General features: G+C 73.5%; 47 protein-coding genes and 1 pseudogene (2 of these 48 only partly in view). 27 read left to right on the top strand and 21 right to left on the bottom strand.

Translation table 11 applies throughout. From position 1 onward, the window contains the following. On the bottom strand, positions 1-71 hold the 5' end (the start) of the coding sequence (locus ACA514_RS05940) for an indolepyruvate ferredoxin oxidoreductase family protein (RefSeq protein WP_375039983.1). It extends 3,409 nt beyond the left edge of the window; the window shows 71 of its 3,480 coding nt (coding positions 1-71); its start codon is at positions 69-71; the stop codon falls past the left edge of the window. 137 nt (positions 72-208) lie between these two features. Here ACA514_RS05940 and ACA514_RS05935 point away from each other — a divergent pair, with 137 nt between their 5' ends. Next, entirely contained in the window at positions 209-685 is a 477-nt protein-coding gene (locus ACA514_RS05935; protein WP_344267948.1) for an Lrp/AsnC family transcriptional regulator, read from the top strand. Positions 686-810: 125 nt separating this feature from the next. On the opposite strand, the gene ACA514_RS05930 is transcribed toward ACA514_RS05935, so the two are convergent. Beyond that, positions 811-1,689: an SDR family NAD(P)-dependent oxidoreductase gene (locus tag ACA514_RS05930; RefSeq protein ID WP_375039982.1), complete on the bottom strand. Its 879-nt coding sequence runs from the start codon at positions 1,687-1,689 to the stop codon at positions 811-813. Positions 1,690-1,785: 96 nt separating this feature from the next. Between ACA514_RS05930 and ACA514_RS05925 the strand changes: the two genes are divergently transcribed. The 5 genes from ACA514_RS05925 (at position 1,786) to ACA514_RS05905 (ending at position 5,789) form a co-directional block, all read left to right on the top strand. Continuing rightward, on the top strand, positions 1,786-2,349 hold the full coding sequence (locus ACA514_RS05925) for a TetR/AcrR family transcriptional regulator (protein ID WP_375039981.1): 564 nt from the start codon (positions 1,786-1,788) through the stop codon (positions 2,347-2,349). 274 nt (positions 2,350-2,623) lie between these two features. Beyond that, positions 2,624-2,752, top strand: coding sequence for a hypothetical protein (locus ACA514_RS05920; RefSeq protein WP_375039980.1), 129 nt, complete (start codon positions 2,624-2,626; stop codon positions 2,750-2,752). 59 nt (positions 2,753-2,811) lie between these two features. Beyond that, positions 2,812-3,615 carry an ArsR/SmtB family transcription factor gene (locus tag ACA514_RS05915; RefSeq protein ID WP_375039979.1) on the top strand — a complete coding sequence of 268 codons (804 nt, stop codon included), beginning with the start codon at positions 2,812-2,814 and terminating at the stop codon, positions 3,613-3,615. 48 nt (positions 3,616-3,663) lie between these two features. After that, a complete protein-coding gene (locus ACA514_RS05910; protein ID WP_375039978.1) occupies positions 3,664-4,158 on the top strand; it encodes a hypothetical protein in 495 nt (164 codons plus the stop codon). Between the two features lie 383 nt (positions 4,159-4,541). Next, a complete protein-coding gene (locus tag ACA514_RS05905; protein WP_375039977.1) occupies positions 4,542-5,789 on the top strand; it encodes a DUF222 domain-containing protein in 1,248 nt (415 codons plus the stop codon). 205 nt (positions 5,790-5,994) lie between these two features. On the opposite strand, the gene ACA514_RS05900 is transcribed toward ACA514_RS05905, so the two are convergent. From ACA514_RS05900 to ACA514_RS05875, 6 genes are all read right to left on the bottom strand, one after another. After that, positions 5,995-6,774: an SDR family NAD(P)-dependent oxidoreductase gene (locus tag ACA514_RS05900; protein WP_375039976.1), complete on the bottom strand. Its 780-nt coding sequence runs from the start codon at positions 6,772-6,774 to the stop codon at positions 5,995-5,997. A 61-nt stretch (positions 6,775-6,835) separates the two neighbouring features. Further along, entirely contained in the window at positions 6,836-8,113 is a 1,278-nt protein-coding gene (locus ACA514_RS05895; protein ID WP_375039975.1) for a sigma-70 family RNA polymerase sigma factor, read from the bottom strand. Between the two features lie 22 nt (positions 8,114-8,135). Continuing rightward, on the bottom strand, positions 8,136-9,350 hold the full coding sequence (locus ACA514_RS05890; protein WP_375039974.1) for a PP2C family protein-serine/threonine phosphatase: 1,215 nt from the start codon (positions 9,348-9,350) through the stop codon (positions 8,136-8,138). Between the two features lie 76 nt (positions 9,351-9,426). After that, complete coding sequence (locus tag ACA514_RS05885) at positions 9,427-10,488, bottom strand: acetate/propionate family kinase (protein WP_375039973.1); 1,062 nt, start codon at positions 10,486-10,488, stop codon at positions 9,427-9,429. Between the two features lie 12 nt (positions 10,489-10,500). Next, on the bottom strand, positions 10,501-12,873 hold the full coding sequence (locus ACA514_RS05880) for a phosphoketolase (protein WP_375039972.1): 2,373 nt from the start codon (positions 12,871-12,873) through the stop codon (positions 10,501-10,503). Positions 12,874-12,971: 98 nt separating this feature from the next. Further along, positions 12,972-14,561 carry a gamma-glutamyltransferase gene (locus tag ACA514_RS05875; RefSeq protein ID WP_375039970.1) on the bottom strand — a complete coding sequence of 530 codons (1,590 nt, stop codon included), beginning with the start codon at positions 14,559-14,561 and terminating at the stop codon, positions 12,972-12,974. A gap of 396 nt (positions 14,562-14,957) precedes the next feature. Between ACA514_RS05875 and ACA514_RS05870 the strand changes: the two genes are divergently transcribed. Further along, a complete protein-coding gene (locus ACA514_RS05870; protein WP_375039969.1) occupies positions 14,958-16,232 on the top strand; it encodes an amidase in 1,275 nt (424 codons plus the stop codon). A gap of 36 nt (positions 16,233-16,268) precedes the next feature. On the opposite strand, the gene ACA514_RS05865 is transcribed toward ACA514_RS05870, so the two are convergent. The 4 genes from ACA514_RS05865 to ACA514_RS05850 all read right to left on the bottom strand — a co-directional run bounded on the left by ACA514_RS05865 (position 16,269) and on the right by ACA514_RS05850 (position 22,598). Then, on the bottom strand, positions 16,269-17,828 hold the full coding sequence (locus ACA514_RS05865) for a toprim domain-containing protein (RefSeq protein ID WP_375039968.1): 1,560 nt from the start codon (positions 17,826-17,828) through the stop codon (positions 16,269-16,271). Between the two features lie 57 nt (positions 17,829-17,885). Next, the gene (locus tag ACA514_RS05860) at positions 17,886-20,597 is read right to left on the bottom strand and encodes an AAA family ATPase (protein WP_375039967.1); all 2,712 of its coding nucleotides are present in this window, start codon (positions 20,595-20,597) and stop codon (positions 17,886-17,888) included. A gap of 133 nt (positions 20,598-20,730) precedes the next feature. Next, positions 20,731-21,639: a serine hydrolase gene (locus tag ACA514_RS05855; RefSeq protein WP_375039966.1), complete on the bottom strand. Its 909-nt coding sequence runs from the start codon at positions 21,637-21,639 to the stop codon at positions 20,731-20,733. Beyond that, on the bottom strand, positions 21,636-22,598 hold the full coding sequence (locus tag ACA514_RS05850) for a LysR family transcriptional regulator (RefSeq protein ID WP_375039965.1): 963 nt from the start codon (positions 22,596-22,598) through the stop codon (positions 21,636-21,638). Before ACA514_RS05850 ends, ACA514_RS05855 begins: the two co-directional genes overlap by 4 nt. Positions 22,599-22,722: 124 nt before the next feature. On the opposite strand from ACA514_RS05850, the gene ACA514_RS05845 reads away from it, so the two are divergent. Next, positions 22,723-24,381 carry a penicillin-binding transpeptidase domain-containing protein gene (locus tag ACA514_RS05845; protein WP_375039964.1) on the top strand — a complete coding sequence of 553 codons (1,659 nt, stop codon included), beginning with the start codon at positions 22,723-22,725 and terminating at the stop codon, positions 24,379-24,381. Here ACA514_RS05845 and ACA514_RS05840 read toward each other — a convergent pair. Both ACA514_RS05840 and ACA514_RS05835 read right to left on the bottom strand, forming a co-directional pair. After that, the gene (locus ACA514_RS05840; RefSeq protein WP_375039963.1) at positions 24,359-25,390 is read right to left on the bottom strand and encodes a magnesium transporter CorA family protein; all 1,032 of its coding nucleotides are present in this window, start codon (positions 25,388-25,390) and stop codon (positions 24,359-24,361) included. The genes ACA514_RS05845 and ACA514_RS05840 overlap by 23 nt on opposite strands. Positions 25,391-25,439: 49 nt before the next feature. Continuing rightward, entirely contained in the window at positions 25,440-26,450 is a 1,011-nt protein-coding gene (locus ACA514_RS05835; RefSeq protein ID WP_375039962.1) for a LacI family DNA-binding transcriptional regulator, read from the bottom strand. A gap of 113 nt (positions 26,451-26,563) precedes the next feature. Here ACA514_RS05835 and ACA514_RS05830 point away from each other — a divergent pair, with 113 nt between their 5' ends. Further along, the gene (locus ACA514_RS05830) at positions 26,564-27,766 is read left to right on the top strand and encodes an MFS transporter (protein WP_375039961.1); all 1,203 of its coding nucleotides are present in this window, start codon (positions 26,564-26,566) and stop codon (positions 27,764-27,766) included. A 20-nt stretch (positions 27,767-27,786) separates the two neighbouring features. On the opposite strand, the gene ACA514_RS05825 is transcribed toward ACA514_RS05830, so the two are convergent. Next, positions 27,787-29,583: a dolichyl-phosphate-mannose--protein mannosyltransferase gene (locus tag ACA514_RS05825; protein WP_375039960.1), complete on the bottom strand. Its 1,797-nt coding sequence runs from the start codon at positions 29,581-29,583 to the stop codon at positions 27,787-27,789. 76 nt (positions 29,584-29,659) lie between these two features. Here ACA514_RS05825 and rsmI point away from each other — a divergent pair, with 76 nt between their 5' ends. Next, complete coding sequence (gene rsmI / locus ACA514_RS05820) at positions 29,660-30,499, top strand: 16S rRNA (cytidine(1402)-2'-O)-methyltransferase (RefSeq protein WP_375039959.1); 840 nt, start codon at positions 29,660-29,662, stop codon at positions 30,497-30,499. 167 nt (positions 30,500-30,666) lie between these two features. Continuing rightward, positions 30,667-30,987 carry a hypothetical protein gene (locus ACA514_RS05815; protein WP_375039958.1) on the top strand — a complete coding sequence of 107 codons (321 nt, stop codon included), beginning with the start codon at positions 30,667-30,669 and terminating at the stop codon, positions 30,985-30,987. 21 nt (positions 30,988-31,008) lie between these two features. Here ACA514_RS05815 and ACA514_RS05810 read toward each other — a convergent pair whose 3' ends face one another. Further along, positions 31,009-32,808 (bottom strand): hypothetical protein, encoded by a 1,800-nt coding sequence (locus ACA514_RS05810; RefSeq protein WP_375039957.1) that lies wholly within the window; start codon positions 32,806-32,808, stop codon positions 31,009-31,011. Positions 32,809-33,119: 311 nt separating this feature from the next. Here ACA514_RS05810 and ACA514_RS05805 point away from each other — a divergent pair, with 311 nt between their 5' ends. Both ACA514_RS05805 and ACA514_RS05800 read left to right on the top strand, forming a co-directional pair. Continuing rightward, positions 33,120-34,448: a glycosyltransferase family 2 protein gene (locus tag ACA514_RS05805; protein WP_375039956.1), complete on the top strand. Its 1,329-nt coding sequence runs from the start codon at positions 33,120-33,122 to the stop codon at positions 34,446-34,448. Positions 34,449-34,618: 170 nt separating this feature from the next. Continuing rightward, positions 34,619-36,406: a hypothetical protein gene (locus ACA514_RS05800; protein WP_375039955.1), complete on the top strand. Its 1,788-nt coding sequence runs from the start codon at positions 34,619-34,621 to the stop codon at positions 36,404-36,406. Here the strand turns inward: ACA514_RS05800 and ACA514_RS05795 are convergent. Beyond that, on the bottom strand, positions 36,403-38,028 hold the full coding sequence (locus ACA514_RS05795; RefSeq protein ID WP_375039954.1) for a glycosyltransferase family 39 protein: 1,626 nt from the start codon (positions 38,026-38,028) through the stop codon (positions 36,403-36,405). The genes ACA514_RS05800 and ACA514_RS05795 overlap by 4 nt on opposite strands. Before the next feature lie 198 nt (positions 38,029-38,226). Between ACA514_RS05795 and metG the strand changes: the two genes are divergently transcribed. The 11 genes and pseudogenes from metG to ACA514_RS05740 all read left to right on the top strand — a co-directional run bounded on the left by metG (position 38,227) and on the right by ACA514_RS05740 (position 50,973). Beyond that, positions 38,227-40,029, top strand: coding sequence for a methionine--tRNA ligase (metG, locus tag ACA514_RS05790; protein ID WP_375039953.1), 1,803 nt, complete (start codon positions 38,227-38,229; stop codon positions 40,027-40,029). Continuing rightward, complete coding sequence (locus tag ACA514_RS05785) at positions 40,026-40,856, top strand: TatD family hydrolase (RefSeq protein WP_375039952.1); 831 nt, start codon at positions 40,026-40,028, stop codon at positions 40,854-40,856. Before metG ends, ACA514_RS05785 begins: the two co-directional genes overlap by 4 nt. Before the next feature lie 52 nt (positions 40,857-40,908). After that, on the top strand, positions 40,909-42,582 hold the full coding sequence (locus ACA514_RS05780) for an FAD-binding dehydrogenase (RefSeq protein WP_375039951.1): 1,674 nt from the start codon (positions 40,909-40,911) through the stop codon (positions 42,580-42,582). A gap of 780 nt (positions 42,583-43,362) precedes the next feature. Beyond that, complete coding sequence (locus tag ACA514_RS05775; protein ID WP_375039950.1) at positions 43,363-44,157, top strand: transglycosylase family protein; 795 nt, start codon at positions 43,363-43,365, stop codon at positions 44,155-44,157. Between the two features lie 18 nt (positions 44,158-44,175). After that, positions 44,176-45,024: pseudogene (gene rsmA, locus ACA514_RS05770) on the top strand (16S rRNA (adenine(1518)-N(6)/adenine(1519)-N(6))-dimethyltransferase RsmA); the annotation flags it as partial. Positions 45,025-45,199: 175 nt separating this feature from the next. Then, a complete protein-coding gene (locus ACA514_RS05765; protein ID WP_375039949.1) occupies positions 45,200-46,330 on the top strand; it encodes a glycoside hydrolase family 26 protein in 1,131 nt (376 codons plus the stop codon). 31 nt (positions 46,331-46,361) lie between these two features. Then, entirely contained in the window at positions 46,362-47,282 is a 921-nt protein-coding gene (locus ACA514_RS05760) for a 4-(cytidine 5'-diphospho)-2-C-methyl-D-erythritol kinase (RefSeq protein WP_375040280.1), read from the top strand. Positions 47,283-47,410: 128 nt separating this feature from the next. Further along, on the top strand, positions 47,411-47,554 hold the full coding sequence (locus ACA514_RS05755) for a hypothetical protein (protein ID WP_344274344.1): 144 nt from the start codon (positions 47,411-47,413) through the stop codon (positions 47,552-47,554). Between the two features lie 36 nt (positions 47,555-47,590). After that, positions 47,591-47,992 carry a hypothetical protein gene (locus ACA514_RS05750; RefSeq protein ID WP_375039948.1) on the top strand — a complete coding sequence of 134 codons (402 nt, stop codon included), beginning with the start codon at positions 47,591-47,593 and terminating at the stop codon, positions 47,990-47,992. Positions 47,993-48,033: 41 nt separating this feature from the next. Further along, entirely contained in the window at positions 48,034-49,803 is a 1,770-nt protein-coding gene (locus tag ACA514_RS05745) for an ABC-F family ATP-binding cassette domain-containing protein (RefSeq protein WP_375039947.1), read from the top strand. Positions 49,804-49,860: 57 nt separating this feature from the next. Then, complete coding sequence (locus ACA514_RS05740; RefSeq protein WP_375039946.1) at positions 49,861-50,973, top strand: amidase; 1,113 nt, start codon at positions 49,861-49,863, stop codon at positions 50,971-50,973. Positions 50,974-50,983: 10 nt separating this feature from the next. Here ACA514_RS05740 and ACA514_RS05735 read toward each other — a convergent pair whose 3' ends face one another. Genes ACA514_RS05735 through ACA514_RS05725 form a run of 3 tightly spaced genes read right to left on the bottom strand, consistent with a single transcriptional unit; the run spans position 50,984 to position 52,874 of the window. Continuing rightward, positions 50,984-51,472, bottom strand: a complete 489-nt coding sequence (locus ACA514_RS05735; RefSeq protein WP_375039944.1) for a MarR family winged helix-turn-helix transcriptional regulator — start codon at positions 51,470-51,472, stop codon at positions 50,984-50,986. Between the two features lie 49 nt (positions 51,473-51,521). Beyond that, on the bottom strand, positions 51,522-51,920 hold the full coding sequence (locus ACA514_RS05730) for a nuclear transport factor 2 family protein (protein ID WP_375039943.1): 399 nt from the start codon (positions 51,918-51,920) through the stop codon (positions 51,522-51,524). Between the two features lie 33 nt (positions 51,921-51,953). Then, positions 51,954-52,874: a zinc-binding dehydrogenase gene (locus ACA514_RS05725; protein ID WP_375039942.1), complete on the bottom strand. Its 921-nt coding sequence runs from the start codon at positions 52,872-52,874 to the stop codon at positions 51,954-51,956. A 200-nt stretch (positions 52,875-53,074) separates the two neighbouring features. On the opposite strand from ACA514_RS05725, the gene ACA514_RS05720 reads away from it, so the two are divergent. From ACA514_RS05720 to ACA514_RS05710, 3 genes are read left to right on the top strand one after another with little or no spacing between them, the layout of a single operon-like run. Continuing rightward, a complete protein-coding gene (locus ACA514_RS05720; RefSeq protein WP_375039941.1) occupies positions 53,075-55,255 on the top strand; it encodes an MMPL family transporter in 2,181 nt (726 codons plus the stop codon). Between the two features lie 5 nt (positions 55,256-55,260). Next, a complete protein-coding gene (locus ACA514_RS05715) occupies positions 55,261-56,448 on the top strand; it encodes a sensor histidine kinase (RefSeq protein WP_375039940.1) in 1,188 nt (395 codons plus the stop codon). Continuing rightward, positions 56,445-57,080 carry a response regulator gene (locus ACA514_RS05710; protein WP_375039939.1) on the top strand — a complete coding sequence of 212 codons (636 nt, stop codon included), beginning with the start codon at positions 56,445-56,447 and terminating at the stop codon, positions 57,078-57,080. The genes ACA514_RS05715 and ACA514_RS05710 overlap by 4 nt, the downstream gene beginning before the upstream one ends. Before the next feature lie 15 nt (positions 57,081-57,095). Here ACA514_RS05710 and ACA514_RS05705 read toward each other — a convergent pair whose 3' ends face one another. Further along, a protein-coding gene (locus ACA514_RS05705; RefSeq protein WP_375039938.1) for a patatin-like phospholipase family protein crosses the window boundary here: on the bottom strand, positions 57,096-57,671 show its 3' portion. 204 nt of this gene lie beyond the right edge of the window; only the last 576 of its 780 coding nucleotides appear in the window; its start codon lies off the right edge, out of view — the gene reads right to left on this strand; its stop codon occupies positions 57,096-57,098.

Raw genomic sequence — 57,671 nt, 5'->3', positions numbered from 1 at the left:
CCGCCCAGCGCGATCCGGCCACGCTCCAGCTCCAGGCGGTCGCGGAGCGCGGACGTCGAGGTACCGGTCATGATGCGTGCCCCTCTCCCGGCGGTCGGGCTGTTCAGCCACATTCAGCACGCTGCACTGAGCGGAGTGCAAGATGGCGGAGCCATAATTGAGCGGATTGCTCAAGTCAGAATCGGGTTACCTGCCGGAGGTGAGCGTTGTGACGCGTGTCGCACTCCTCGACATCCAGATCCTGCGCCGGCTGGTCGACCAGCCCCGCATCGGCATCACCGAGCTCGCCGCCAAGCTCGGCATCGCCCGCAACACCGCGCACGCCCGCGTCGAGCGGCTGGAACGCGACGGCGTCATCGGGCACCGCGGCCGGGAGGTCGACCTCGGCGCGCTGGGCTTCGAGCTCACCGCGTTCGTCACCCTGGAGGTCGCGCAGGGGCGGCTCCGGGAGGCCGCCCAGGCGCTCGCCGCGATCCCGCGCGTGCTGGAGGTCCTCGGCATCACCGGCCAGGGCGACCTGCTGGTGCGCGCGGTCGCCCCGAACGGCAAGCAGTTGCACGAGGTGATCGACTCGATCCTGGCCTGCCCCGGCGTCCGCCGCAGCACGACCTCGATCGTCCTCACCGAGCAGGTCCCGTTCCGGCTCGGCCCGCTCCTGGAGGACGAGGAGCGCCGCGCCCGCTGAGCCGCCGGTCAGCCGGGGGATCAGCTCGGGGATTAGCCGGGCGATCAGCCGGTGGGTCAGCCGGTGGGTCAGCCGCGTCCGAGCGGATCAGCTGGGTGCGAGCGGATCAGCTGGGTGCGAGCGGATCAGCTGCGGCCGAGCGGGTCGAGGTGGGCGGCGGTCGCCTCGTCCGCGGTCGTCGACTCGCTGAGCCCGCGCCACCGCTCGTCCTCGGCGAGCAGGGCGCGCCCCGCCGCGGTCGCGTAGGTGTAGGCGTCCACACCGGCGAGCAGGCGCAGCGGCGGGTCGTCCAGCGCGACGACGTCGAGGACGAGCCGGGCGACCTTGGCGGGATCGCTGGCCGACGTGACGCTGCCGTCGCCGTGCCGGGCCGCCATCGCCCCGACGGTCTCGGCGTATTCGGGACGCACCGGGTCGATGCGCATGGACGATCCCGCCCAGTCGGTGCGCATCCCCCCGGGCTCCAGCACGGTCACCTTGATGCCCAGCGGCGCGACCTCGGCGGCGAGCACCGAGGAGAACCCGCCGACGGCCCACTTCGCGGACTGGTAGGCCGCCAGCCCCGGGGTGGCGAGCCGGCCGCCCACCGAGGAGATCTGGACGATCCGTCCGGCGCGCTGCTCGCGCATCACCGGCAGCGCCGCCTGCGTCATCCGCACCACCCCGAACAGGTTGGTGTCGACCTGGGCGCGGAAGTCGTCGAAGTCGGCGTCCTCGATCGCGGCGACATTGGCGTAACCGGCGTTGTTGACCAGCACGTCCAGCCGGCCGAACCGCGACACCGCAGTCCGCACGGCTTCCTCGGCGGCCTGCCGGTCGGTCACGTCGAGCGGCACGACCGCGAGCCGGTCGCCGTGCTCGGTGACGAGGTCGTCCAGGGCGGAGGGGTTGCGGACTCCCGCGACGACGCGGTGGCCGCCCTCCAGCGCGGCCCGGGTGATCTCCCGCCCGAGACCGCGGGAGGCTCCGGTGATCAGGAAGGACAGGGTGGGTGCAGTGGACATGATCGACGCTCCTACTAACTAACTGGTTGATTAGTTCAAGGAAACCTCGTTCCGGCGCAGATGTCAACTGAACGGTTAGTTGATAGGGTGCGGTGCATGGCACGGGACGCGGACGCCACGCGGCGACGGCTGCTGGAGGCGGCGCGGCAGGAATTCGCCGCGCACGGCATCGCCGGAGCCCGCGTCGACCGGATAGCGGCCGCCGCCCGCAGCAACAAGGCGCAGATCTACCACTACTTCGGCAGCAAGGACGGCCTGTTCGACGCCGTCTTCGACGCCATGGTCCAGGAGACGCTCGACGACGTCCCCATCGACGCCGCGAACCTCCCCGAGTACGCAGGCCGCCTCTACGACTCCTACCGGAAGCGCCCCTGGGTGCAGCGCATCGCGACCTGGTACCGCCTGGAACGCGCCGGTTCTTCCGACCTTCTACCCGCCGTCGTGGCCAGTAACACCGCGAAGGTCCAGGCCATCGCCGCCGCCCAGGCCGAGGGCGCCCTTCCCGACCGGTTCTCCGCTCCCGAACTCCTCGGCCTCGTCATCCACCTGTCCAGCCTGTGGAGCGGGAGCATGCCCGAGTTCCTGGTGCTCATGGAGGACGACTCGCCGGCCAGGCGCCGTCAGCTCGTCGTCGACGCGGTGACCGCCCTCCTGGCCTGAGCCGCGGGCCCTGGCCCGTGATGGGCGTGGCCTGCGGATGGCCGTGGTCTGTGATGGCCGTGGTCCGCGATGGAGGTGGTCATGACGCGGCGCGGCGGTCCTCGGTCGGTGTCGGGTCCGGAAGGACGGAGCTCGATGCCCGGCGCCGCCGGCCTGCTGCGGTCGATGCTCACCCGTCCGGAGGCCGCTCACGGGTTCTGGTCCGCCTCCCGCACCTGCAAGGACCGGATCGGCGAGGCCGTCCCCTGACGACGAGGGCGACCTGCGGACCGCCGTGGTCGCCGCCGCATTCATCGGGGTCGTCGCGGGCCTCGGGGACGTCATGAGCCGCCGCCTCATCGAGCTCGACCACCTGCCCGACGCCGAGTTCTCGAGGCTCCGGCCGGGCCTCAACTCGTCCTGAAGTGCCTGGTGGATGCCGTGTTTGACAATAGGCAGGTATTCACCTGCATAATGGGCGGTGTGAGCTTCGAAGCGATGGACGCGGCCTTCAAGGCACTCGCCGATCCCACCCGGCGGCTCCTGCTGGACCGGCTGCGCGAGCAGAACGGCCAGACGCTGAGGGAGCTGTGCGACCGCCTCGACATGGCGCGCCAGTCGGCGACCCAGCATCTGGACGTCCTCGTGCGGGCCGAGCTCGTGACCGTCGTGCGGCGCGGGCGGGAGCGGCTGCACTACCTCAACCCCGCGCCGATCCACGAGATCGAGGAGCGCTGGATCTCGGAGTTCGACAAGCCCCGTCTGCAAACGCTCAGTGCCATCAAGAACCGGGCAGAGGAGTACGCCATGACCGACACATCCAGTTCTGTGCCGAACTACGTCTACGTCACCTACATCCATGCGAGCGCGGAGCAGGTGTGGCAGGCCCTGACGGACGCGGACCTGACGGCGCGCTACTGGGGCCACGCGAACGTCTCGGACTGGCAGCCGGGCTCGCCTTGGGAACACCGGCGCGCGGACGGATCAGGCGTCGTCGACGTCGTCGGCCGGGTCCTCGAGACGGACCCTCCGAAGCGCCTGGTCGTCACCTTCGAGGACGCTCCCGACGCCGAAGGAACGAGGGAACCGTCGGTCGTGACGTTCCTCGTCGAGCCGCACCAGGACATCGTCCGCCTCACCGTGACCCACGAGAACCTTCCCAACGAGGAGATGCTCAACGGCATCTCGAGCGGTTGGCCGGCCGTGGTGGCGAACCTCAAGTCGCTGCTGGAGACCGGCGAGGTCCTTCCGCAGGCGCCATGGGAGATGTCTCCCGCGCACACCTGATCGTCGGGTTTCCTCGCGTCCTCGCCTGACGACTGCAGAAGGAAAAAGATGGACACCACGCCGCTTCGGGACGCCCACCAGGCGCTGCTGGACGCCGCTGCCACCGTGGCCGACACCGCGCCCGACGCCGTCCCGCCGCCGGGCGAATGGAACGCCGATCAGATCCTGGCGCACGTCACGATCGTCAATGCCACCACCATCGCCGCCATTGCCGCCGTCGCTGCGGGGGTGAACCCGACATATGACAACCGCATAGCCCAGGACACCTGGACGATCGACCGCGCCATCGCCCTCGCCGGCGGCAACGCAGGGCTCCGCGATCGCATCCGCCTGCAAGGAGAAGCCCTCTGTGCACTCGCTGGACCGATGCTGAGCGAAAGCGAGCTGGACGTGCCGGTGCCTACCTTGCTCGTTTCCAACAACACGCTTCTGGTCGATCAGTCCGTACCGCTGAGAGATCTGATCACTGGTCTCGCGGAGAACGAATTGCCTGGGCATGCCGCGCAACTTCTTGCTCTGCTTCCGGAGCGGATCGGCGTCTGATTTCCTGGCGCACGGCGGGTCGGCCCCATGGTGCATGGGATAAAGGGGCGGTGGGGGCGGCGCTGCGTACGGGGCCGCCTCTCAAAAGTCAAGGGCGCCTTCGGCGTCGCTTCGCGATGGACTTCGTCCACCCTTGACTTTCGAGCCTCTGCGGCCCCTAAGGCAGCGCAAACGGGCAGGCTCCGCCTGCCCCGCCCGGTCGCGCCACCCCCACCGCCCGCCCACGCCCGCGTGTTCAACAAGAAGGGTCAGTCGAACAATTAACAAACCGGCCGCGCGGGTCCGAGGCGCCACAGGTATATCCAGCCATACCTATCCCCGGAGCCACAGAATACGACCCCTTTCAAGCCGCGAATGTCGGCCACACAGGGTATGCTTTACCTATGCAATCAGTGACGGTCGACCTTGAGGCCGCGTCCACCATCCAATTGGTGGACGCGGTCTCAGCGATCGCCGCTGAACTCGCCCAGCGCGAAGCCCCGGAGTCGGCGGCGGCGTGTCTGGAACTCACTGAGAGCCTTGCCGCTGCCTGCGATATTCAGGAAAGCGCGCTCGCCGGTTTCATTCGCCGAGTCGATGCCACCGGCGAGCAGAAACGCTGGGGATATCCCTCCACCCGGGCGTGGTTGCGGTCCCGGCTGGGGATGCGGGAGAACCGCACCACCGAACGCCTGATCCTGGCCCGCCAGCGGCACCGCCTTCCCCAGGTCGCCGAACGCCTCGCCGCCGGGGAGTTGTCGTATGGGTACGCGGCCACGGTCGCGCAGAGTGTGGCCCGCTTGGAGGACACCGACTGCGCCGAAGCCGAGACAACCCTGCTGAGCTTCGTCGACCAGGGATTCTCAGCCGCGAAAGTGGCGGTGTTCGGCCGCCGCATCCGCGACGTGATCGCCGAACGCGACGGCACCGAGGCCGCACCTGGCGAGGACGTCAAGCGCGGGTACGTCAAGTCGTGGATCACCAGTACCGGTTCCCTGGACGGCGGCCGGTACATCAAGGGCTGGCTGAACGCCGAGGACGCCGCCATCTGGGACGGCACGCTCGCTCCGCTGGTCAAGCCGGCCGGGCCCGAGGACACCCGCGACGTCGGCGAACGCACCGCTGCCGCCCTGTCCAGCGTCCTGTCCGGCGGACACAAGGCCACCAAGGTCACCGTCATCTGCGACCTGGACACCCTGACCGGCGGCAACGCCCCGGCCCGCCTCACCGACGGGACACCGATCCCCGCCGCCCAAGCCCGCCGCATCGCCCTGTCGGCCGGAGTCTCACCGCTCCTGCTCGGACGAGGACACACGCCCCTTTACCTCGGCTACCGAGAACGGTTCGCCAGCGCCGCCCAACGGCAGGTGCTCGAAACCCTCTACCCGACATGCGCGGTCCGGGAATGTGAAATCCCCGGGACGTTGTGCGAGGTCGACCACGTCAACGGATGGGCCCTGGGAAACAGCCCCACCGACATCGACCAACTCGCACTGACCTGCGGGTGGCACAACCGCTTCAAACACACCAGCCCCCAGCAGATCGCCATCAGCAAAGATCCCGATGGGCGGTACGTCTACCGGTTGCTTCCACCACGAGACAGAGCGGCGCCCCGCGCGACCAGTCCGCCCGGTCTCGAATGGGCTGCTTGATCAATATGACGTCCAGGGATCGGCCGGTGTGCCGTCACGGTCTGCACCGGTCGGGCGGTTCGCGCCGCCCGTCACGCCACCATCCACTGCCGCTCCCCGCCGGACTGGGCGTATGCCGCGAGCTCGTCCGCCCGCTTACGCCTTGTTCGCCGGGGGAGGCGATGCCGGTTCCGTTGGGTGACCGGCATCGCCTTTCGCGGGGGTGTCAGTCGGTGAAGATGCCGCTGGTGGCGTTGACGAAGGTGCCGGTGATGGCGGCGGCGCCGTCGGAGGCGAGGAACGCGGCGGTGTCGGCGATCTGGGCGAGGGTGGGGGAGCGGCGGAGCAGGCGCATCTCGTCCAGGCGGGTGAGGAGGGCCTGGAAGGCGGCGTCGTCCATGGGCGGGCCGAACTGGGAGAGCTTCTCGGGGGAGAGGGTCTCGGGGAGGCCCGCCGTCCAGATGCCGACGACGCGGACGCCGGCGGGGCCGCATTCCTGGGCCAGGTTCCGGACGAGGGCGTCGATGGCCGCGTCCGCGGGGCCGGTGCCGCCCATCATCGGGCTGCCCTTCGCGGAGCCGCTGTTCAGCGCGAGGACGACGCCGGAGCCGCGCTCGGACATGTGGCGGGCGGCGGTCCGCGCGGTGATGAAGTTCGCGGTGACGCCGGTCGTGACGGGGCTGACGAAGTCGTCCACGGACATCTGGGTGAGGGGCATGCCCTGCACGTCGCCGCGCGTGACCAGGTTGAGGGAGACGTCGATGCCGCCGGCTTCGGCGACGCGGCGGGCGTGCGCCTCGACGGCCTTCTCGTCGAGGGCGTCGAGGACGGTCACGTCCGCGCGTCCGCCGTCGGCGGTGATGGCGGCGGCGACGGCGTCGAGGGGTTCGCGGGTGCGGCCGGCGAGGAAGACCGTGGCGCCCTGGCGGGCGAAGGCCGTCGCCACGGCGGTGCCGATCGAGCCGCCGGCGCCGTAGATGATCGCGTTCTTGTTCTCCAGCAGCATGGTCGTGTTCCGTTCTCGCGTTGGTGTCGGACGTACATGGAGACGCATGCGGCCGGAGAAATCATCGGTCCAGGGTCAGCGGCAGTCCGAAGGCGGGGAACAGGTGCGGTTCGAACGAGGTGATCTCGGCGATCAGGCCCTCCTCGATCCGCAGGACGTCGAGGACCTGCGCGCGGTAGACGCTCGTGCCGGGGCGCTGGACGTAGCCGCCGAGCGCGGGCCGGCCGTTGGCGCGGGTCGGCAGGTGCCGCCAGCGGCCGATGTACGCAGGTGAGGACGGGTCGAAGGTCTGGGAGAGCATGCCGATGATCGCGTCGCGGCCGCCGAACCAGATCGGGTTCGGGGGCATGGTGATGCGGACGTCCTCGCGCAGCATGGCGGTCATCGCGGACGTGTCGCCGTCGACGGCGGCCTTCATGTAGCGGTCGAGGAGGTCGCGTTCGGCCTCGGACGGGTCGGTGCCGCGCGCCCATTCGTCACGCCGTTCCGGGAGACGATCGCGGAGGGCGGGGCGGGCGCGCTGGAGGGCGCTGTTGACGGAGGCCACGGTCAGGTCGAGGGCGGTGGCGGTGTCGGCGGCGGGCAGGCCCAGCACGTCCCGCATGATCAGGACGGCGCGCTGCTTCGGCGGCAGGTGCTGGATCGCGGCGAGGAACACCAGCTCCATCGTCTCCGAGGTCTCCGCCGCCGCTTCGGGGTCGTCCGGGAAGGGCTGGAGCCAGGGCAGGAACGGTGGCGCGGTCACGTCGTTCGAGGGCGGGACGGGGGACGGGGCGTACCGCTGCGGGCGGCGTTCGTTGCGGCGCAGGAAGTCCAGGCAGGCGTTGGTGGCGATGGTGTAGAGCCAGGTGCGCGGGCTGGAGCGGCCCTCGAACGCTTCGCGGTTCCGCCACGCCTTCAGCAGGGTCTCCTGGACGAGGTCTTCGGAGTCGTCGTAGGAGCCGACCATCCGGTAGCAGTGCACCTGGAGTTCGCGCCGGTGCGGTTCGACGAGCCCGGCGAAGTCGATCTCGTCGCCGTCCCGGAGGGGATTCGTCACGGGTTCCGGTGTGACGGATCGCGCCGCGTCCTTCGCCACCCGCGCGATGCGGCGCAGCCGCCCGACCGACGAGGACAGGTCGCGCACGTCGGCGTAGAACGGCGCGGGGTCTTCGGGGGCGAGCCCTTTCACGCGGCGCTCGATGTCGGAGATCAGGTCGTGGACGGCCGCGCCGCCGGCCTGCCGCGTCCGGTACGCCTTCTGCCGGCACGCGGCCGAGCAGTACACCGACGCGCGTCCCGGACGCCCGTCCGGACGCGCCAGGGCCTTCCCGCACACCCGGCATGCGCCTTCCGTCATGCGCCCAGAGCGTAGGGCACGGTCAGGGTTTCCGCTGGAGCAGCAGGAGGGCGACGTCGTCGGGGGCCCGCTCGCGGCCGATCAGCGCGGCCGTCACCGCCGCGCCGACCTGCTCGGGGTCGCCCGCGTAGACGGCGCCGCACAGCCGTGCGATGCCGCTGTCGACCGAGTTGTCCCGCCGCTCGATCAGCCCGTCGGTGTAGAAGCACAGCAGGGCGCCGGGAGGCAGGTCGAACACCGTGGTCGTCCGGGGGATGTCGGCGGTGAAGCCGATCAGGAGGTCGAGCTTCATGTCGAGGGCCTCGGGCGGGCGTCCCGGCAGGGCGAGGACCGGGGGCGGGTGGCCGGCCGAGGATATCCGGATCCGGTCCAGGGAGGGGGCGCAGACCGCGTACAGCACGGTCGCCGTCGCGTTGGGCTCGAAATGCAGCATCTTGCGGTCGAGCTTGCCCAGGGTCTCCGCCGGGTCGGTCGTCTCCAGCGCGTAGGCGCGCAGCGTGCTGCGCATCCGGCCCATCACGACGGCGGCGGGCAGGCCGTGCCCCGCCACGTCCCCCATGACGATGCCGATCTCGCCGGAGGGGAGGGGGAAGACGTCGTACCAGTCGCCGCCGACGCTCTCCTTGCCGGGACGGTAGCGGGCGGCCATCTCGACACCGGGGATGTCCGGGAGGGCGGACGGGATCAGGCTGCGTTGCAGTTCCAGGGCGCCGGCGCGCTCGGCGCGGCTCATCAGCGATTGCACGGCCAGGGCGATGCGCGCCGCCGCGAACTGCAGGAACTCGGTTTCGTCCGCGGTGAACCGGCGCGGTGCCAGCGTGCCGACGTGCAGGACCCCGACCAGCCGTCCGCCGCCGATGAGGGGGACGCCGAGCAGGGAGCGCAGGCCCCGCTGGACCAGCAGCGGGTTGAACACGCCCGCGCTGGCCACGTCGGGGATGTAGACCGGTCGCCGCTCGGCGGCGACGCGTCCGGCGAAGCCCTGCCCCACGGGCACGTGCGCGCCCTGGCTGACCTCCTCCTCGATGCCCTTCGCCACCGTCGCCTCGAGGAGCCGCTCCTGCCGGTCCAGGAGCAGCACGACGGCGGTGTCCACGTCGAGGACGTGGCGGACGCGGTCGAGGAGGGTGTCCAGGAACTCGTCGACGTCCATGTGGGCGAGCGCCTCGTCGGTGATCGCCCGGATGTTCTCGAGCCTGCGGCTGAGGCTCTCCAGGTCGTCAGGCGGTCTGTCCATCGCCGTCATCGTATGCGTGATATCTGGCGCTTTACCGGCACTGGTGCAGTTTGGAGGATGTCATTGCCCGGGGGCGTCACCGGAGGCACCGCCGGACGCCCTCGGCGATCTCGAGGTCCTCGCGGGCGGTGACGACCAGGGTGCGGACGGCCGAACCGGGGGCCGTGACGTCGGTGTCGCCGCGGGCGCCGTCGTTGCGGTGCGGGTCGATGGACACGCCGAGGAACGCGAGGTCCTCGGCGAGGCGGTGGCGGACGGACGGGTCGTGCTCGCCGACGCCGCCGGTGAAGACGAGCGCGTCGAGGCCGCCGAGGGTGGCGGCCATCGCGGCGGCGCAGCCGCGCAGGCGGTGGTGGTAGACGTCGAGGGCGGCGAGGGCGGCGGCGTCGCGGGCTTCGGCGCGTTCGCGGATCTCGCGCATGTCGCCGGTCCCGGTGAGCCCGCGCAGGCCGGAGCGGCTCTCCAGGGCGTCGCCGACCTCGGACGCGGGAACGCCGTGCTTGATCAGCCATAGCGGGATGCCGGGGTCGACGCTGCCGGCGCGGGACGCCATGACGAGGCCCTCCAGGGGCGTGAAGCCCATCGTGGTGTCGACGGAGCGGCCTTCGGCGACGGCGGCGAGGGACGCGCCGGAGCCGAGGTGGCAGATCACCATCCGGTCGGGGACGGCGCCGAGGAGTTCGCCGGTGCGGCGGGCGGCGTAGGAGTACGACAGGCCGTGGAAGCCGTAGCGGCGCAGGCCGTACCGTTCGCGCCATTCGCCGGGCAGCGCGTAGGTGGCGGCGGCGTCCGGCAGGGTGGCGTGGAAGGCGGTGTCGAAGCAGGCCACGGCGGGGACGTCCGGCAACGCGCCGGTGATCTCCGACAGCGCGTGCAGCGACGCGGGCTGGTGCAGCGGGGCGAGGTCGGCGAGCGCCTCCAGGCGTTCGGTGACCTTCGCGTCGACCACGACCGGTCCGGTGAAGTCGGGGCCGCCGTGCACGAAGCGGACGCCGACCGCGTCGGGTCGCGGCATGTCCGCGACCATCGGCGCGATCTCGTGGCGGGCGCCGGCGTTCTCGGTGACGACGGAGCCGTCCGGGTCGAGGAGGCTCAGCTTCAGGCTGCTCGACCCCGGGTTGACGGTGAGGATGCGCATCGGCACGGCCTCCTAGTAGGGCCAGGTCCAGTCGCGGACCTCGGCCGCGTCCTCGCCGTGCTCGCGGGTGTGGGCGCGCAGGGCGAGGCGCTGGTCGGCCATGCGCTGGCGGATGTGGGCGACGCGGCCGCCGAGGGACGGGACGCGGTCGATGACGTCCATGACGAGGTGGAAGCGGTCGAGGTCGTTCAGCATCACCATGTCGAAGGGCGTGGTGGTGGTGCCCTCCTCCTTGTAGCCGCGGACGTGCAGGTGGTCGTGGCCGTGGCGGCGGTAGGCGAGCCGGTGGATCAGGTACGGGTATCCGTGGAAAGCGAAGATGACCGGTTTGTCGGTCGTGAAGAGGGCGTCGTACTCGCGGTCGGGCAGCCCGTGCGGGTGCTCGGTGTCGGGTTCGAGGCGCATGAGGTCCACGACGTTCACCACGCGGACGCGCAGGTCGGGGAACAGTTGGCGGAGGATGTCGACGGCGGCGAGCGTCTCCAGCGTCGGGATGTCGCCCGCGCACGCCATGACGACGTCGGGATCGGCGCCGCCGTCGGTGGACGCCCATTCCCAGATGCCGATTCCGCGCGTGCAGTGGGCGATCGCCTGATCCATGGGCAGCCAGTTCAGCGCGGGCTGCTTCCCCGCGACGATGACGTTGACGTAGTCGCGGGAGCGCAGGCAATGGTCGCCGACCGACAGCAGCGTGTTGGCGTCCGGCGGCAGGTAGACCCGGACGATTTCCGGCTTCTTGTTCATGACCACGTCCAGGAAGCCGGGGTCCTGGTGGGTGAAGCCGTTGTGGTCCTGCCGCCACACGTGCGACGACAGCAGGTAGTTCAGCGACGCGATCGGGCGCCGCCACGGCAGGTGCCGCGTGACCTTCAGCCATTTCGCGTGCTGGTTGAACATCGAGTCGACGATGTGGACGAACGCCTCGTAGCTGTTGAACAGGCCGTGCCGCCCGGTCAGCAGGTAGCCCTCCAGCCAGCCCTGGCACAGGTGCTCGCTGAGCACCTCCATGACCTGGCCGTGCGGGCCCTGGTGCTCGTCGGTGGCCAGCCGCTCGCCCTCGAAGACCCGGTCGGTGGCCTCGAAGACGTCGCCGAGCCGGTTGGAGGCGGTCTCGTCCGCGCCCATGATGCGGAAGTTGGACGGGTTGCCCTTCACCACGTCCCGCAGGAACGTCCCGAGCACGCGGGTGGCCTCGGACGTCGTCGTGCCGGGCTTGCCGACCTCGACGGCGTAGTCGCGGAAGTCGGGCAGGGCCAGCGGCCGGAGCAGGAGCCCGCCGTTGGCGTGCGGGTTGGCGCTCATCCGGCGCCCGCCGTCGGGCGCCAGCGCGGTCAGCGCGGGAACCGGGCGCCCCGCCTCGTCGAACAGCTCGCCGGGACGGTAGGAGAGCAGCCATTCCTCCAGCTGCGCCAGGTGCTCGGGATCGTCGCAGACGCCGGTGAGCGGCACCTGGTGGGCCCGCCACGTGTTCTCGACGGGCAGGCCGTCGACCTCCTTCGGCCCGGTCCAGCCCTTCGGCGACCGCAGGACGATCATCGGCCAGCGGCGCCGCGGGACGTCGTCGCCGGTGCGGGCGGCCCGCTGGATGCCGGCGATCTCGTCCAGCGCCTGGTCGAGCGCGAGGGCCATTTTCCGGTGCATCGACTCCGGCTCGTCCCCGCTCACGATGATGGGCCGGTGCCCGTAGCCGTCGAGGAGCTGGACGAGCTCCTCCTCGGAGATCCGCGCCAGCACCGACGGGTTGGCGATCTTGTAGCCGTTGAGGTGCAGGATCGGCAGCACCGCCCCGTCCCGGGCGGGATCCACGAACTTGGTGGAGTGCCAGGACGCCGCGAGCGGGCCGGTCTCCGCCTCGCCGTCCCCGACGATGCAGGCGACGACCAGGTCCGGGTTGTCGAACGCGGCCCCGTAGGCGTGCGCGAGCGAGTACCCCAGCTCGCCGCCCTCGTGGATCGATCCGGGCGTCTCGGGCGCGACGTGGCTCGGGATGCCGCCGGGGAACGAGAACTGCCGGAACAGCCGCCGCATGCCGGGCTCGTCGCGCGACACGTCCGGATACACCTCGCTGTAGGTGCCCTCCAGCCAGGCGTTCGCGACCGCGGCCGGGCCGCCGTGCCCGGGCCCCATGATGTAGATCATGTCGAGGTCGCGCGCCTTGATGACCCGGTTCAGGTGGGCGTAGCAGAAGTTCAGGCCGGGGGAGGTGCCCCAGTGCCCGAGCAGCCGCGGCTTGATGTGCCGGCGCCGGAGCGGCTCCCGCAGCAGCGGGTTGCCCAGCAGATAGATCTGCCCTACCGAAAGGTAATTCGCGGCTCTCCAGTACGCGTCGATCCGCCGGACCTCGTCGTCGGACACGGGGGTCGGCGCGGTGGCGGCCTCGGTCATGGCGCGGTCCCTTCGGTGCTCGGCGGACGCCCGGAAAGAACGACGTCCCCGCAATCGCCCCCGTCAACCGCCTCGCCCCCGTCGGCCGCATCACCCGGTCAACCGCAGCGGCGGAACCTCGATCGCGGCGGGTCGGGCGACGGCGCCCGGGGAAGCGCGAACGGGCACGGCCCGTCGCCGCGCAGGCCGCCGCCGGGGGAGGCCGCGATGAGCTGGGCCTCGCCGAACTCGTCGTCCTCGGTGGCCGCGCGGACGAGGTGGCCGTAGCCGGGGAGGCGCCGGGCCCAGGCGTCCGGGGCGCCGGCCTGCAGGTCGAGCCGGATCGGGGCGCCGGCCTGCGAGGTCTCGAACGGCCCGAGCCCGCCGGCGAGGCGCCACCGGGGCGCGGCCAGGGCGTCCTCCGGCGCCGCGCCGGTCAGCAGCCGCACGAGGACCTGCAGGACGATCTGCGGCTGGAGCCCGCCGCCGGTGCAGCCGGCGACCGCTCGGAACGTGCCATCGGGGCCGGTCGCGAGGACCGGGACGAGGGTGTGCGGCGGCCGGCGCCGCGGCCCGTACTCGGCGGGTGCGCCGGGCGCCAGCGTGAAACCGGTGCCGCGGTTCTGGAGGTTGATCCCGGTCGCGGGCTCGAACAGGAGCGAGCCGAGGCCGTTGCCGTTCGACTGCTGGAGCGAGACGGCGGTGCCCCGGTCGTCCACGGCGCAGACGCAGGTCGCGTCGCCGGACGCGATGGTCCCGCGCCGCCGCTCGTGCCGGGCCGGGTCGATCGCGGCGCGCAGCGCCTCGATGCGGCCCGGCCGGAGGGGCGTCCCCGGATCGGCGGGCTCGCCGGTGGCCGCCAGCACGGACTCCGCCAGCAGGTGCGCCCAGCCGGGGTCGGCGGGGGTGGGCAGGTCGAGGCCGGCGGCGATCGCGAGCGCGGCGAGCAGCACGTGGCCCGGCGAGTTCGGCGGGGCCGTCCACACGTCGTGCCCGAACGCGCGGACGCCGAGGGGGCGCTGCCACTCGGCGGCGGGCTCGGCGAGGTCGGACGGCGCGAACAGGCCGCGGCCGATGCGCAGCAGGCCGGCCCCGAACTCGCCCTCGTAGAATCCCGCGCGGCCCGCCGCGGCCACGGCGCGCAGCGCGCGGCCGATACCGGGCCGTTTCACCTGCTCGCCGGGGCGTGTCGGCCACGCGAGCCCGTCGCCGCCCGCGGCGTCCCGGCAGGCCGCGACGAGGCCGGGGGTGGCGGTGAAGCCCCGCTCCGCGTGCAGGACGGCCGACTCCAGCACCTCGGCGAGCGGCATCCGGCCGTAGCGGGCGTGCAGCGCGAGCCAGCCGTCCACGCAGCCGGGGACGGTCACTGACCGGACGTCGTGCCGGACGGGCATCCGGCGGCGGCCCTCCGCGCGCAGCGCCGCTGCGTCGGCGCCCGACCCGGCGCGGCCGGAGGCGTTCAGCGCCGCCGGCGGCCCCGGACCGTCCCGTTCGAGCGCGTGGACCAGCGCGAACAGGTCGCCGCCCATCCCGCAGCACTGCGGCGCGACCACCGCGAGCACCGCGTTCGCCGCCACCGCGGCGTCGGCCGCGGACCCGCCGGCCCGCAGGATCGCCAGGCCCGCCGAGGACGCGCGGTGATCGGCGGTGCAGATCATCGCGCGGTCGGCGGTGCCGGTGATCTCCTGCTGGTCCACCGGCGCGTTCACGCAACCGACGGTAGTTGCCGAAAGCCCCAGATGAAAGGCCTTGTCAGCGCATTTGACAGCCGGGCCGGGGCGGAGTGAGGGCGGCCGGGGAGGCCACGGCGGCGGGTGCGCGCCTACAGACCGCGCCGCCGTGGCCCCGTCCCCCCACCCGGCTGTGGACGGCACCGGTTACAGGGGCGGCGGACGGGCCGCCGCCCCGCCCCCCAGCGAACCGGCGGGAACGCCTCCACAAGGTGCGATGAAGCTTGCCGCGTACTCGCGCGTAGGTTCACACGTCCGGCGGTGCCGTCGCCGAACGGTCGGATTCGTGCGGCGAGCGGGCGGCGGGCCGCTTGACGGCGGAGCACGGCGCGGGCCATGCTACCCAAACGTTTGGGCAACGCCGCGGGAGGCGCGATGACCGGATCGTTCACGGGCTGGACCCTCGACGCCCTGGGCCGCGACCTGCGGTCGGGCGCCGCGACGGCCACCGGGCTGCTCGGCCGCGCCCTGGCGTCGATCGACCCGTCCCTCAACGCGTTCGCGACCGTGGACGCCGAGGGCGCGGCGGCCGCCGCCCGCGTCCTCGACGAGGAGCTCGCCGCCGGCCGCGACCGCGGCCCGCTGCACGGCGTCCCCGTCGGCGTCAAGGACGTCATCGACGTCGCGGGCCTGCCCACCGGGATGGGATCCGCGCACTTCGACGGGCACGTCGCCGACGGCGACGCGGCCTGCGTCACCCGCCTCCGCGAGGCCGGCGCGGTCATCGTCGGCAAGACCACCACCCACGAGTTCGCCTACGGCGCGAGCGGCGACACCGCCGTGAACGGCCCCTCCCGCAATCCGCACGACCCGTCCCGGATCTCCGGCGGGTCCAGCGGCGGCAGCGCCGTGGCGGTCGCCGCGGGCATGGTCCCGCTCGCCCTCGGCACCGACACCGGCGGATCCGTCCGCATCCCGGCCGCGCTCTGCGGCGTCGCCGGGTTCAAGCCCGCCTACGACGCCGTCCCGACCGGCGGCGTCTTCCCGCTCTCGGTCTCGTTCGACCACGTCGGCGTCCTCGCCGCGACTGCCGCCGACTGCCGGACCGCCTACCGGGCCCTGACGCGCCGCCCGCACGACGTCCCCGTCCCGCCCGGCGACCTGCGCGTGGCGCGGATCGAGGGCGTCCCGGTCGCCGACGAGGTCGCCGACGCCGTCCGGCGGCTCGTCCCGGACGCGCCCACCGAACACGTCGACCTGCGGGCACTGCGCCGCGTCTTCGCCGCGATCCAGGACAGCGAGGCGTACGACGTGCACGCCGAACGCGTCGCGGTCGCCCCGGAGCTGTACCAGCGGGTCACGCTCGACCGGCTGCGCCGCGCCGAGCGGGTGCCCGGCTGGCGGTACGTCCGGGCATGCCGCGAGCGGGCGCGGCTCGCCGAGGAGGCCGCCGAGCTGCTGCGCCGGTACGACGTGCTCGCGCTCCCGACCGTCCCGATCACCGCCCCCGAGATCGGGCAGGGCGAGTGCGAGCTGGGCCCGGTGCAGCCGGCCCTGCTCAGCATGACCTGCGCCTGGAACGTCCTCGGCCTGCCCGCCCTCAGCGTTCCCGCCGGGACGGCCGGCGGCCTGCCCGTCGGCCTCCAGCTCGTCACGGCCGCGGGCCGCGAGGACCGGTTGTTCGCCTTCGCCGAAAGGATCGCGCCGTGACCGGCCGCGCCGGCACCGCCTTCATCGGGGCCGCGATCAAGGACGTCCTCGGCGGGTGAGGTGGTCGGTGAGGGCCTCGGTGACCAGCGGCACCGGGAGCGCGGTGCGCGCCGCGAGGCGGACGACCTGGCGGGCGGCCCCGGACGGGCGGGCCGCGATGGGCGCGCAGGCGGCGCGGAGGGCGGCCAGCCGCTGCTCCGGCGTGCTGAGGGAACCGCCCGCGCGGTCCGCCGCCGCGTCCACGACCGCGTCCATCAGCGGGACCGCGGTGTCCAGGGCCTGACGGAGCGCGGCGCCGCCCTGCCCGGCCAGGATGCCGGCGGGGTCGCGGCCCTCGGGGAGGCGGGCGAGGTCGAGCGGGCCGCCGACCCGGCTCAGCACGTCCCACGCGCGGACGGCGGCCGAACGTCCGGCCGGGTCGTCGTCCAGGGCGATCAGGACGCCCGCCGCGGCGAGGTCGGCGGCGTCCGCCAGCGCGGCCAGGTGGGCGGCGGTCAGGGACAGCCCGCAGGTCGCGACCGGTGCGAGCTCCCGCGGCTCCGCCATCGCGACGGCGATGGCGTCCAGCGGCCCTTCGACCAGCACCGGACGCGCGCCCGCCGCGAGCCGCTCGCGGGCCTCGTGCAGGCCGTAGAGGAGTTCGCGCTTGTGGAAGAAGTCCGTGTCGGGGCCGTTGAGGTACTTCGGCCCTTCGGCGTCGTCGGCGCGCCGGCCGATGAACCCGGCGACCGTGCCGTCCGGGTGCCGGATGGCGAACATCGCGCGGTCCCGGAACATGTCGTGCAGCCGTCCCGCGCCGCCGCGCCGCGCCAGCCCGGAGGCCGCGATCGCCTCGTCGCCGTGGCCGAGGGATCGCAGATGGTCGATGAGGGCGTGCGCGGCGTCCGGCGCATAGCCGATCTGGCGGCGGCGCTGCACGGGCGGCGGGAACCCGCGCCAGTCCAGGTAGGCGGGCACCCAGCTCCCCTTGAGGCGGGACCGGAAGAAGCGGTGCGCGTCCGGCAGCACCCCGCCGGACGGGTCGCACGCGCGGTCGTGGACGCGGCGCGCCGTCCGCAGGATCCGGTCGCCGGCCGCCGGGCCCGCCCAGAACGCGTTCACCGGGAAGACCGGCGGGTCCGGATCGAGGCCGAGCCACGACAGGACCAGGTACGCGACCGAGTCCGCCTCCACCCGCCGGACGCCCTCGCCTCCCCGGCACAGGTCGGCGGCCAGCCGGCGGACGGCCTCCTCGGACACCCGGCACCGCCCGCCGGCGCCGGGCGGCAGCGGGAGGCCCGCCGTCTGGGCGATGTCGAACACCGCGTACGGCCGGCCCGCCCGCGACAGCACGCGGATGCCGGTCTCGCCCCTGCTCACCTGCCGTCCGGCGGCCCGCCAGTCCGCGTAGGAGCGGACGTCGGTCGCGGCGCGCCACTGGGCGCCGATCAGCAGCGTGTTGACGTAGCCGTGGCGCCGCCCGTGCAGGACGGCCCGGTCGAGCCACCATGTCCACGGGCGGGTGCCGTCGCGCAGCAGGGACGTCTCGTGGGCGGCCATGTCGCTCAGCAGCGCGGCCAGGCGGCGCTGGTCGTCCTCCCAGGGGGTCGCGGTCACGGGTCTCCCTCGCCTTCGCGGTCGGACGGGGAAGCCGCTTACGTCATACCCGGTGCGCTACAGGTACAGGCCGAAGAACTCCTCCGGATGTTCCAGCAGCGGCGGCAGGTCCTCGGCGGTGAGGGTGATCAGGTCCTTCTTCGCGGGCGGCTTCGCCGGCACGGCGTCACCGGACGCGCCGACGGCCACCGACGCGATCCGGTCGGCCTGGTTGGCGACGGCGACGTCCAGCAGGTTGCGCATCAGCCGGCCGTTGCCGAACGACGGACCGCGCGGCGCCCTGCGCAGCATCGAGCGCAGCACGTCCTCGGTGCCGGGCGCGAGGCGGAACCCGTCGGCCTCGGCGAGCTGCCCGAACACCGTGATCAGCTCGTCGTCGGTGTAGTCGGGGAAGTGGATCTGCTTGGGGAAGCGCGAGTCCAGGCCGGGGTTGGCGGACAGGAACTCGACCATCTCCTGCTCGTAGCCGGCGACGATCACCACGAGGTCGTCGCGGTGGTCCTCCATCAGCTTGACCAGCTCGGCGATGGCCTCGTGGCCGTAGTCGCCCTTCAGCGGCGACTGGGTGAGGGTGTACGCCTCGTCGATGAACAGCACGCCGCCGATCGCCCGCTCGACCAGCCGGCGGGTGCGCGGCGCGGTCTGGCCGATGTACTCGCCGACCAGGTGCGCGCGGGACGCCTCGACCAGGTGCCCGGACGACAGCACGCCGAGCTTCTTGTAGATCCGGCCGAGCAGCCGCGCCACCATCGTCTTGCCGGTGCCGGGGTTGCCGGTGAACACCATGTGCCGCGTCGGCGGGGTGATCCGCAGGCCGGACTCGCTGCGCAGCCGCGCCGCGTGCGTGCCCGCGACCAGCAGCGCGATCTCGTGCTTGACGGTCTCCAGGCCGGTGAGGTCGCGCAGCTCGTGCAGCGGGTTCCCGGCCGACTGCGCGGTGTCCAGGGCCGCGGGAACGTCGCCCTTGCGCACGACGATCTCGGCGCCGCCCTCCGTGCGGGCCCGGACCGCCGCGACGACCTGGTCCGCGAGGTAGGGCGCCAGCCGCGCGTTGCGCAGCGACTGCATCGGCGGCGTCGCGGCCAGCAGCGCCCCCGCCGCCTCGACGGCCTGCCGGGTGGCGCGGGCGCCGTGCCGCTCCAGCGCGCGGCGGAACAGCTCCGCGTGGCCCCGCGCGGTGAACGGCGCGGTCCGCGCGATCCGGAACCGGCCGGGCAGGACCGGGTTGACGTCGCGGATCCGCTCCTCGCCCCCCGCGTCGCACAGCACGACCAGGTTCAGCTCGGGGTGGATCGCCAGCAGCCGGTGCAGCTCGTCGGCGATGGCCTCGCCGTTGCCGGGGTCGGCGACGATGCCGTCCAGCCCGTCGATGACCAGCAGCCGGTCGCCGGCGCAGTCGCGGGCGTCGGCGTGCAGCTTGGCGACCGCGTCCGACAGCCGCTGCCCGGCGTACAGGTTGTCGGTGACCCACAGCGGGTCGCGGCCGAGCGCGAGCGCCTTGCCGAGCTCCTGCGCCGCGTCCCGCTTGCCGGTGCCGTCCGGTCCGGCGATCAGCAGCCGGACGGGGTCCTTGCCGCGGGTCAGCTCCTCCAGCGCGGCGGTCAGCTCGGGCTGCTCGACCAGCGTGCTGGCCAGCGCGGCGCGCGTCCCGGACGCCGCGGCGCCCGGCTCGCCGTCCGGGCCGGACTCCTCGGCCCCGGCGGGCGCCTTCAGGGTCTCGGTGAGCGGGTTGACGACGCGGCGGCGCGGCGCGTACAGCCGCCGCAGGTCGGTCTGGAACTGCCCGACCGGGATCCACTCGGCCTTCGGGAACCACGGGTCGCCGGGCAGGCCCTGCACGATCGCGACGAACCGCATCGCCATGTCGAGCCAGGCGCGGCACGCGTCGGCGGCGCCCGCGACCAGCGCGCGGACCAGCCAGGCGCGGGTGCGCTGCTGCCAGGCGTCGGCCTTGAAGCCGCGGCGCTCGGCGGGGAAGCGCTGCTGCAGGTCGTGGTAGCGGTCCTCGCCGAGGGCGGCGGCCAGCTCCGCCGGGACGTGCTCCATGCTGCCCTGCAGCAGCAGCTGGATCAGGTGCGACTCGACCGACTCGTCCCGCGGCGCGGCCTCGGCCAGGATCCCGTACGCGGCGAGCAGGCCCTCGCAGACCCAGTCGAGGTAGCCGACGGGGCCGAGCAGCTCGGGGACGGCGGCGACGATGTCGTCGCCGGCGTGCGCGTGCCAGTGCTCGCGCAGCTCCATCTTGGGCAGGTTCACGTCGCACTCGGGCGGGTCGGAGTACAGCCGCAGCAGCGCCTTGCGGCGCTCCTCCAGCGGCTCGACGCCCTCCAGCACGCCCAGGCACTCGCGGGCCAGCTCGATCGCCAGCTCCCGGTCGGGCGCCTCGATCAGCCAGTCCACCGGGGGCCGCCACCGGCCGCCCGGCGCGTCCCAGCGGGTCATCCGGGTGCTCAGCGCGCCGGGGTTGGCCAGGTGCCGGTGCAGCAGCCGCTCGGGCAGCTGCGACCACGACCCCGCCTTGATCGCGCCGCCGCCCGGCAGGAACGCCAGGATGCCGAAGATCTCCGCGGTGACCAGCGAGGCGGGCAGCGTCAGCAGCTTGTGCTCGTCGGTGGTGAGGTCCGCGGCGCGGGGGTCGTTCGCCAGCGCGTCGATGCGCGCCGAGATGTCCTCGAACAGCCCGTCCGGGACGCGCCACGGCCCGTGCGCGTAGACGTCGAGCACCGGCTCGTCGGTGAGCAGTAGCTCCAGATGCTCCGGCAGCCGCAACGCGTTCCTCCAAGAGAGATCAAAGCAGGGGTACAGCCTACGTTCAGGCGCGGAGTGCTGGTTTAGCGGTCGGCCGGATCGGCGGTATCGGGTCGCCCACGTTCGGCCGCCCCGCGCGGGCGGGGCGCCGGGGTCAGCGGCGGCGCAGCGACTCCACGGCCAGCCGCGCCGCGGTGCCGATCACCGCGTCGGCCTCCGGCCGCACCGCGACCGGCAGCAGCGACCGGGTGAACACCGCGACCGCGTACCGGCCGCCGTCGGGGTACTCCACCACGCCGATCTCGTTGCGGACGGTCAGCAGCGTCCCGGTCTTCCCGCTGACCAGCACGTCGTCGTAGGGGAAGCCGGACGACAGCCGGTGCGGCCACACCTGGAGGCCGAACAGCCGGCGCATCGCCGCGCACCCGTCCGGGGGCGCCGCCTCGTCCCGCCAGACCGCGCCGAGCAGCCGGGTCATCTCGCGGGGCGTGCTGCGGCTCGTCCGGGCGGGGTCGAGGGCGCGCAGCCGGCCGATCATGCCGGGCTCGTCCAGCCGCGCCCACACTTCGGGGAACCCGGCCGCGTCCGCGTCGGCCAGCAGGTCGTCGAACAGCTGCCGGCCGCCGCCCGTCACCACCGTCTCGCGCAGGCCCAGCGCGGCGGCGGCGGCGTTGACCGCGTCCAGCCCGACCCGGTCCAGCAGGACGTCCGCCGACGCGTTGTCGCTCACCGTGATCATCAGGCAGGCCAGGTCGCGCAGCGACATCCGCACGTCGTCCAGCAGCGCCGAAACGCCGGTCGGGCCGGACGTGCGGTCCCCGGCGGGCAGCGTGACCTGCTCGGTCGGGTCGAGCAGCCCCTCGGCGGCCCGCCGGTGGAACGCCACCAGCAGCGGCACCTTGAACACCGACGCCAGCACCACCGGATCGTCGGCGCGGACCGCGACCTCCCGCCCGGTGTCGACGTCCGCCGCGTGCAGGAAGCCGGTGACCCCGGCGCCGCGGAACGCCGCCTCGATCCGTACGGCGGTGTCCCCGGCCACCGCGTCCCGCGTGCCGGTCATGCCAGGAACCCCGAGGACGGGCGGGCCACGACGCGGCGGGCGGGCGCGCCGTCCAGCGGCGCCATGCCGGCCTCGCGGCGCAGCACCTCGGTCGCGACGGCGGTGAAGTCGGCGATGGCGCGCTCGTGCTCGGCGTCGCGGGTGCGCCGCCACGCGCACGACGTCCGCCACGCCAGCGGCTCGCCGACCAGCGGACGCCACGTCACCCCGGCGGTGTCGTCGGTGCGCGGGACGAGCGCCACGGCCGTCCCGGCGAGGACCAGGCCCAGCGCGAACTGCGGATGCCGCGCCTCGTGCACGGCGCGCGGCGCGTACCCGTGCCGGCGGCACGCCGCCAGCACCTCGTCGTAGGCGCCCGGCGCCTCCTCGCGCGGGAAGACGACCAGGTCGCGCCCGCCGAGGTCGGCGAGGTGCACCTCCGGGGACGCGGCGAGGACGGCGCCCTCGGGCAGCAGCACCCCGACCGGCTGGCCGAGCATCGGGCCGAGCCCGAGGCCGCGCGAGTCGCACGGGTGCCGGACGATCCCGGCGTCCAGCGCGCCGTCGGACAGCGCGCGGACCTGCTCGGCCGTGCCCGTCTCGCGCAGGTCGAGCCGCAGGTCCGGGCGGCGGTCCCGGAACGCGGCGATCAGCGCGGCGACGATCGGGCCGCCGAGGTCGCTCGGCAGCCCGGCGCGCACGGTGCCGACCTCGCCGAGCCGGGCCCGTTCGGCGAGGGAGTAGACGCGGTCCACGCGGGTGAGGATGTCACGGGCGTCCTCCAGCAGCAGCCGGCCGGGCGCGGTCAGCTCCACCTTGCGGCTGGAGCGGTCGAACAGCCGCACCCCGAGCTCGCGCTCCAGCCGCTGGATCCGCTGGCTCAGCGGCGGCTGGGCCATGCCGAGCCGCTCCGCCGCGCGCCCGAAGTGCAGTTCCTCGGCCACCGCGACGAAGCAGGCCAGATGCCCGACGACGTTCACGACCAGAGACCATATCAAAACGCCTATCACTGCCACCTGGATATCAATCTTGGACATCCGGCCGTTCACCTGGTGTTCTAGGGCATCCGGCCGATGGCCGGTCCGGAAGAGAGGACACCCGAACATGCGCCGATCCCGTGTGGTCACCGTCGCCGCGGTCGCGGCCGTGGCCGTGCTCGTGGGGGCGGGAGCGGTGTGGTTCCTGCGGGACGGGGAGGGTCCCGGGGACGCCGCGAAACGCTACCTGGCGGCCTGGAGCCGCGGTGACTACACCGCGATGCGCGCCCTGACGGCCGATCCGCCCGCCGACTTCACCACCCGGTTCAGCCGGCTGCACGACGACCTCGGCGTCACCGCGCAGCGCTACACCGTCGCCTCCGTCGGCGACGCGAAGGGCGACAACGCCGGCGGCTCCTACACCGCCGCCCTGACCCTCGCCGGGAACCGCACCTGGAGCTACGAGGGCGCGCTGCCGCTCACCAAGCACGACGGCAAGTGGCGCGTCTCCTGGTCGCCCGAGGTCCAGTACCCCGGGCTGAAGGAGGGCCAGCGGCTGCGCGCCGCGCGCGCCTGGCCCGCCCGCGCCGACATCAAAGCGGCGGACGGCGGCAGCCTCGCCGGGTCGCCGTCCGGGTCCGTCCAGCAGCTCACCGGGCCGCTCGGGCCCGCGACGGCCGACGCCGCCGCCAAGCTCGGCGCCCCGTACCGCAAGGGCGACACCGTCGGCGCCGACGGGCTGCAGAAGCAGTACGAGAAGCGGCTCGCGGGCACGCCCGCCCTCGCCGTCCAGATCGTGGACGCCGGCGGCAAGGCGGTGAAGACGCTCAAGCGGTTCGGCGGCGCCGAGGGCGAGCCGCTGACGACCACCCTCGACCCCAAGGTGCAGGCCGCCGCGGGCAAGGCCCTCGGGGCCGCGGCCAAGCCCGCGTCGCTGGTCGCGCTCCGGCCGTCCACCGGCGAGATCCTCGCCGTCGCGAACAAGCCGGGCGGCTACAACCGGGCGCTGATGGGCCGCTACCCGCCGGGCTCGACCTTCAAGGTCGTCACCGCCGCCGCGCTCGTCGCGGGCGGCATGTCGCCGTCCACCAAGGTGCCCTGCCCCGCGACGACGACGGTCGGCGGCCGCTCGTTCCACAACTACCAGCACGAGAACTTCGGGACGATCGCGCTGCGCGAGGCGTTCGCGCACTCCTGCAACACCACGTTCGCGCGCCTCGCCGTGGACAAGCTGGGGGAGAAGCGGCTCGCGCAGGTCGCCGCGCAGTTCGGCTTCAACGCGCCGGTCATCGCCGGGCTGCCCGCCGTCCGCGCCTCGTTCCCGGACAACAAGGACGACACCGCCTTCGCCGCCGCCGCGTTCGGGCAGGGCGAGGTGCTGACCAGCCCGCTGAACATGGCCTCGGTCGCCGCTGCGGCGGCGAGCGGCGTGCGGCGCTCGCCCCGGCTGGTCGACGCGTCGCTGGCCGGGCAGGCCGTGGACGCGGGCGGGCGCAAGCCCGAGCCCCCGCACAAGCTGGAGCCGGCGGTGAAGTCGGCGCTGCACGCGCTGATGCCCGCCGTCGTCAGCGAGGGCACCGCGGCCGGGGTGGACTTCCCGTCCGGCACGGCCGGCAAGACGGGGACCGCCGAGTACGGGTCGGGGACGAACCCGCCGACCCACGCCTGGTTCATCGGCTACCGCGGCGACCTGGCCTTCGCCGTGATCGTCGAGGGCGGCGGCACCGGCGCCGAGGCGGCGGCGCCCATCGCCGCGGGCTTCCTCAGAGCCAGTCGCGGTACTTGAAGACGGCGTAGAGGCCCACGCTGCACACCACGATGATCACCGAGCTGACGATGAACCCCGAATGCGCGGAGAACCCCGGATACGGCACGTTCTGCCCGTAGAAGCCGGTGACCGCCGTCGGCACCGCGATGATCGCCGCCCAGCTGGTGACCTTCTTCATCACCTCGTTCATCCGGTTGCCCTGCAGCGCGATCCGGGTGTCCAGCAGGTTCGCGACGAGGTCGCGCAGGCTGTCGGTCCACTCGCCGACCCGCAGCGTGTGGTCGTAGACGTCCTGCAGGTACGGCGCGAGCGCCGGGGCGACCATCCGCAGGTCCCGGCGGAGCAGCGTGTTCACCACCTCGCGCATCGGCAGCGCGACCCGGCGCAGCGCCACCAGGTTCTTGCGCAGCCGGAAGCTGCGGCGCTGCATCTCGCGCACCGGGAACGACTCGTCGAAGATCATCGACTCGACCTCGTCGGCCTCGTCGTCCAGCGACTGCACCGCCTCCAGTTGCAGGTCGACGACCATGTCGAGCAGCCCGTACAGCAGGTAGCCCGCGCCGGTCTCGCCGATGTCCACGCCGGGGCTCGCGTCCCACCGCCTGACCAGCGCGTCGATGTCGAAGCCGGGGCCCTGCCGGACGGTGACCAGCGCCCGGTCGGCGAGGAACGCCGACACCTCGTGCAGGACCAGTTCGCCGTCCCGCACGTGCGGGACGTAGACGTTCAGGAACGCGTAGGCCTCGTAGCGGTCGATCTTCGCGCGCTCGTGCCGGGACACCGCGTCCTCGACCGCCATCGGGTCCAGCCCCAGCTCGTCGCTGATCACCTGGAAGTCGGCGCGCTGCGGTGCGCACAGGTCGACCCACACCACCGTGTCGTCCTGGTCGAGGTAGTCGCTGACCTCGGCGACCGGGAAGTCGTGCGCCTCCAGCTTCCCGCCGCGCCAGACCCGCGTGCGGGGCGGGGGGATCTCGGCCGGGCCGGCGGAGCCCGGCTCGGAGCCGGATTCGGAGGGATGCGCCATAGTGCCCCTTATACCCCTGCCCGGGGGAGATCACGGAGTGTCCGGAAGATCACAGCGGCAGGGGACCGCGCGGCGGCGCCGACGAACCGCGCACCACCAGCCGCCCGGGCAGCACCCGGGGCGCCGGACGGCCGCCGTCCAGCAGCTCCAGCAGCGCGGTCATGCCCTGCGCGCCCATCTCCTCGGCGGGCAGCCGGACGGTCGTCAGCTCCGGCTCCAGCGCGGTCGCCAGCAGCACGTCGTCGAAGCCGGTGACCGACACATCGCCCGGGACGTCCAGCCCCAGCGCCCGCGCCGCCTTGTAGGCGCCCGCCGCGATCAGGTCGTCGTCGCAGACCAGCGCGGTCGGCGGGTCGGGCCGCGCGAGCAGCCGGTGCGCCGCGTCCCGCGCCGAGGCGACGTCGATCGCGCACGCCGCGCGGGCCAGGGAGCCGCCGGGCAGCGCCGCGACCGCGACGGAGAGCGTCTCCGCGCGCGCCCGGAACGTCCACTGGTCGACGCCCGCCGCGACATGCCCGATGCGGCGGTGGCCGAGCCCGGTCAGATGGTCGGCGATCGCGCCCATCCCGTCCGCGACACCGAAGTCGACGGTCGGGACGTCGGCGTCCGGGCCGCTGTCGAGCAGCACGGCGGGCGTCCCCTGGAACCGCTCCAGCGCGGCGGCCGGCATCGAGGACGCCAGCACGCCGTCGATCGCCTCGTGCGGCGCCGGGAACGGGCTCTCGGCCGGGCCGTCCGCGTCGGCCGGCCAGGTGGATACCACGACGCCGAACCCGTGCCGCGCGGCGACCCGCGCCGCGCCGGTGTAGACGGGGCCGAAGAAGGGCGCGGACAGCGTCGGCACCATCAGCAGGACGGTCCGGGTCGTGCCGAGCCGCAGGTTCCGCGCGGCCGGGTTGGGCCGGTAGCCGAGCCGCTCGGCGGCGACCCGCACGCTGCGCGCGGTGGCGGGGGAGACCCGGCCGCTCCACTTGCCGCCGAGCACCAGCGACACCGTGGACTGCGAGACCCCGGCCTCCTGCGCGACGTCCTTACTGGTGGGACGGCCGGCCAGTGGCACCTCGGCCTCCCTCGCGGACGTCGGACACGGAAACAGACTAGAGCCGGACCCCGGTGAAGTGGTACGTATGACTCACGGGGTAATACGTATGACTGACGCGACGGGGACACGAAATGCGGGGCTACGTCGACTTCCTGCGCCGGCCGCACGCGGCGCGCCTGCTCGCCGGCACGCTGCTCGGCCGGCTGCCCAACGGCATGGCCGCGCTCGCCGTCGTGCTGCACGTGCGCGCCGACGGCGGCGGCTACCCGCTCGCCGGCACCCTCGCCGCCGTCCTCGGCCTGGCGATGGCCGCCGGCCAGCCCGTCCTCGGCCGCGCCATGGACCGCTACGGCCAGCCGCGCGTCCTGCTGCCCGCCGCCTGCGTCGCCGCCGCCGGATTCGCGCTGCTCGCGGCCGTCGGCGCGCGCCCGCTGCCGGTCGCGGTCGCCGCCGTCGTCCTCGCCGGGTTCGCCACGCCGCCGCTGGAGGCGGGGCTGCGGGCGCTCTGGCCGGACGTCCTGGACGGCCCCGAGCAGGTCGACGCCGCCTACGCCCTCGACGCCGCCGCCCAGGAGATCCTGTTCTCGGTCGGGCCGCTGCTCGTCGTCGCCGCCGCCGCCCTGAACACCGAGACCGCGCTCGTCCTCACCGGCCTGGTCGGCATCGCCGGCACCCTCGTCGTCGCCCTGTCCGGGCCGTCGCGCCGCTGGACGGGCGCGCCGCGCGCCGCCGACTGGGCCGGGCCGCTGCGCTCACCCGGGCTGCGCGTCCTGCTGACCTCGCTGGCCTGCGCCGGCATCGCGCTCGGCGTCTACGCGGTCGCCGTCGTCGCCTACGCCGAGCGGCTGGACAGCGGCATCGCGTCCGGGCTGCTCCTCGCCTGCATGGCGGGCGGCGCGCTGACCGGCGGCATCGTCTACGGCGCGCGCCGGTGGGAGGGCGACGCGCACCGGCGGCTGCCCTGGCTGCTCGCCGCGCTCGCCGCCGGATACGTGCCGCTCGTCCTCGCGCCCGGCCTGCCCGCGATGTCGGTGCTGGCGTTCGTCAGCGGCGTGTTCCTCGCGCCCGTGCTGGCCTGCAGCTTCACGCTCGTCGACCGGCTCGCGCCGGCCGGCACCGTCACCGAGGCGTTCGCGTGGGTCGTCGCGGCCGTCGGCGCGGGCGGAGCCGCCGGCTCGGCCGTCGCGGGCTTCGGCGAGAAGCTCGCCGGAGTGCCGGGCGCGTTCGCGGGCGCCGGGGTCGGCGGCGTCCTGGCCCTCGCGCTGTGCCTGCTCGGCGCACGGACGCTGCGTCCCGCCGCCGCCCGGCCCGTCCCGGTGCGCGTCCCCGGCTGACGTGAAGCCCGCCGCGGCCGTCAGATCCAGGACTTGAACCAGATCCGGGCGTGCCAGTCGTCGTAGGTGAGCGTCTGCGCCGCGAGGATCGGATAGAAGTAGGCGAAGTTCGCCAGCACCACCAGCAGGAACGCGCCCGCGGCGGCGGCGCCGACGAGCCGCCGCACCCCCGGCGGCAGCGGCTGCGGCACCGAGGACGGCACCGGCGCGACCCGCGCGCCGCCCGTCCCGTACGCCTCGTCCCGGAACCCGGTGTCCTGGAACCCGGTGTCCGGGAGAGTGGTGTCCTGGAGCCGGGTGTCCGGGAGCGTGGTGTCCTGGAACGCGGGTTCGGGGAAGGCGGCGCCGTGCTCGCCGGACGGGCGGGCGTCGGCGTCCGGCGACCGCCCGGACGCCGCCGCATGCGCGCCCACCAGCCCGGAGGCGGGCCCTATCAGGTACCCGAGCACCAGCACGACCGCCAGCACCATGAACGGGATCAGCGGCGTCGCGTAGAACAGGAACATCGTCCGCTCGTGGAACGCCGACGGGAACCAGGTCAGCCAGCCCGCGAGGAACCCCAGCAGGATCGCCCCGGCCCGCCAGTCCCGCAGCATCAGCCAGATGAACAGCACCACGACCAGCGCCGCCAGCGCCCCCCACCACAGCGCCGGCGTGCCGAGCCCGAGGATCTCCCGCGAGCACCGCGACGCGCCGCACGTCTTCGGCTCGGTGTAGAAGAACGCCACGGGGCGGCGCAGGATCGGCCAGTCCCACGGCCACGACTGGTACGGGTGCTTGGCGTCCAGGCCGGTGTGGAAGTCCAGCATCTGCCGGTGGTAGTCCCACAGTTTCGGCATCGCCTCGAACGGCCGCCACCACCAGTGGCCGGACGCGTGGCCGCGCCCCCACCCGCCGGGCTTGAAGATCCAGCCCGACCAGGTCGCCAGATAGCTGACCAACGCCACGACGACGAGCTGGACGAACGCGGGCGCCGCGTCCAGCAGCAGCGTCCCGGGGACCGGCTCGCGCACCCCGGCGGCGCGCCGCGCCCCGTAGTCCCAGCAGACCACCATCAGCCCGAACGCGGCGATGTAGAACACGCCGGTCCACTTGGTCGCGCAGGCCAGGCCGAGGCAGATCCCCGCCCCCCAGCGCCACCCGTGCGCCAGGAACGGCCCGTACACCGACGTCGCGCCCGCCTCGATCTTGTCGGCGAGGGCGTGCCTGGACCGGTCCCGGTCGTTCACCAGGCAGGCGAACCCGGCCAGGACCCAGAACATCACGAAGATGTCCAGCAGCGCGGCCCGGCTCGTCACGAACTCCAGCCCGTCCAGCGCCAGCAGCAGGCCGGCCGCGCAGCCGAGCAGCGTCGACCCGGTCATCCGGCGGGCGACCCGGCACAGGATCAGCACCGACAGCGTGCCGACGAGCGCGGGCACGAACCGCCAGCCGAACGGCGTCGCGCCGAACGCCCACTCGCCCATCGCGATCATCCACTTGCCGAACGGCGGGTGCGCGACGAACGAGGGGCCCTGCCCCCAGATGCGGGCGTGCTGATCGGCGATCAGCATCTTGTCGGCGTTGTCGACGGTGTTGTGCTCCCACCCGAACTTCAGCAGGGCCAGCGCGTCCTTGGCGTAGTAGGTCTCGTCGAAGACCACGGCCTTGGGCTGCCCGAGCCGGTAGAACCGCAGGTAGCCCGCGAAAAGCGTGACCAGCAGCGGGCCCAGCCAGCCCAGCAGCGCGCTGCCCGGGATCGCGGGGGCCAGCCACTCGCGCGGGGAGGGCGGCCGCCATCGGGACGCGTTCGCCGGAGCCAGTTCCGTCGTCGCCATCTCGCAATCGTAAAGCCGTCCCCGGGCCGTCCGGTCTGCCCCCGGCACCCGGTGCCCCTGGGAGGATGGGACCGTGATGGGGACTTTGCTGCTGGCGGCGGCGCCGATCGGGCGGCCCGAGGACGCGTCGGCGCGGCTGCGGGCCGCGCTGGCGGACGCGCCGGTGATCGCCGCCGAGGACACCCGGCGGCTGCGCCGGCTCGCCGGCGACCTCGGGGTGGAGCTCGCCGCGCGCGTCGTGTCGTACTACGACCAGAACGAGCAGGCGCGCGCCGCCGAACTGCTCGGCGAACTGCTCGCCGGGCGGGACGTGCTGGTCATCACCGACGCCGGGATGCCGGGCGTGTCCGATCCCGGGTACCGGCTGGTGCGCGCGGCGGTGGCGGAGGGCGTGCCGGTGTCGGTGCTGCCGGGGCCGTCCGCCGTCACGACGGCGCTGGTCGTGTCGGGCCTGCCGACCGACCGGTTCTGCTTCGAGGGGTTCCCGCCGCGAAAGAAGGGCGAGCAGGCGCGGCGGCTGGCGGCGCTGGCCGGCGAGCCGCGCACGATGGTGTTCTTCGAGTCGCCGCGGCGGCTGAAGGACACCCTGGACGCGATGGCGGAGGCGTTCGGCGCGGACCGTCCGGGCGCCGTCTGCCGGGAGCTGACCAAGACCTACGAGGAGGTCCGCCGGGGCGGCCTCGGCGAGCTGGCCGGCTGGGCGCGCGAGCGGGACGTGCGCGGCGAGATCACGCTCGTGGTCGGCGGCGCCCCGAAGCCCGCGGGGCTGTCGGACCCGGCCGACCTCGTCGCCGCCGTCGCCGCCCGGGAGGGCGCGGGGACCCCGCGCAACCAGGCGATCCGGGAGGTCGCCAAGGAGAACGGCGTGCCGCGCGGGACCGTCTACGACGCTGTCGTCGCGGCCAGGAAACAATGACCCCGGGCGGAACGGTCCATGAGGGGAATTCCGGGGAATAGCTCCATCGGTGGCCCGCGCTGGACCACTTGAGGACCGGCGGAGCCACCACGAACTGGCGACCCCGCGGCTCGGAGCCCGGCGCGAGCCGGGAGACGGCACGAGATGCCGCCGGTAGCGCGAAAGGCGTGACCGAGGGGGTGAGGGCCGTGCAGGACGCATGGTCGAGCCGTGAGGCATGGGTGTACGAGTGCCTGTGCTGTGAGACGACCTGGGACGAGGTGCTCGAGGTCCGTCATGTCGGGGACGGGCACGGGAACGAGGCCGTCATCTACCAGCGGAGCGGGCAGCCGTGCACGACGCCGTGGACGGACTGCCTGTGCCCCAAGTGCCAGAGCCGCAACGTCAAGGCGTGGGCCTCGACCCGCAAGGCGGGGGAGGTCCCTCCCGCCCGCGACGGGAGCGACGTGGCGATGGTGTTCCACCTCCGCCACATCCACGCCTGGTGACCCCGGCGGAGCGGGCGGCCCTCAGCGGGCCGTGACCTCCGGGACCTTCCGCCCGACGGGCTCGGACGGGACCTCCAGGTTCCCGGCCGGGCCCGGACGGCCGCGCAGGCGCCGCCACCAGCCGTCCAGCCGGTGCCGGACCTCCGGCGTGAACGCCATCCCCGCGGCCAGCGCCGCCAGCGGGACGCCCGGCAGCACGTAGCGGTAGTCGAACTCGGCGGTCGCCGCGGGCGCGAGCAGCAGCCCGGTCGCCAGCGTCCACGGCAGCAGCGCCTCGCCGCCGAACCGCCGCCACAGCGCGACCATGCCGCCGAGCCCGAGCAGCAGGACGCCGCCGAGCATCGTCCCGCGCAGGTAGATCGCGTCCTGGTAGCCGCGCACGACACCGGCGAACGGCTCGATCACGCGGGTGCGCGCGTCGCCGTGCTCGTAGCCGCGGGCCTCGCCGGACGCCGTCGAGTCGGCGTCCATCCGCCAGTCGGGCAGCGCGTTGCCCTTCTTGCCGAACTCGTACTGCGAATAGGTCGCCTTGTCCGGGAAGACCGTCCGGTCCCACCGGAACACGCGGAAGAAGTCGTGCGCGACGACCTTCAGATAGGCGCCGGGCTGGCCCAGAATGGCGCGCTTGGCGAAGTCGTTGCTGAGCTTGTTGTTCTCCGGGCTGAACCGCGTGCCGGGGAACCGGTTGAGCGGCGAGCTGGCGTTCCAGATGCCGTCCTGCGAATTCGGCAGCCGGTTCGCCGGCTCGGTGCACAGCGGGTACTCGCTGACCGGCAGCCCGTGCATCTTGTGGCAGTCGGCGAACTTGTACACCCGGGCGTACAGGAAGATCCCGTTGCTCTCGGTGATCGCGAACTTGCCGCTGTCGACCTTGTACCAGGTCATGTAGGACAGCACGGGCAGCGCGCAGGCCATCGCGGTGATCAGCATCATCCGCCAGCCGGTGCGCCTGATCAGCATGTACACCAGCACGCCGAGCAGCACCGGCGCGCCCACCGACCGGGTCAGCCAGGAGAACCCGACGATCAGCCCGACCGCCAGCGCGATCTTCCAGGACGGCCGGTCGTGCCACAGCAGCAGCGTCACCGCCAGCATCACCAGGAAGGTGAACGTGGTGTCGGACAGGACGAGGTGCTCCAGCTGGATCTGGTAGGCGTCGAACAGCACCGGCACCGTGGCGAGCGCGGCGCCCCAGCCGGGCAGGCCGAACTTGCGGCGCAGCAGCGCGTAGATCATCACGCCCATGGACAGGCCCATGAGGTGCTGGACGGCAGCGACCAGCGCGAAGCTGTGGAACGGCTTCAGCGCCCACAGCAGGAACGAGTAGCCGTCGGGCCGCAGCGGATGCGGGTACAGCCCCATCGCGACGTGCAGGTAGTCGAAGCTGTCGTTGAAGAACATCGCGGGCTGGTAGCCGACCATCACGACCAGCCGCAGCAGCGCCGCTGTGGCAATGATCACACTGAAGATCGGGTGGCGCCGGGCCAGCGCCCAGGACCGGGCGGCGCGCCCGCGGGCGTCGATGCGCCGGAGGGCTCCGCGGGCCCTGTCGGCGGGTGTCCGCTTCTTGCCGCCGGCCGGATCGCCCGCTTCGGCGGCCGACGCTCCGGACGGCCGCTCCGTCCGCACGGCGGAATCGGAGGAGGTCTCCGGATCCGCATCGGAAGACTTTTCGATCTCCGGTTCACCGGGCGTGTCGCGGGGCGTATCCGCGCCCGCCGCGACGTCCCCGTTCTCCGCCGTGACCTCGGCGCTCTCCGCCGTGCCGGCGTCCGCCGCGGTCCCCTTCGGCTCGGCACCGCGAGGCGATTCCGCCGCCACTTCGGCACCTCCCCTCCACCGCTGCCATCTCGGACCGCCGGCATTGCGTTCTCCGCCGCGCGTCACAGTCGCCCCACCCTTTCCGGGCCGCCATACCCGTATGCTTGACGTCCTAGCCTGCCGCCCGGTTCGCGGCGGAGAGGGTTTTTCGGTTGCAACTAGGCAACACGATACGGGTGCTCTTCTGGAGAGCGGCCACCATCACCCGTCCAGGGCAGGCATCATGAACGACGACGGGCCGCCGGGCGGATACACCATGAGATCAGTGAACAGCACCGCAGACGGTCACCAGGGGTAACGAAGGAGATCGCGTGGAACTCTCCGTAGTGATGCCATGCCTGAACGAGGCCGAAACGGTCGAGACCTGTGTCCGCAAGACGATCGGCTTCTTCGAGGACAGCGGTATCGACGGCGAGGTGGTCATAGCCGACAACGGCAGCACCGACGGCAGCCAGCAGCTCGCCCGGGACGCGGGGGCGCGCGTCGTGCCGGTGATCGACAAGGGCTACGGCAACGCCCTCATGGGCGGCATCCGGGCCGCGCGCGGCAAGTACGTCGCGATGGGCGACGCCGACGACTCCTATGACTTCACCACCCTCGGCCCGTTCCTCGACGAGCTGCGCGACGGCGCCGACCTCGTCATGGGCAACCGGTTCAAGGGCGGCATCGCGCCGGGCGCCATGCCGCCGCTGCACCGCTACCTCGGCAACCCGGTGCTGAGCTTCGTCGGGCGGCTGTTCTTCGGCAGCAAGATCGGCGACTTCCACTGCGGGCTGCGCGCCTTCGAGAAGGAGGCGATCCTGCGGCTCGGGCTGCAGACCGGCGGCATGGAGTTCGCCAGCGAGATGGTCGTCAAGGCGACCCTGCAGAAGTACGACATCCGCGAGGTGCCGACCACGCTGGCGCCCGACGGCCGGACCCGCGCCCCGCACCTGAACACCTGGCGGGACGGCTGGCGGCACCTGCGCTTCCTGATGCTGTACAGCCCGCGCTGGCTGTTCCTCATCCCCGGCCTGCTGTTCATGACCCTCGGGCTGCTGGCCGGCGCCGCGCTGTCCACCGGGCCGGTCACGGTCGGCGAGATCGCCTTCGACGTCGACACCCTGGTCGGCGCGTCCGCCGCGCTGGTGATCGGCTTCCAGGCGGTGCTGTTCGCGCTGCTCACCAAGGTGTACGCGATGCAGGAGGGGTTCCTGCCGCACGACCGCCGGGTGCAGAAGATCATCGACTGGTGGAGCCTGGAGCGCGGCCTGCTGCTCGGCGGGCTGCTCGCCATCGCCGGCCTGGCCGGGCTGGTCGCCTCGCTGCTGCACTGGCGGGTGCACAGCTTCGGTGAGCTGGACCCGCGCGACTCGCTGCGCATCGTGGTGCCCGCCGCGACCGCGCTGGTGATGAGCCTCCAGGCGATCTTCGCCTCGCTGTTCGTCAGCATCCTCGGCATCCGCCGCCGCCAGCACCCGCCGCTCACCGACGCGGCCGAGGAGGCCGCCGGCGTCGTGGACGCCGCCGCGCACAAGGTCGCGGGCGAGCGCAAGGCCGAGGCCGCCGGAGCGGACGCCGCGAACGGCGAGACGGTGGCGCAGGACGCCGGCGGCGCGGTGGAGGTCGCCGAGACCGCCGGGACGTCCGAGGAGCGCTAGCACGGCGGCGCCGGGCCGCGGTGCCGCGGTGCCCGGCGCGGCGGGTCCGAAGCAGAGAAGTTGCTGAGGGTTTCCCGGCCCCGGACGCCCGCCCGTCCGGCGCTGTGACAGGCTGACATGACCATGGATCTTCGCTCCCTGACCGCACGCGGCCGGCGGACCGGACGGCCGTGAGCACCGAGGCCGCGCCGCCGGTCCTTTCCCGTCCGCCCACCACGCCGCCGGCGGGCCGGGGCGCGCCGCGGTCCGCGCGGCGGCGCCGCTGGGTGCTGCTGTTCGTGCTCGGCTGGGCGTTGCAGGTCGCGGTGCGGCTGTGGCTGGCGTCCGGGCAGACGATGCCCGTCGCGACGCCGGACGAGTCGGGGTACCTGTTCGCCGCGCGGGTCCTGACCGGCGGCACCGATGCCGACATGTCGTACGGGACGGTGTACCGCGGCGGCTACCCGCTGCTGCTGGCGCCGGTGCTGTGGATCGCGCACGACCCGGTGGGCGTCTACCGCGGCGCGCTCGTCGTCAATGCCCTCATCAGCGCCCTGATGATGCCGCTGGCGTACCTGATGCTGCGGGTGCTCCACGTGCGCGCGCGCTGGGCGTACATGTTCGCGCACGTCACGGCGTTCCTGCCGGGGGTGTTGTTCTACTCCGAGTTCGTGTTGACCGACGCGGTCCTTCCGGTGGTCGTGGTCGGCTGGCTGCTGCTGGTGCACGCGTGGCTGCACGCCGGCCGTACGCGCGCGCGGGAGATGCCACGCGTGACGCTGTACGGAGTGGGCGCCTCGCTGCTCGTCGCCTTCGCCTATACCTCCCATACGCGCGGGACGATCCTGCTGGGCGTGCACGCAGTGCTGCTGGCCGCGGCGCTGCTTTTCCGGTGGCGCCCCTGGCGCGGTGTGGCGTTGTCCGCGCTCGCCCTCGCCGCCGCTCTGGGCGCCGGGACGCTGCTGAACCACTCGCTGCTGCCGTACATGTACCCGGCCGGCGACAACGACCTGAGCGGCAACCTCGTCCGGCGGGTCACCACGCAGGACGGCTGGGGCTGGATGCTGTCGCTCGGCACCGGCCAGATCTGGTACCAGGCCGTCGCCACGGGCGGGATCGCGGCGGTCGGCCTCATCGCGGTCGCGGTCGCCGCCGCCCGGCGCGGCACGCCGCTCCGCGAGCGGACGCTGGCGCTCGGCGTGCTGGCGATCGTGGCGGGCATCGCCTTCGCCACGTCGGCGGCGCTCCCGGACGAGTACCGCATCGGCAACTACGTCTACGGCCGCTACCTGGCGTGCATCACCCCGGTGCTGTTCATGGTCGGGGTCGCCGTGCTGCTGCGGGCGCCACGGCGGATGCTGGCGCTGGCGGCGGGAACGGCCGCCGTCCTGACCGTCCTGGCCGCGTTCGTGGTCGAGTCGTACGCCGGGACCCGGTTGACCCGGTACACGTTCACGCCGTACGACTTCCCGGAGACGTCCTTCCTGACCTGGAACTGGAAGTCCTTCCAGCTGTGGCACGCCACCATCGCCGGGCTGGTGCTGCTCGGCGCCGCCGTGGCGGCGGTGCTGCTGCGCCGCCACGGCCCGGCGCTGCTCGCGGGGTTCCTCGCGGTCGTGGCGGTGACGATGTCGGTCACCGCGACGGACCGCATCGCGCACCCGCTCGTCCGCGCCGAGATCGCGCACACCGACCTGCGGAACGTCCCGGGGCTGCGGGACACGCGCCACCTCGCGATCGACTGGAACGTCCCGTGGACGATCCGCCTGTCGCAGTACTACTGGGCCTGGTGGAGCAACGGCGGCGTCTTCAACGCCCAGACCACGCCCGTGCCGCGGAACGCCGACATGGTCATCATGTGGTGGCCGAAGAACGTCCCGGCGGCGAAGTCGTGGCCGCACGGCGCACCGGCCGGCTGGAAGGTCGTCGACAGCCGCCGCACCATCGAGGGCGACTGGGTCGCCTGGACGCGCTCCTAGAAGGCGACCTTGCCGGTCGCGGCGCCGGGCGGCGGGTTCCACAGCTGCAGGACGCCGTCGGACGAGCGCCACATCAGCCGCCACCCCCGCGCCGGGTCCGGCTTCCAGCCCGCGGCGATCTGCGACTCCTGGCCGCGCCAGTGCGTGTACAGCATCGGCCCTTCGAGGACGTCGCGCGGCAGCTGCGGCACGTAGTGCGGGAAGTCGCGGACCTCGCCGTGCCAGATGGGGTCGCCCCACATGTCCCGCGTGTAGAAGGTGAGGGTCTGCGCCAGGCGCCGGTCGGCGCAGATCAGCTTCAGGTCCTGGTGCTTGCCGAGATAGATCCGCAGCTGGTTCCACGCCTTGTCGCGCGGCAGCTCGGGGACGGCCGTAACCGCGGCGTACACGTACGCGCCGCCCAGCAGCACAGCGACGACCGGGACGACGAGGGTCCGCAGCCGCAGCCGCGCGACCAGGCCGTCCGGGATCATCCGGAACATCAGGATCAGCGACCCGAACCCGCCCGCGAGCAGCGCGGGCAGCACCCCGAACCAGTACCGCTGCAGCCAGGCGCGCAGCGAGATGCTGTGCGGGTCGAGCACCCCGGAGAAGAGCGTCAGCGGGACGGCGAGGGTGAAGAACCACACCAGCACCAGCGCGAGCCGCCGGTCCCGGGTGACCGCGAACCCGACGATCGTCAGCACCAGCGCCCCGACGAAGACCGCCCCGAGCGGGTTCCAGTCGTGCATGGCGCGCAGGAACGAGCGGGCCGCCAGCGCGCGGGTCACGTAGTCGCGGGACTCGCCGCCGTGCTCGGCCGCCGACAACAGCCCGGCGAGCGGATTGCCCCACACGATCTGGTTGTGGACGAAGTTGAACGCCAGCACGACCACCATCGGCGCGCCGACCGTGACGTTGCGCCGCCACGGGATCCGCAGCAGCGCCAGGTAGGCGGGGATCGCCAGGAACAGGAACGCCAGGAACTCCCGGACCAGGAACGAGCAGCCGAGCAGCAGCCCGGCCGCCAGCAGGAACCGGGTCTGGACGCGGCCCTCCCGGCGGCTCGCCACCACCAGCGCCGCCATCCCGATCGCGAACAGCCCGGCGCCCGGCATGTCGGGCAGCATCACCCCGGTCGACCAGGTGATCTCGTGGCCGTACGGGTTGGTCATCGTGAAGAACGGGTGGACCAGCAGGATCCCGGCCGAAAGCAGGCCCGCGACGTCGCCGAACAGCGCCCGCACGACCAGGTAAGCGCCGACGAAGAACGCGATCCCGCCGAGCGCGGCGATCACGAAGTAGGCGGCCTGGCCGGGGCCGAGGACGTCCTGGACGAGCCGCGCGGGCAGCACCAGCCCGATCCGGGTCACCTGGTGCGGGACCTCGTCGAACGGGAACACGCCGAGCGGGATGTCCGGCCAGTCGCGGGCGGCGAGCCACACGTAGTACGGGTCGAAGTACAGCGGCGGGGTCATCAGCACCCACTGCGCGGCGACCGCGCACGCCCCGACCAGCAGGGCCAGCCACCACACGCGGCGGGTCCGGCGGATCCGGGCGAGCAGCCGCCGGGGCATCCCGCCCGTCCGTCCGGTGGTCGGTTCCTGCGTGACGGCCGGCTGGTCGGCCGTGGTCTGCGGCATGGCTGGCTTCTGCCCCTGGATGGACTACAGGCTGGACTGCGCTGAACGCCGGACCAGGCTACTCGGGTGCCGGACCCCGCCGCGGCCGGCCGTACCGGATCTGCGGCGAGCTTCCAGGGAACGATCATCGGGGGCCGGTTATCCACAGGTGGCGATATCCGTGCGGTTCCGCGGGGCGGCGCGACTACCCTTGATTTCATGTCCTCGTCAAGCCGACACATCCTGACCGCGCCCGCCTGGCCGTACGCCAACGGGCCCCGTCACATCGGGCACGTCTCCGGTTTCGCGCTGCCCGCCGACATGTTCAGCCGCTACCAGCGGATGGCGGGCAGCAAGGTCCTGATGGTCAGCGGCACCGACGAGCACGGCACGCCGATCCAGGTGCAGGCCGACAAGGAGGGCGTGTCCGCCCGCGAGCTGGCCGACCGCTACAACGGCGTGATCGCCGAGGACCTGCACGGCCTCGGCATGACCTACGACCTGTTCACCCGGACCACCACCCGCAACCACTACGCGGTCGTCCAGGAGATCTTCAAGGGCCTGTTCGACAACGGCTACATCTTCCCGACCACCACGATGGGCGCGATCTCGCCGTCCACCGGCCGGACGCTGCCGGACCGCTACATCGAGGGCACCTGCCCGATCTGCGGCTACGACGGCGCCCGCGGCGACCAGTGCGACAACTGCGGCAACCAGCTCGACCCGGTCGACCTGATCAACCCGGTGTCGCGGATCAACGGCGAGACGCCGAAGTTCGTCGAGACCGAGCACTTCATGCTCGACCTGCCCGCCTTCACCGAGGTGCTCGGCCGGTACCTGCGCGGCAAGCAGAACGGCGCGCTGGCGTGGCGGCCGAACGTGCTGAAGTTCGCGCTGAACCTGCTGGACGACATCCACCCGCGGGCGATCAGCCGCGACCTCGACTGGGGCGTGCCGATCCCGCTGGACGGCTGGCGCGACAACCCGGCGAAGAAGCTGTACGTCTGGTTCGACGCCGTCGTCGGCTACTTCTCCGCCTCGGTGGAGTGGGCGCGGCGGTCCGGCGACCCGGAGGCGTGGCGGGCCTGGTGGCAGGACCCGGACGCCCTGTCGTACTACTTCATGGGCAAGGACAACATCGTCTTCCACGCCGAGATCTGGCCGGCGATGCTGTTCGGCTACAACGGCCAGGGCGACAAGGGCGGCAAGCCCGGCTCGCTGGGCGCGCTCAACACCCCGACCGAGGTCGTGTCGTCGGAGTTCCTGACGATGGAGGGCAAGAAGTTCTCCTCGTCCCGCAACGTGGTCATCTACGTCAAGGACTTCCTGGAGCGCTACGACGTCGACGCGCTGCGCTACTACGTGGCCGTCGCCGGCCCCGAGAACAACGACACCGACTTCACCTGGTCGGAGTTCGTCCGCCGCAACAACGACGAGCTGGTCGCCGCGTGGGGCAACCTCGTCAACCGCTCGGTGAACCTGGCCGCGAAGAACTACGGCGCCATCCCCGAGCCGGGCGACCTCAACGACGCCGACCGCGCGCTGATGGAGCGCAGCCGCACCGCCTTCGCGCGGGTCGGCGCCGAGCTGGAGCGGTCGCGCTTCAAGAACGCGATCACCGAGGCGCTCGACGTCGTCCGGGACGCCAACCGGTACCTGTCCGACCAGGCGCCCTGGAAGCTGAAGGACGACCCGGCCCGCGTCCAGTCGATCCTGCACACCTCGCTGCAGGTCGTCGACGACGCCAAGTCGCTGCTCACCCCGTTCCTGCCGAACTCCTCGCAGAAGGTGTACGAGCTGCTCGGCGGCGAGGGCGTGTGGAGCGGCATGCCGCGGCTGGAGACCGTCTCGGAGGAGGGCGGCCCCGACTACCGCGTGCTGACCGGCGACTACGCCACCGCGGCGCGCTGGGAGTCCATGCCGATCAAGCCGGGCGTGCCGCTGGCCAAGCCGACCCCGCTGTTCAAGAAGCTCGACACGTCCGTGGTGGACGAGGAGCTCGCCCGGCTGGAGGCCGAGTGAGCCCGGCCGGCGACCGCGGCGGGGAGGCCGCCCGGTCCTTCCCGCCGCTGCCCGAGCGGCTGCCGGTCGACGTCTTCGACAGCCACTGCCACCTCGACATCGTCGAGACGCCGGTCAGCGAGCAGCTGCACTCGGCGAAGGCGGCGGGGATCGCCCGCATCGTGACGATCGGCTGCGACCTGCCGTCGTCGCGGTTCGCGGTGGACGCCGGCGCCGAGTTCGACGACGTCTACGCGGGCGTGGCGATCCACCCGAACGAGACCACCGGGATTTCCGACGCCGTCCTGCACGACATCGAGGTGATGGCGGCCCACCCCAAGGTGCGGGCGATCGGCGAGACCGGCCTCGACTACTACCGCGACTGGGCGCCCAAGGCCGACCAGCACACGTCCTTCCGCGCGCATGTCGCGATCGCCAAGCGCACCGGCAAGGCCCTGGTCATCCACGACCGCGAGGCCCACGACGACGTGCTGGCGATCCTGCGGGAGGAGGGCGCGCCCGAGAAGGTGGTGTTCCACTGCTTCTCCGGCGACGCCGAGATGGCGAAGGTCTGCGCCGAGCGCGGCTACGTGATGAGCTTCGCCGGCAACGTCACCTTCAAGAACGCCGAACCGCTCCGCGAGGCGCTGCGCGTCGCCCCCCTCGACCTGATCCTCGTCGAGACCGACGCCCCGTTCCTCACCCCCGTCCCCAACCGCGGCAAGCCGAACGCCTCCTACCTGATCCCGCACACCGTCCGCGCGATGGCGGAGATCAAGGGCGTCGACCTGGCCGACCTCTGCGCCGCCATCGCCGCCAACGGAGAACGCACCTTCGGCCCCTGGTAGCCGGGTGCGGTCTCCCTTCCTCCGGGCATAGGCCCGGAGGAAGGGAGACGATATGGACGCAGATGTCGTAGTCGTCGGGGCGGGCCTGGCAGGACTGGTCGCCGCACACGAGCTGACCGCACGCGGGCGCCGGGTCGCACTGCTGGACCAGGAGAACGCGGCGAACCTCGGCGGGCAGGCGTTCTGGTCGCTCGGCGGCCTGTTCCTGGTCGACACACCGGAGCAGCGCCGGCTCCGCGTCCGGGACTCCTTCGACCTGGCCTGGAACGACTGGCAGGGCAGCGCCGCCTTCGACCGGCTGGACGACGAGGACGCCTGGGCGGTCCGGTGGGCCCGCGCCTACGTCGAGTTCGCCGCCGGGGTGAAGCGCTCGTGGCTGGCGTCCCACGGCATCACGTTCACCCCGGTGGTCGGCTGGGCGGAGCGCGGCGACCTGCGCGCCGACGGGCACGGGAACTCGGTGCCGCGCTTCCACATCGCCTGGGGGACGGGCACCGGCGTGGTGGCGCCGTTCGTGCGCAGCGCCCACCGCGCCGCCGCCGAAGGACTCCTCACCTTCCACCACCGTCACCGCGTGGACGGCCTTACCCTGACCGACGGCGCCGTGACCGGAGTGCACGGCACCGTCCTCGCCGCCGACGACTCCCCGCGCGGCGTCGCGTCCAACCGCGAAGAGGCCGGGACGTTCGAGCTGTCGGCACAGGCGGTGATCGTCACCAGCGGCGGGATCGGCGGCAACCACGAGATGGTCCGCCGCCACTGGCCCGAACGCCTCGGCACCGCGCCCACCCGCATGATCACGGGCGTGCCCGCCTACGTGGACGGCCGCATGCTCGACATCAGCGCCGCCGCCGGGGTCCGCCTCGTCAACCGCGACCGGATGTGGCACTACACCGAGGGCGTGCGCAACTGGAACCCGATCTGGCCCGGCCACGCCATCCGCATCCTGCCGGGCCCGTCCCCGATGTGGTTCGACGCGCTCGGCCGGCGCCTCCCCGCCCCCTGCCTCCCCGGCTACGACACCCTCTCCACCCTCGAACACCTGCGCACCACCCAGGACATCGCGGCCTACGACCACTCCTGGTTCGTCCTCACCCAGAAGATCATCGAGAAGGAGTTCGCGCTGTCGGGGTCGGAGCAGAACCCCGACATCACCAGCGGCGACCGCAGGGCGGCGCTGCGCGAACGCGTCCTGTCCAGGGGCGCGCCCGCCCCGGTCGAGGCGTTCAAGCGCCATGGCGCGGACTTCGTCGTCGCCCGCACCCTCGACGAACTCGTGGACGGCATGAACGCCCTCACCGACGAACCGCTCCTGGAAACGGCCCTGCTGCGCCGCCAGATCGAGGCCCGCGACCTGCAGGTCGCCAACCCCTTCAGCAAGGACGCCCAAGTCCAGGGCATCCGCAACGCGCGCCGCTACCTGGGCGACCGGCTCAGCCGCACCGCCGCCCCGCACCGCCTGCTCGACCCGTCCGCCGGCCCGCTCATCGCCGTCAAACTGCACGTCCTCACCCGCAAAACGCTGGGCGGCATCCAGACCGACCTGGACTCCCGCGCCCTGGGCCCGAACGGCGACCCGATAGAAGGCCTCTACGCGGCGGGCGAGGTAGCAGGATTCGGCGGCGGCGGCGTCCACGGCTACAACGCCCTGGAGGGCACCTTCCTAGGCGGCTGCCTGTTCTCCGCCCGCAAAGCAGGCCAAGCCGCCGCCCAAGCAACCACCTAACCCCCGAGGGCGTCCAGCGCACCCGTCACGCCACACACGCAAACGAAAGCGCTCACGCGCGGCCCACACGCAGACGAGAGGTGGCCACACGCGCGCGGCGGACATGAGGGGCGTCCAGACGCGCGGCAGACGGTCACGCACAGGCCGAGAGGCAGCCACGGGGGAGGCAGCCATGGGGCGGTCACGCGCGGGCGGCAGGCGGTACGCGCGGAGCGGAGACGGTCGTGGGCGGACAGGGCCGCGGCCACGCGCTGGCGGGAAGGTGATCGTCCGTAAGCTGAGGAGGTGGCGGCCCGAGCGTTGCGGTCGCGTGCGAAGCCAAGTTCGAGCTTGCGAGAACTTGATCGCGCAGCGAGCCCCCAGGGCGAGTCGGAGCGATGCAGCGATCGCCGCTTTGTCCGCCGAAGGAAGGCGCCCCAGCGCCTGACGCCAAGGACAAAGCAATGGGAACGGTGCGGACGGCCGGGCTCTGGCCGTCCGCACCGGCCCCCTTGCCCTTTCGCGGGTTTCCGCGCCCTGGACACCCGCGTTCGGCGTGGGCTCCCTTCTCTTGCGGGCGGACTCTCGATTACTGATAGTAGTCAGATGATGACTCTGTGAATATGGCCGTTCGGGTTCGCTTCTCCTTACCCGAGGGGGGCGGGGAGACCGCTGTGGGCGTTGAGGTGGCGGGGGACGGGCGTTCCGCTCTAGGGTCTGACGCGATCGATCGGCCGTCGCGCGAGCGCGCGAGTTGACCGGCGGGCACCCCCGAGCCCGCTCGGCCCCCCTGGAGGAACGGTGCGTCGAGCCCCTGCGGCTTCTGCTGCCCTGGTCGTGACGGTCCTGCTGGCGACGGCGTGCGGTGGCGGTGGATCGCCGAAGGCGGAGTCGACCCTGCGGGTGGCGGACGCGCCGCGGACGAGCGCCCCGGCGCCGCGCAAGGTCGTCATCGTCGTGGACAAGAAGAAGACGACCACGATGACGACCGGGACGACCGTCCAGCAGGTGCTGGACCAGGCCGGGATCCGGCTCGGCCGTTACGACCTGGTGAAGCCGGCCCGCGAGCAGCCCGCCGGGGACACGGTGAAGGTGCTGCGGCTGCTGTCGAAGCCGGTCACCAGGACGGTGAGCGTGCCGGCGCCGACGATCAGGAAGAAGAGCTCGTCGGTGCCGCCGTGGTCGGAGAAGGAGCTGCGCAAGGGCCGTACCGGCATCAAGGTCGTGCAGGTGGCCTACGTCCGGCGGAAGGGCAAGAAGGTCAAGGCGGTCATCGCGCAGAAGGTGAAGCGCAAGGCCCTGGCGCGGATCCTGGCGGTCGGCCCCAAGGCGGCGGCCACCGGCGCGGCGGCCAGGCTCAACTGGAGCGGCCTCGCCAACTGCGAGTCGCACGGCAATCCGAAGGCGGTGAACCCGTCCGGTTACTACGGGCTGTACCAGTTCTCGATGTCGTCGTGGGCGTCGGTCGGCGGGACGGGCAGGCCGTCGGACGCGAGCGCGGCGGAGCAGACCTACCGGGCGCAGCTGCTCTACAACCGGGTGAGCGGGCGCTGGCAGGGGCAGTGGCCGGTATGTGGGAAGTTCCTGTTCTCCTGACCTGCCACACTTGTTCTCATGGGGGAGAGACGGGGGCTGCTCGGGCCGGCGGACGTGCGGGAGCTGGCGGGGCGGCTGGGCGTCAGGCCGACCAAGACGCTCGGGCAGAACTTCGTCATCGACGCCAACACCGTCCGGCGGATCGTGCGGGCCGCCGGCCTGGGGCCGGACGACGTGGTCATCGAGGTCGGGCCGGGGCTGGGGTCGCTGACGCTGGCGCTGCTGCCGGCGGCGCGCCGCGTCGTCGCGGTGGAGATCGACCCGGTGCTGGCGGCGGAGCTGCCCACGACGGCCGCCGCGCGGGAGCCGGAGCTGGCGGGACGGCTGGAGGTCGTCCGCGCCGACGCGATGAAGATCACACGGGTGCCGGGCCCGGCGCCGACCGCGCTGGTGGCGAACCTGCCCTACAACGTCGCGGTGCCGGTCGTGCTGAACCTGCTGGCGGCGCTGCCGTCGCTGCGGTCCGCGCTGGTCATGGTGCAGGCGGAGGTCGCCGACCGGATGGTCGCGGCGCCCGGGAGCAAGATCTACGGGGTGCCGTCGGTGAAGCTCGCCTGGTACGGGGAGGCGCGCCGCGCCGGCGCGGTGGGGCGCGCGGTGTTCTGGCCGGCGCCGAACGTCGATTCCGGGCTGGTGGCGTTCACGCGGCGCGATCCGCCGCCCTCCGCCGCGTCCCGCGAGCGGGTGTTCGCCGTGGTGGACGCGGCGTTCGCGCAGCGCCGCAAGACGCTGCGGGCGGCGCTGGCGGGCTGGGCCGGCTCGGCGGCGGAGGCGGAGCGGGCGCTGCGCGCGGCGGGCGTCGATCCGCGGGCCCGGGGCGAAGCGCTGGACGTGGCCGCCTTCGCCCGTATTGCCGAGTATGGTCCTTCAGACGCGGGGGACGGCGCGCGGCACGCCGGTACCTCCGGCACTGGCGCGATGGACGCCGGCAGCGGCGCGATGAACACGGGAGAGTCGGAGGACGATGGTGAAGGCGCGTTCGCGGACGGCGCGGGCGGGGACCAGGCGGGTCTGGACGGCGCGCGTTCTTCGGCCCGGCGCGGTGGGCGGGGCCCGGCTGCCGGTGGCGGCGACGGCGCTGGTGGCGGTGGGCGGGCTGGTCGCGACGGTGGCGGCGGGCTGCAGTGACGGCGCGGGCGCGGCCCCGAAGATAACGACGACCGCGCGGGCGGGCATCGCCCCGACGCCGCCGGCGAAGGGCGCCTACTTCGGCGCGTGGGTGCCGCCCGAGGTGGGGGGCGCGGCCACGAAGTCGCCCTCGGCGGGGGCGTCGGAGACCGAGTCCGGCACCCCGGCGGACGGCGCGTCCGGCAGCCCGACGGGCACCCCGGCCGGCACTCCCACCGGGAAGGACGCCGGCAGGCCGGGCATGGCGCCCGTCGCCGCGTTCGAACGCGACATGGGCCGCCAGCTGGACATCGTGCAGAGCTACCGGGGCTGGAAGTCCGACTTCCCGACGGGGCTCGACTCCTCCGTGGTGGGCGGCAACCGGTACCTGCTGCTGACCTGGGCGGGCGCCGACACCAAGGAGATCGTGCAGGGCAAGTACGACGCGATGATCCGCGCCCGCGCCAAGGCGATCAAGGCGACCGGCAAGCCGGTGTTCCTGCGCTGGTCCCGCGACATGGACCGGTCGTCGCTGAAGGAGCGGGTGCACTCGCCGGCCGACTTCGTCGCCGCGTGGAAGCACCTGCGGCAGATCTTCACCGCGGAGAGGGTCGACAACGTCGCCTGGGTGTGGTGCCCGAGCGCCCGCGGGTTCGGCGCGCCCAACGCGGGCGCCTACTATCCCGGCGACGACCAGGTCGACTGGATCTGCGCGGACGCGCCGCCCGGCGCCGACTACGAGTACCGGGACCTGTCGGAGACGCTGAAGCTGTTCATGCAGTGGGCCAGGAACCGGCACAAGCCCATCATGATCGCCGAGTTCGGGGTGCCGAAGTCCTACGGGCAGCGCCGCGCCGAATGGCTGCGGGCCGCCACCAGGACCCTGGAGGACCCGCAGGTCAAGGCCGTGGTGTACTTCGACTCCGACGAGCAGGCCGACGGTCCCCGCGACGATCGGCGCGCCTACGCGGTGACGGGCGACACGCACGCGGTGTCGGCGCTGCGGGAGATGGCGACCGCGCCCTACTTCAATCCCCGCAACCTCCCGGTGACGAGCGGAGGCTGATCCCTGCCTTAGGGTTCTGGTCGTGAGCGCAGTGAGGGTACGCGTCCCTGCCAAGGTCAACCTCCAGCTCGGCGTCGGGCCGATCCGGGAGGACGGCTACCACGATCTCGTGAACGTGTTCCACGCCGTGTCGCTGTTCGACGAGGTGACCGCGGAGCCGGCCGACGGCCTGGAGCTGGCGGTCGAGGCGGCGCCGTACTCGCGGGTGGCGATCGGCCGCGTCCCGACCGACGCCGGGAACCTGGCGGCGCGGGCGGCGGTCATGGTCGCGGCCCGGCTCGGCGTGCGGCCGCTGGTGCGGCTGCGGATCCGCAAGGCGATCCCGGTCGCCGGCGGCATGGCGGGCGGCAGCGCGGACGCGGCGGCGGCGCTGGTCGCCTGCACCCGGCTATGGGACGACCGGGAGCGGCCGGCGCTGGCCCGCGGCGACCTGCTGGAGATGGCCGCCGACCTCGGCAGCGACGTGCCGTTCGCGCTGCTCGGCGGCACCGCCATCGGCGTCGGGCGGGGCGAGCGGCTCACCCCGGCCCTCACCCGCGGGACGTTCCACTGGGTGTTCGCGACCGCCGACGGCGGCCTGTCCACGCCCCGCGTCTACGCCGAGTGCGACCGGCTGCGCGAGGCGGCGGGGGAGAGCGCCCCGCGGCCGTCGGTCGCGGAGGACCTGATGACGGCGCTGGCGACCGGCGACGCCAAGGCGCTCGGCGCCGCGCTCGCCAACGACCTGCAGCCCGCCGCGCTGCGGCTGCGGCCGTCGCTGGCCCGCACCCTGAACGCCGGCCGCGACCTCGGCGCGATCGGCGCGCTGGTGTCCGGGTCCGGCCCGACCTGCGCGTTCCTCGCCGAGAGCGACGAGGACGCCGCCGACCTCGCGGTGGCGCTGGACGGCGCGGGGGTGGCCGAGCAGATCGTCCGGGCGCAGGGCCCGGTGCCCGGCGCCGCGGTGCTCTAGGCGCCGCCGCCGCCCGGTCTCGTCGCAGCGTTCCGAACCGATCACTGTGTGCTTCCGGCACACAAGCGAACTCCCGGCGCTCCGCGGGCGTCTTGATCGGTGACGCCGATTCCCGACGAGGTGGAGCGATGACGTATCTGACGGGGCTGCTGGCGCTGGTGGCGGTCGCGATGGTGGCGACGCTCGCGGTGCGGGCCGTGCGCCGCGACCGGGCGATCCGCCGCGACGCCCCGGACGCGGTGATCTCCGCACGGCGCCCGCCGCTACGCTGATGCCAGGCGGGTGCGCCCTCCCGTGAGGAACCGACAATGGACCATTCGTCAGGAGCGGGCATCAGCGTGGTCGAACTTCTGGTCATCTTGTTCTTTCTCGCCGTCGTCGTTGCCGTCGCGCTGGTGGTCGTGCTCGCCGTCGTGAAGTCGCGCCAACGCGCCGCGTCCCCTCCGGCGTATCGGCCGCCGGGCGGTCAGATGCCCGGCTCGCCGCAGGGGCCGCCCTATGGGCCCTATGGGCCGCCCGGCCCGCCGTCCGGGCAGCCGCCGTCCGGGCAGCCGCCGTCCGGGCAGCCGCCGTACGGGCAGCCCGGCTCGTACGGGCAGCCGCCGTACGGTCCGCCGGGCCCGCCGTCCGGGCAGCCGCCGCACGAGCCGCCGGGCCCGCAAAGCCCGCCGGACCCGCAGGGGCAGGGCTGGGCGCCGCCGCAGGGCTGACCGTCCGGGCAGGGCGCGCGGGGCAATAGGCTGGATGCGTCGTGAATCTGATCAACGTTGAGAACGTCGTCAAGGCGTACGGGCCGAAGCCGCTGCTGGACGCCGTCTCCCTCGGGCTCGACGAGGGCGACCGGATCGGCGTCGTCGGCCGCAACGGCGGCGGCAAGAGCACGCTGGTGCAGGTCCTGGCGCGCGAGGTCGAGCCGGACGAGGGCCGCGTCACGCACACGCGCGGCCTGCGGCTCGGGTACCTGACGCAGCGGGACGTGTTCCCCGAGGGCGCGACGGTCCGCTCGGTGGTGCTGGGCGACCGCGCCGAGCACGAGTGGGCGGGCGACACCCGCGCCCGCGACGTCCTCGCCGGGCTGCTCGCCGACGTCGACCTGGACGCGCCGCTGGCCGGGATGTCGGGCGGCGAGCGGCGCCGGATCGCGCTGGCGCGGCTGCTGGTCCCCGAGTCGGACCTGCTGCTGCTGGACGAGCCGACCAACCACCTCGACATCGAGGCGATCGCGTGGCTGGCCCGGCACCTGAAGGGCCGCCGGGTCGCGCTGCTGGTCGTCACGCACGACCGCTGGTTCCTCGACGAGGTCACCGAGCGGACGTGGGAGGTCGTGGACGGGTCCGTCGAGCGCTACGAGGGCGGCTACTCCGCCTACGTGCTGGCGAAGGCGGAGCGGTCCCGGATCGCGGCGGCGACGGAGTCCAAGCGGCAGAACCTGCTGCGCAAGGAGCTGGCGTGGCTGCGGCGCGGCCCGCAGGCCCGCACGTCCAAGCCGAAGTTCCGGGTGGACGCGGCGCAGGCGCTGATCGCCGACGAGCCGCCGCTGCGCGACTCGGTGGAGCTGACGACGTTCGCGACCGCGCGGCTCGGCAAGACCGTGTACGACGTCGAGGACGTCGGTGTGCGGGTCGGCGGGCAGGAGATCTTCGAGCGGATGACGTGGCGGCTCGGCCCGGGCGACCGGGTCGGGCTGGTGGGCGTCAACGGCAGCGGCAAGAGCACGCTGCTGCGGCTGCTGGACGGCTCGGTGGAGCCGGTGGCGGGCAAGGTGGTGCGGGGCAAGACCGTCCAGCTGGCGCACCTGTCGCAGAACCTGGAGGAGCTCGACCCGGAGCGCCGGGTCCTGGAGTCGGTGGAGGAGATCCGCCGCCGCATCACGGTCGGCAAGCGGGACTGGACGGCGAGCCAGCTGCTGGAGCGGCTCGGGTTCGCGGGCGACCGGCAGTGGACGCCGGTCGGCGACCTGTCGGGCGGCGAGCGGCGCCGCCTGCAGCTGCTGCGGCTGCTGATGCGCGAGCCGAACGTGCTGCTGCTGGACGAGCCGACCAACGACCTCGACATCGAGACGCTCACCGAGGTCGAGGACCTGCTGGACGGCTGGCCCGGCACCCTCGTCGTCGTCAGCCACGACCGGTACTTCCTGGAGCGCATCACCGACCACGTGGTGGCGCTGCTCGGCGACGGCCGGGTGTCGATGCTGCCGGGCGGCGTCGACGAGTACCTGGAGCGCCGCGCCGCCGGCACGGCCCGGACCCGGACGGCGCAGGTGCACGCGCGGGAGGCGCCCGCCGCCGCGCCGCCGAAGCCGAAGGGCGGGCAGGACTGGAAGGCCCGCAAGGAGCTCGACCGGCTGGAGCGCCGCCTGGAGAAGCTGTCCGGGCAGGAGGCGGAGCTGCACGAGAGGCTCGCCGCGCACGCCACCGACTTCGTCAAGCTCCAGGAGCTGGACGGGAAGCTGAAGGAGGTCCGGGCGGAGGCGGCCCGGGTCGAGGAGGAGTGGCTGATGCTCGCCGAGGACGTCGACTAGGTCCGGACATCGGCGCGACCCCTGGTGCTCGCCGCCCGGAATCGTCATGATCCACCAATGACGACTTGGATCGTGAAGATCGGCGATGCGCCGGGGGACGGGCCGCGGCTCGCGGTGAAGGACGCCATCGACGTGGCCGGGCTGCCCACCACGGCGGGCAGCCGGGCGGTCGCCGAGCGCGCCGAGCCGGCGGCGGCCGACGCGGCCGTCGTCGCGGCGGCCCGCGCGCAGGGCGCCCGCATCGCCGGCAAGGCCAACCTGACCGAGTTCTGCCTGGCCGCCGACGGCGTCAACCCCTGGTCCGGGACGCCGGTGAACCCGCTGGATCCGGCGCGGGTGCCGGGCGGGTCGTCGAGCGGGTCGGCGGTGGCGGTGGCGACCGGGGAGGCGGACGTCGCGTTCGGCACCGATACGGCCGGGTCCGTCCGGATCCCGGCGGCGTGCTGCGGCATCGCGTCGCTGAAGACCACGAACGGGCGCGTCCCGCTGGACGGCGTGTACCCGCTGTCGCCGACGCTCGACACGGTCGGGCCGATGGGCCGCGACGTCGCCGCCGTCGTCACGGGCATGCGGCTGATCGAGCCCGGTTTCACCCCGGACGCCTACGACGCGGGCCTGCCGATCGGGCGGCTGCGCGTCCCGAACGTGGACCCGGCGATCGACGCGGCCGTGGACGGCGCGCTCCGCCTCCTCGGCCCGATCACCGACGCGGCCTGCGAGCACTTCCAGGACGCGGCCCTCGCCAACGGCGTGTTCGTCGGCGAGGAGGCGTACGCGCAGAACGGGCACCTGCTCGGCGACCCGTCGAAGATCAGCGAGCGGATGCACCGGCGGCTGACCGTGCTGAAGGAGGCCGCGTCCGGCCGCCGGTCGTGGGCGGAGGACGTGCGGAAGACGCTCAGGGCGGAGTTCGACGAGCTGCTCGCCCGGCACGGGGTGCTCGCGCTGCCGGTGCTGGCCGGGGTCGCGCCGGAGCCGCCGGACGGCGACGACGACCTGCTGCTGACGATGCTGACCGGCCCGGTGAACGTGGCGGGGCTGCCGGCGTTCGCGCTGCCCGTCCCGCTGCCGGGTTCGCACCTGCCCGCGTCCGTCCAGCTCATCGGCCCGGCGGGCGGCGAGGAGCGGCTCTGTGCCGTCGCCGCCGCGCTGGAGGAGGCGCTGCGGTGACGGTGCGCGCCTAGGCGTCGAAGGGAATCAGGAGGGTTCGCAGCAGGACGGCCAAGGTCTCGTGCTGCTCGGGGCTGAGCGCTTCGAGGATGGCCTGCTCGCGCGCCAGCAGGTCGGCGAACGCGGCGTCCACGCGGGTCAGGCCCGCCTCGGTGAGGCGGACCTGCACGCCGCGCTTGTCCTGCGGGTCGGGATGCCGCTCGACCAGGCCCGCGGCGGCGAGCCGGTCGATGCGGTTGGTCATCGTGCCGGACGTCACCAGCGTCGCGCGCAGCAGCTGCCCGGGGCTGAGCTGGTAGGGGGAGCCGGCCCGGCGCAGCGCGGTGAGCACGTCGAACTCCCACGACTCCACCTGGTGGGCGGCGAACACGGCGCGGCGGGCGCGGTCGAGGTGGCGGGCCAGCCGGGAGACGCGGCTGAGGACCTGGAGCGGCCGGACGTCCAGGTCCGGGCGCTCGGCCTGCCACGCCGCGACCAGCCGGTCGACCTCGTCCTCCATGCCGCCAGCCTACCTGTCTTGATGTCGAGGGACCTGCGGCCGGGCCGGGCTAACCGAACAGGGTTCGCTCGACGTGCTGGGTGTCGGCGTACTCCTTCACCGACACGATCCTGCCGTCCCGGACGACGTAGATCCCGGCGCACCGGTTGTCGTAGATCTTGCCCGACCGGGTGATCCCCCTGGCCGTCCATTCGGCGAGCACCTGGTCGCCCTCGGCGATCACGTTGACCAGCGCGACCTCCGGCGCGGTCCCCGGCTTGAACAGGTCCCCGGTCGCCGCCCCGAGGAAGTCGTCGACGATCGCGTCGCGGCCCGTCCAGGTCCCGGTGAGCGGCAGGTCGCCCGGGTAGGTCCAGGTCGCGTCCTCGGCGAAGCTGTCCCTGATCGTCTCCAGGTCCCCGTCGGCGACGGCCTGGACGTAGCGGACGACGACATCCTTGGCGTTCATTTCGGTCTCCTCCTGTGCGTTCGGCTTGGGCGTTCAGCGGTCGATGGTCAGGACGGCGTTGCCGCGCACGCGGCGTTCGCGCAGGTCGGTGAGGACGGCGGCGGTCTCGGCCCAGTCGGCGACCCGCCCGATCTCCGGGTGCAGCCGCCCCTCGGCGACGAGCCGGACCAGGACGGCCAGGTCGTCGGCGTCCGTCGTGTCGGCGTCCTCGTAGTGGAAGTGCCGGATGGTGGCCGACTCCGGCCCGTCGAAGAACCGGAAGAAGTCCAGCGTCACTGGGGTCCGGGACGCCTGCCCGAACCAGATCAGCGTGCCGCGGCGGCGCAGCCGCTCCAGCGCGGCCGGGAACTGCGCGCCGCCGGTCGACTCCAGCACCAGGTCGAACGGGCCCGGCGCGGACGCCGCGTCCGGCACCACCGCGGCGCCGAACTCCGCCAGCCGCCGGCCCCGCTCGGGCGTCGCCGACACCGCGGTGACCTCCGCGCCCGCCGCCACGGCCAGCTCGGTGACGTAGTGCCCGACGCCGCCGGACGCCCCCGTGACCAGGACCCTCCGCCCGGCCAGGGACCCGGCGGTGCGCAGCAGCCGCAGCGCGGTGAGGCCCGCCAGCGGCAGCGCCGCCGCCGTCTCCGCCGGCACCCGGTCGGGCAGCTCCGCCAGCGACCGCGCCGGCACCGCGACGTACTCGGCCCAGCCCGCCGCCGGCGGGTGCCCCACGACCCGCGTCCCGCACGCGGGACCCGACCCGTCCGCCGCCGCCTGCACGACCAGGCCCGCCACGTCCTTGCCGGGCCGCCAACCGGGCCGGTCGCCCTCCAGCTGGAACGTCTCGCCGCGGTTGACCGAGAACGCCGCCACCTTCACGAGCGCCTCGTCCGCGTGCGGCACCGGCTCGTCGGCATCGGCGAACGCGACGGTCTCCCGCGCGTCGCCGGTCGGCACGAGTGCCTTCACGGTCCCTCCCCAGATCCCTGCCGGCGGCTCTCCGCCGGTGCGGTGGACCCAGTGGACCGCACCGCGTAGACCCCCGTCCAACAGCTGTTGAGCAGCTATGACAACCAACGGTTGTCGCGGCGGGTCCACCGGTCGGTGGACGGCAGGTTCAGCCGGTCGAGGCTCATGCGGGAGGGGGCCGCGGCGCGAGCATTTCCGGCATGAGAGATCTTCCTGTGCGCATGGCCCGGTGGAGCGCCGGGCACCCCTGGCGGGCGGTCGCCGGCTGGTTCCTGTTCGTCGCGGTCTGCCTCGGCGTCGGGATCTCCGTCGGCGGGCACCCCGCGACCAGCGCGGACTTCCGGATCGGCGAGGCCGGACGCGCCGAGGCGATGGCCGCCGAGGGCGGGCTCCAGCAGAGGCCGGTCGAGCAGGTGCTGATCACGGCGAAGCCCGGCACCGGACGGCTCGACACGGCGGCCGCGAACACCGCCGCACGCGACGCGGCCCGGATGTCGCGGCTGCCCGAGGTCGAGTCGGTTTCCCCTCCGATCGGCTCGGCTGACGGGACCGCCGTCCGCGTCGAGGTCACCATGCGGGGAGCGGAGCTGGACGGCGACAAGCACGTCGCGGCGCTGGTCGCGCAGACCGCCCGGGTGCAGGCCGCGCATCCGGGACTGCGGGTCGAGGAGACCGGCGGGCCCTCCGTCAGCAAGGGCGTCGACAGCCTGCGCGACGAGGACCTGTCGCGCACCGAGATGATCGCGCTTCCGGTCACGCTGATCACCCTGCTGGTCGTGTTCGGCTCGGTGTCGCTGGCCGTGGTGCCGATGCTGCTCGCGCTGTCCTCGATCGCGGCCGCCGTCGGCCTGTCGCAGCTGGCCTCGCACGTCTTCCCGGACGCGGGCGTCGGCACCAACGTCATCCTGCTCATCGGCATGGCGGTCGGCGTCGACTACACCCTCTTCTACCTCAAGCGGGAACGGGAGGAACGCGCCCGGTCGGGCGGGCGCCTGGCGCCGGCGGCCGTCGTCGAACTCGCCGCCGCCACGTCCGGGCGGGCCGTGGTCGTGTCCGGGCTCGCCGTCGCCGTCTCCAGCGCCACCCTGTACCTCGCCGACGACGTGATCTTCTCCTCGATCGCCACCGGCGCGATCGTCGTGACGCTCGTCGCCGTCCTCAGCTCCCTCACGGTGCTGCCCGCCCTGCTCGCCAAGCTCGGCCAGTGGGCGGAGAACCGCAGGGAGCGCCGGATCCGGCGCGGCAGGCCGGTGCGCGGGACGCGGCCGGAGAGCGGCGGACGGCTCACCCGCGCCCTGCTGCGGCCGACCGGCCGACGTCCCGGCGCCACGCTGGCCGTCGGGGTCCTGGCGATGCTCGCGCTCGCCGCGCCGCTGCTCGGCATGAAGCTCACCGACATGGGCCGCGAGACCCACCCCCGCTCCATCCCGGCGATGCGGGGCTTCGACCGGATCAACGCCGCGTTCCCCGACCTCAAGGCCATGCACCAGATCGTCGTGAAGGCGGACCCGTCCCGCCGGGCGGAGGTGGCGGACGCGCTCGGGGACCTCGCCCGCCGCGCGGAGCACGACCCGCGCCTGTCCGGGACCCCCGAACTGCGCACCTCCCCGGACGGCCGGATCAGCCTGCTCGAACTCCGCGTCCCGCACTACGTCAGCGACCCGGCGGCGGTGGCGTCGCTCAGGACCGTCCGCGGCGACTACGTGCCCGCCACGGTCGGGAGGCTGCCCGGCGTCCAGGTCGCCGTCACCGGCGACGTCGCCCGCTACGCCGACTACCCCGACCACCAGAAGCAGAAGCTGCCGCTCATCATCGCGTCGCTGCTGCTCGTCACGTTCGCGATGACGGTGTGGGCGTTCCGGTCCGTGGTGCTCGGCCTCGTCGGGGTCCTGCTGAACCTGCTGTCGGCGGGCGCCGCGCTCGGCCTGCTCGTCGTGACGTTCCAGGGGACGTGGGCGGAGGGCCTGCTCGGCTTCACCTCCACCGGGACGATCGGGTCCCGCGTCCCGCTGTTCCTGTTCGTGATCCTGTTCGGCCTCTCGATGGACTACCAGGTCTTCGTGATCAGCCGGATCCGGGAGGCCAGGCTCGCCGGCGCGTCCACCCGCACCGCCGTCCTCGACGGCATCGGCCGCTCCGCCGGCGTCGTCACCAGCGCCGCGTTCGTCATGGTGACGGTCTTCGCCAGCTTCATCCCGCTGCACATCATCGAGATGAAGCAGATGGGCTTCGCGCTCGCCGCGGCGGTGCTGGTGGACGCGTTCATCATCCGCATCGTGGTCCTGCCCGCCCTGATGCTGCTGCTCGGCGAACGCAACTGGTGGCCGTCCCGCCCCGGACCCGCCGCCGTGCCGGAGCCCGTCCCCGCGAAAGTAGGCTGACCGCCATGGAGCAGCGGCCACAGCACGACGACCGGCTCCAGGCGCGGGCGCTGCGCCGCTGGTACGCCGCACTGTGGGTGTGCTTCGGACTCGTCCCGCCCGGCATCGCCGCCTGGGACCACGCCGAGGGCATCCGGTCCGGCACGCTCGCGCTGCTGGCCGTGCTCGCGGTCTGCTACCCGATCACCGGAACGTTCCCGGGCGACCCGGCCCTGCGCCGGTGCACGTTCCTGGGCGTGCTGGTCATCGGCATCGGCACCGTCTCCTACCTGCTGGACGGAGCCGCGTCCCTGCTGATCGTCTCGCTCCCGCACTTCTGGATCCTCGGCGGCGGCCCGCGGCGCGCGATCGCCCTCAGCGGCGTCGCCACCGCGGCCACCGTCGCGGGCATGGCGGTCCAGAAGCACCCCGACGGGACGCTCGTCAGCGGCAACACCGTCGCCGCCCTCACCGGCTACGCCGCGAGCATCCTCGTCGGGCTCTGGATGACCCGCGTCGTCGGGCGCCACGACGAGCGCGCCCGCCTCCTCGCCGCCGACCTCGAGGAGGCGGAGCGCCGCCTCGCCGAGGCGCAGCGCCGGCAGGGCGCCGCCGACGAGCGCGAACGGCTCGCCCGCGAGATCCACGACACCCTCGCGCAGGGCCTGGCGTCCATCGTCGTGCTCGCCGAGGCGGCCCGCGAGGGCCTCGGCACCGACCCGGCGGCGAGCGCCCGCCAGCTGGTGTCCATCGAGCGCACCGCCCGCGAGAACCTCGCCGAGGCCCGCGTCCTGGTCGGCGCCGCGCCGGGCGGCGGCGTCGCGTCCGGGTCCGTCGCCGCCACCCTGCGCCGCACCCTCGACCGGTTCGCCGAGGACACCGGCCTCATCGTCGCCGCCGACCTGCCCGACGTCGACTGCGACCAGCCGACCCGCGTCGCGCTGCTGCGCTGCACCCAGGAGTCCCTCGCGAACGTCCGCAAGCACGCCGCCGCGACCACCGTCGGCGTCGTCCTCGCCGCGCACCCGCACGGCGTCGAACTGGAGATCACCGACGACGGCCGCGGGTTCGTCCCCGGCGCCGCGTCCGGCGGGTTCGGGCTGGACGGGATGCGCCGCCGCCTCGCCGAGCTCGGCGGCCGGCTCACCGTCACCAGCGCCCCCGGCGAGGGCACCCGCGTCCTCGCGCTGCTTCCCCGCGAAGGCACCCCATGAACGACGGCACGGTCCGCGTGATCCTCGTGGACGACCACACCGTGATGCGCGCCGGCGTCGCCGCGCTGCTGGCCGGCGAGCCCGGCATCGAGATCGCCGGCGAGGCCGGCGACGGCCGCGAGGCGGTCGCGCTCGCCGAACGGCTCCGCCCCGACGTCGCGCTCGTCGACCTGCGGATGCCCGTGCTGGACGGGGTGTCGGCCACCACCGAGATCCTCGCCCGCTGCCCCGGCACCCGCGTGCTGATCCTCACCACCTACGACACCGACGCCGAGATCGAGCGCGCCGTGGAGGCCGGCGCCATCGGCTACCTGCTCAAGGACGCCACCCGCGAGCAGCTCGCCGACGCCGTGCGCGCCGCCGCGCGCGGCGAGACCGTCCTCGCCCCGCGCGTCGCGCAGCGGCTCGTCGCCCGGATGCGGCAGCCCGCGCCGGTCGCCCTCACCGCCCGCGAGGCCGAGGTGCTGGACGCGGTCGCCGACGGGCTGTCCAACGCCGACATCGGGCGGCGGCTGGTCATCGCGGAGGCCACGGTGAAGACCCACCTGCTCCGCGTGTTCGCCAAGCTCGACGTGAGCGACCGCACCCGCGCGGTCGTCGTCGCGATGGAGCGCGGCCTGATCAAGCGCTGACCGCCGCCGGCCCCGTCAGGCCACGGCGGCGATCAGCCTCGCCGCCTCGGGGGCCTGCCGGACGCCCGCGCGGTAGCACCGCGACCAGCGGGTCACGTCGCCGACGTCGCCGCCGAAGGCCTCCAGCGCCGCCTCGTCCGGGACGATCCGGACGTCGCCCCCCGACCCGTCCGACATGTGCGCGAACGGCTCGACCAGCACGACCGTCCCCGCGTCCCTCGCCAGCCACGGCCACGAGCCGCCGCCGAACGCGCCGTCCATGAAGAGGCGCCCGCCGACCTCCACCGGGCGGGCGTGACCGGGCGCCGCGCTGCTCGCCGCGACCGCCGCCGACAGCGGCACGCCGCTCGCCCGGTCCCAGACGACGGGCTCGCCGGACGCCACGTCCACCCCGGTGATCAGCAGCGGCCGCTCCGGCCACACGTCCGTGCCGACCAGGAACTCCATGCTCGCCCGATGCCGCTCGGCCGGCAGCGCGGCGGCCTCCAGCGCCAGCGTCCCGACCCGGCGGCGCGCCTCGTCCGGGGGCAGCGCCGGGTCGTTCAGCAGCCCGAACACCCGCTCCATCACCGACGGGTCGCGCGGGTGCGG

It is taken from the genome of Actinomadura sp. NTSP31, assembly GCF_041951385.1.
Taxonomy (GTDB): domain Bacteria; phylum Actinomycetota; class Actinomycetes; order Streptosporangiales; family Streptosporangiaceae; genus Spirillospora; species Spirillospora napierensis.
Note: the sequence above shows the minus strand (reverse complement) of the source record. Positions and strands in the feature narration are given on the sequence as shown.

Bases quoted from the DNA above. Each gene is read 5' to 3' on its own strand.
- ACA514_RS05930 (WP_375039982.1), bottom strand. From the start codon at position 1,689: ATGTCCACTGCACCCACCCTGTCCTTCCTGATCACCGGAGCCTCCCGC.
- ACA514_RS05925 (WP_375039981.1), top strand. From the start codon at position 1,786: ATGGCACGGGACGCGGACGCCACGCGGCGACGGCTGCTGGAGGCGGCG.
- ACA514_RS05910 (WP_375039978.1), top strand. From the start codon at position 3,664: ATGGACACCACGCCGCTTCGGGACGCCCACCAGGCGCTGCTGGACGCC.
- ACA514_RS05905 (WP_375039977.1), top strand. From the start codon at position 4,542: ATGCAATCAGTGACGGTCGACCTTGAGGCCGCGTCCACCATCCAATTG.
- ACA514_RS05900 (WP_375039976.1), bottom strand. From the start codon at position 6,774: ATGCTGCTGGAGAACAAGAACGCGATCATCTACGGCGCCGGCGGCTCG.
- ACA514_RS05895 (WP_375039975.1), bottom strand. From the start codon at position 8,113: ATGACGGAAGGCGCATGCCGGGTGTGCGGGAAGGCCCTGGCGCGTCCG.
- ACA514_RS05890 (WP_375039974.1), bottom strand. From the start codon at position 9,350: ATGGACAGACCGCCTGACGACCTGGAGAGCCTCAGCCGCAGGCTCGAG.
- ACA514_RS05885 (WP_375039973.1), bottom strand. From the start codon at position 10,488: ATGCGCATCCTCACCGTCAACCCGGGGTCGAGCAGCCTGAAGCTGAGC.
- ACA514_RS05880 (WP_375039972.1), bottom strand. From the start codon at position 12,873: ATGACCGAGGCCGCCACCGCGCCGACCCCCGTGTCCGACGACGAGGTC.
- ACA514_RS05870 (WP_375039969.1), top strand. From the start codon at position 14,958: ATGACCGGATCGTTCACGGGCTGGACCCTCGACGCCCTGGGCCGCGAC.
- ACA514_RS05855 (WP_375039966.1), bottom strand. From the start codon at position 21,639: ATGACCGGCACGCGGGACGCGGTGGCCGGGGACACCGCCGTACGGATC.
- ACA514_RS05845 (WP_375039964.1), top strand. From the start codon at position 22,723: ATGCGCCGATCCCGTGTGGTCACCGTCGCCGCGGTCGCGGCCGTGGCC.
- ACA514_RS05840 (WP_375039963.1), bottom strand. From the start codon at position 25,390: ATGGCGCATCCCTCCGAATCCGGCTCCGAGCCGGGCTCCGCCGGCCCG.
- ACA514_RS05830 (WP_375039961.1), top strand. From the start codon at position 26,564: ATGCGGGGCTACGTCGACTTCCTGCGCCGGCCGCACGCGGCGCGCCTG.
- ACA514_RS05825 (WP_375039960.1), bottom strand. From the start codon at position 29,583: ATGGCGACGACGGAACTGGCTCCGGCGAACGCGTCCCGATGGCGGCCG.
- rsmI (WP_375039959.1), top strand. From the start codon at position 29,660: ATGGGGACTTTGCTGCTGGCGGCGGCGCCGATCGGGCGGCCCGAGGAC.
- ACA514_RS05795 (WP_375039954.1), bottom strand. From the start codon at position 38,028: ATGCCGCAGACCACGGCCGACCAGCCGGCCGTCACGCAGGAACCGACC.
- metG (WP_375039953.1), top strand. From the start codon at position 38,227: ATGTCCTCGTCAAGCCGACACATCCTGACCGCGCCCGCCTGGCCGTAC.
- ACA514_RS05780 (WP_375039951.1), top strand. From the start codon at position 40,909: ATGGACGCAGATGTCGTAGTCGTCGGGGCGGGCCTGGCAGGACTGGTC.
- ACA514_RS05755 (WP_344274344.1), top strand. From the start codon at position 47,411: ATGACGTATCTGACGGGGCTGCTGGCGCTGGTGGCGGTCGCGATGGTG.
- ACA514_RS05750 (WP_375039948.1), top strand. From the start codon at position 47,591: ATGGACCATTCGTCAGGAGCGGGCATCAGCGTGGTCGAACTTCTGGTC.
- ACA514_RS05740 (WP_375039946.1), top strand. From the start codon at position 49,861: ATGACGACTTGGATCGTGAAGATCGGCGATGCGCCGGGGGACGGGCCG.
- ACA514_RS05735 (WP_375039944.1), bottom strand. From the start codon at position 51,472: ATGGAGGACGAGGTCGACCGGCTGGTCGCGGCGTGGCAGGCCGAGCGC.
- ACA514_RS05730 (WP_375039943.1), bottom strand. From the start codon at position 51,920: ATGAACGCCAAGGATGTCGTCGTCCGCTACGTCCAGGCCGTCGCCGAC.
- ACA514_RS05720 (WP_375039941.1), top strand. From the start codon at position 53,075: ATGAGAGATCTTCCTGTGCGCATGGCCCGGTGGAGCGCCGGGCACCCC.
- ACA514_RS05715 (WP_375039940.1), top strand. From the start codon at position 55,261: ATGGAGCAGCGGCCACAGCACGACGACCGGCTCCAGGCGCGGGCGCTG.
- ACA514_RS05710 (WP_375039939.1), top strand. From the start codon at position 56,445: ATGAACGACGGCACGGTCCGCGTGATCCTCGTGGACGACCACACCGTG.